This is a genomic window from Nocardia nova (genome assembly GCF_002933465.1).
Classification (GTDB): domain Bacteria; phylum Actinomycetota; class Actinomycetes; order Mycobacteriales; family Mycobacteriaceae; genus Nocardia; species Nocardia nova_B.
The window spans coordinates 288358-344853 of sequence record NZ_PSZE01000001.1; the positions used below are offsets into that span (position 1 = coordinate 288358).

52 protein-coding genes, 1 tRNA gene and 2 pseudogenes (1 of these 55 only partly in view) are annotated in these 56496 nt (G+C 68.3%); 20 read left to right on the forward strand and 35 right to left on the reverse strand.

The window, feature by feature from the left end; genetic code table 11:
• Positions 1–248 precede the first annotated feature (248 nt).
• Entirely contained in the window at positions 249–851 is a 603-nt protein-coding gene (locus tag C5E41_RS01175) for an FABP family protein (RefSeq protein ID WP_104374177.1), read from the forward strand.
• A gap of 38 nt (positions 852–889) precedes the next feature.
• Here C5E41_RS01175 and C5E41_RS01180 read toward each other — a convergent pair whose 3' ends face one another.
• From C5E41_RS01180 to C5E41_RS01205, 6 genes are all read right to left on the reverse strand, one after another.
• Positions 890–1123: a hypothetical protein gene (locus C5E41_RS01180; RefSeq protein ID WP_104373964.1), complete on the reverse strand. Its 234-nt coding sequence runs from the start codon at positions 1121–1123 to the stop codon at positions 890–892.
• Between the two features lie 362 nt (positions 1124–1485).
• Positions 1486–3336 (reverse strand): thiol reductant ABC exporter subunit CydC, encoded by a 1851-nt coding sequence (gene cydC, locus C5E41_RS01185; RefSeq protein WP_258080674.1) that lies wholly within the window; start codon positions 3334–3336, stop codon positions 1486–1488.
• A gap of 17 nt (positions 3337–3353) precedes the next feature.
• A complete protein-coding gene (cydD, locus tag C5E41_RS01190; RefSeq protein WP_104373965.1) occupies positions 3354–5303 on the reverse strand; it encodes a thiol reductant ABC exporter subunit CydD in 1950 nt (649 codons plus the stop codon).
• 6 nt (positions 5304–5309) lie between these two features.
• Positions 5310–6371 (reverse strand): cytochrome d ubiquinol oxidase subunit II, encoded by a 1062-nt coding sequence (cydB, locus tag C5E41_RS01195; protein WP_104373966.1) that lies wholly within the window; start codon positions 6369–6371, stop codon positions 5310–5312.
• 10 nt (positions 6372–6381) lie between these two features.
• A complete protein-coding gene (locus C5E41_RS01200) occupies positions 6382–7830 on the reverse strand; it encodes a cytochrome ubiquinol oxidase subunit I (RefSeq protein WP_104373967.1) in 1449 nt (482 codons plus the stop codon).
• A 167-nt stretch (positions 7831–7997) separates the two neighbouring features.
• Positions 7998–8912 carry an aminodeoxychorismate lyase gene (locus C5E41_RS01205; RefSeq protein WP_104373968.1) on the reverse strand — a complete coding sequence of 305 codons (915 nt, stop codon included), beginning with the start codon at positions 8910–8912 and terminating at the stop codon, positions 7998–8000.
• A gap of 165 nt (positions 8913–9077) precedes the next feature.
• Between C5E41_RS01205 and ygfZ the strand changes: the two genes are divergently transcribed.
• The 4 genes and pseudogenes from ygfZ (at position 9078) to C5E41_RS01225 (ending at position 12435) form a co-directional block, all read left to right on the forward strand.
• Entirely contained in the window at positions 9078–10193 is a 1116-nt protein-coding gene (gene ygfZ / locus C5E41_RS01210; protein ID WP_439956336.1) for a CAF17-like 4Fe-4S cluster assembly/insertion protein YgfZ, read from the forward strand.
• A gap of 23 nt (positions 10194–10216) precedes the next feature.
• A pseudogene (locus C5E41_RS01215) lies at positions 10217–10855 on the forward strand (MOSC domain-containing protein); the annotation flags it as partial.
• 224 nt (positions 10856–11079) lie between these two features.
• On the forward strand, positions 11080–12042 hold the full coding sequence (locus tag C5E41_RS01220) for an asparaginase (protein ID WP_104373969.1): 963 nt from the start codon (positions 11080–11082) through the stop codon (positions 12040–12042).
• Positions 12043–12228: 186 nt separating this feature from the next.
• Positions 12229–12435, forward strand: a complete 207-nt coding sequence (locus C5E41_RS01225; RefSeq protein ID WP_104373970.1) for a DUF3073 domain-containing protein — start codon at positions 12229–12231, stop codon at positions 12433–12435.
• A gap of 406 nt (positions 12436–12841) precedes the next feature.
• On the opposite strand, the gene purM is transcribed toward C5E41_RS01225, so the two are convergent.
• The gene (gene purM, locus C5E41_RS01230; protein WP_104373971.1) at positions 12842–13960 is read right to left on the reverse strand and encodes a phosphoribosylformylglycinamidine cyclo-ligase; all 1119 of its coding nucleotides are present in this window, start codon (positions 13958–13960) and stop codon (positions 12842–12844) included.
• Positions 13961–14147: 187 nt separating this feature from the next.
• Here purM and C5E41_RS01235 point away from each other — a divergent pair, with 187 nt between their 5' ends.
• The gene (locus C5E41_RS01235; protein WP_104373972.1) at positions 14148–15014 is read left to right on the forward strand and encodes an alpha/beta fold hydrolase; all 867 of its coding nucleotides are present in this window, start codon (positions 14148–14150) and stop codon (positions 15012–15014) included.
• The gene (locus C5E41_RS01240) at positions 15001–15624 is read left to right on the forward strand and encodes a TetR/AcrR family transcriptional regulator (RefSeq protein ID WP_104373973.1); all 624 of its coding nucleotides are present in this window, start codon (positions 15001–15003) and stop codon (positions 15622–15624) included. Before C5E41_RS01235 ends, C5E41_RS01240 begins: the two co-directional genes overlap by 14 nt.
• Before the next feature lie 120 nt (positions 15625–15744).
• Here the strand turns inward: C5E41_RS01240 and purF are convergent, their stop codons facing one another.
• The gene (purF, locus tag C5E41_RS01245; RefSeq protein ID WP_104373974.1) at positions 15745–17349 is read right to left on the reverse strand and encodes an amidophosphoribosyltransferase; all 1605 of its coding nucleotides are present in this window, start codon (positions 17347–17349) and stop codon (positions 15745–15747) included.
• Between the two features lie 175 nt (positions 17350–17524).
• On the opposite strand from purF, the gene C5E41_RS01250 reads away from it, so the two are divergent.
• Positions 17525–18802: a YhgE/Pip domain-containing protein gene (locus C5E41_RS01250; RefSeq protein WP_104373975.1), complete on the forward strand. Its 1278-nt coding sequence runs from the start codon at positions 17525–17527 to the stop codon at positions 18800–18802.
• Between the two features lies 1 nt (position 18803).
• On the opposite strand, the gene C5E41_RS01255 is transcribed toward C5E41_RS01250, so the two are convergent.
• The 3 genes from C5E41_RS01255 to C5E41_RS01265 all read right to left on the reverse strand — a co-directional run bounded on the left by C5E41_RS01255 (position 18804) and on the right by C5E41_RS01265 (position 21874).
• On the reverse strand, positions 18804–19190 hold the full coding sequence (locus C5E41_RS01255) for a sterol carrier family protein (protein WP_104373976.1): 387 nt from the start codon (positions 19188–19190) through the stop codon (positions 18804–18806).
• A 207-nt stretch (positions 19191–19397) separates the two neighbouring features.
• Positions 19398–20069: a CPBP family intramembrane glutamic endopeptidase gene (locus C5E41_RS01260; RefSeq protein ID WP_258080654.1), complete on the reverse strand. Its 672-nt coding sequence runs from the start codon at positions 20067–20069 to the stop codon at positions 19398–19400.
• Between the two features lie 53 nt (positions 20070–20122).
• Positions 20123–21874 carry an alpha/beta hydrolase gene (locus C5E41_RS01265; protein WP_104373978.1) on the reverse strand — a complete coding sequence of 584 codons (1752 nt, stop codon included), beginning with the start codon at positions 21872–21874 and terminating at the stop codon, positions 20123–20125.
• 139 nt (positions 21875–22013) lie between these two features.
• Here C5E41_RS01265 and C5E41_RS01270 point away from each other — a divergent pair, with 139 nt between their 5' ends.
• Entirely contained in the window at positions 22014–22295 is a 282-nt protein-coding gene (locus tag C5E41_RS01270; protein ID WP_104373979.1) for a YiaA/YiaB family inner membrane protein, read from the forward strand.
• 113 nt (positions 22296–22408) lie between these two features.
• Here the strand turns inward: C5E41_RS01270 and purL are convergent, their stop codons facing one another.
• Complete coding sequence (purL, locus tag C5E41_RS01275) at positions 22409–24703, reverse strand: phosphoribosylformylglycinamidine synthase subunit PurL (RefSeq protein ID WP_104373980.1); 2295 nt, start codon at positions 24701–24703, stop codon at positions 22409–22411.
• Positions 24704–24936: 233 nt separating this feature from the next.
• Between purL and C5E41_RS01280 the strand changes: the two genes are divergently transcribed.
• Positions 24937–26247 carry a glycosyltransferase 87 family protein gene (locus C5E41_RS01280; protein ID WP_258080655.1) on the forward strand — a complete coding sequence of 437 codons (1311 nt, stop codon included), beginning with the start codon at positions 24937–24939 and terminating at the stop codon, positions 26245–26247.
• Here C5E41_RS01280 and C5E41_RS01285 read toward each other — a convergent pair.
• Entirely contained in the window at positions 26202–27506 is a 1305-nt protein-coding gene (locus C5E41_RS01285; RefSeq protein WP_104373981.1) for a M18 family aminopeptidase, read from the reverse strand. The genes C5E41_RS01280 and C5E41_RS01285 overlap by 46 nt on opposite strands.
• A gap of 68 nt (positions 27507–27574) precedes the next feature.
• Entirely contained in the window at positions 27575–28009 is a 435-nt protein-coding gene (locus tag C5E41_RS01290; protein WP_104373982.1) for a MarR family winged helix-turn-helix transcriptional regulator, read from the reverse strand.
• Positions 28010–28056: 47 nt separating this feature from the next.
• Between C5E41_RS01290 and C5E41_RS34330 the strand changes: the two are divergent.
• Positions 28057–28284: pseudogene (locus C5E41_RS34330) on the forward strand (hypothetical protein); the annotation flags it as partial.
• A 126-nt stretch (positions 28285–28410) separates the two neighbouring features.
• Here the strand turns inward: C5E41_RS34330 and C5E41_RS01300 are convergent.
• Complete coding sequence (locus C5E41_RS01300; RefSeq protein WP_104373983.1) at positions 28411–29409, reverse strand: LysR family transcriptional regulator; 999 nt, start codon at positions 29407–29409, stop codon at positions 28411–28413.
• Between the two features lie 296 nt (positions 29410–29705).
• Between C5E41_RS01300 and C5E41_RS01305 the strand changes: the two genes are divergently transcribed.
• Positions 29706–30896: a Glu/Leu/Phe/Val family dehydrogenase gene (locus C5E41_RS01305; RefSeq protein ID WP_104374182.1), complete on the forward strand. Its 1191-nt coding sequence runs from the start codon at positions 29706–29708 to the stop codon at positions 30894–30896.
• A gap of 34 nt (positions 30897–30930) precedes the next feature.
• Here the strand turns inward: C5E41_RS01305 and purQ are convergent, their stop codons facing one another.
• Both purQ and purS read right to left on the reverse strand, forming a co-directional pair.
• Positions 30931–31617, reverse strand: a complete 687-nt coding sequence (gene purQ, locus C5E41_RS01310; RefSeq protein ID WP_104373984.1) for a phosphoribosylformylglycinamidine synthase subunit PurQ — start codon at positions 31615–31617, stop codon at positions 30931–30933.
• Positions 31614–31850 carry a phosphoribosylformylglycinamidine synthase subunit PurS gene (gene purS / locus C5E41_RS01315; protein WP_030517414.1) on the reverse strand — a complete coding sequence of 79 codons (237 nt, stop codon included), beginning with the start codon at positions 31848–31850 and terminating at the stop codon, positions 31614–31616. The genes purQ and purS overlap by 4 nt, the downstream gene beginning before the upstream one ends.
• 195 nt (positions 31851–32045) lie before the next feature.
• On the opposite strand from purS, the gene C5E41_RS01320 reads away from it, so the two are divergent.
• Positions 32046–32690: an MBL fold metallo-hydrolase gene (locus C5E41_RS01320; RefSeq protein WP_104373985.1), complete on the forward strand. Its 645-nt coding sequence runs from the start codon at positions 32046–32048 to the stop codon at positions 32688–32690.
• A 28-nt stretch (positions 32691–32718) separates the two neighbouring features.
• Here the strand turns inward: C5E41_RS01320 and C5E41_RS01325 are convergent, their stop codons facing one another.
• Positions 32719–34089: a dipeptidase gene (locus tag C5E41_RS01325; RefSeq protein ID WP_104373986.1), complete on the reverse strand. Its 1371-nt coding sequence runs from the start codon at positions 34087–34089 to the stop codon at positions 32719–32721.
• A gap of 162 nt (positions 34090–34251) precedes the next feature.
• Here C5E41_RS01325 and C5E41_RS01330 point away from each other — a divergent pair, with 162 nt between their 5' ends.
• Positions 34252–35697, forward strand: coding sequence for a glutamate decarboxylase (locus tag C5E41_RS01330; RefSeq protein WP_104373987.1), 1446 nt, complete (start codon positions 34252–34254; stop codon positions 35695–35697).
• A gap of 12 nt (positions 35698–35709) precedes the next feature.
• On the opposite strand, the gene C5E41_RS01335 is transcribed toward C5E41_RS01330, so the two are convergent.
• From C5E41_RS01335 to C5E41_RS01345, 3 genes are all read right to left on the reverse strand, one after another.
• Entirely contained in the window at positions 35710–36429 is a 720-nt protein-coding gene (locus C5E41_RS01335; RefSeq protein ID WP_104373988.1) for a DUF2334 domain-containing protein, read from the reverse strand.
• Positions 36430–36534: 105 nt separating this feature from the next.
• A complete protein-coding gene (locus C5E41_RS01340; protein ID WP_104374183.1) occupies positions 36535–38712 on the reverse strand; it encodes a S9 family peptidase in 2178 nt (725 codons plus the stop codon).
• A gap of 99 nt (positions 38713–38811) precedes the next feature.
• Positions 38812–39024, reverse strand: a complete 213-nt coding sequence (locus C5E41_RS01345) for a hypothetical protein (protein ID WP_146097434.1) — start codon at positions 39022–39024, stop codon at positions 38812–38814.
• 310 nt (positions 39025–39334) lie between these two features.
• Between C5E41_RS01345 and C5E41_RS01350 the strand changes: the two genes are divergently transcribed.
• Positions 39335–39559, forward strand: coding sequence for a DUF397 domain-containing protein (locus C5E41_RS01350; RefSeq protein ID WP_223273481.1), 225 nt, complete (start codon positions 39335–39337; stop codon positions 39557–39559).
• Positions 39560–39662: 103 nt separating this feature from the next.
• On the opposite strand, the gene C5E41_RS01355 is transcribed toward C5E41_RS01350, so the two are convergent.
• The 5 genes from C5E41_RS01355 to C5E41_RS01375 form a co-directional block, all read right to left on the reverse strand.
• Positions 39663–40622 (reverse strand): alpha/beta hydrolase, encoded by a 960-nt coding sequence (locus C5E41_RS01355; protein ID WP_104373990.1) that lies wholly within the window; start codon positions 40620–40622, stop codon positions 39663–39665.
• A gap of 118 nt (positions 40623–40740) precedes the next feature.
• Entirely contained in the window at positions 40741–41211 is a 471-nt protein-coding gene (locus tag C5E41_RS01360) for an HIT family protein (RefSeq protein ID WP_104374184.1), read from the reverse strand.
• 131 nt (positions 41212–41342) lie between these two features.
• Entirely contained in the window at positions 41343–42776 is a 1434-nt protein-coding gene (purB, locus tag C5E41_RS01365; protein WP_104373991.1) for an adenylosuccinate lyase, read from the reverse strand.
• 6 nt (positions 42777–42782) lie between these two features.
• Positions 42783–43487, reverse strand: coding sequence for a TetR/AcrR family transcriptional regulator (locus C5E41_RS01370; RefSeq protein ID WP_104373992.1), 705 nt, complete (start codon positions 43485–43487; stop codon positions 42783–42785).
• A gap of 246 nt (positions 43488–43733) precedes the next feature.
• Positions 43734–44903 (reverse strand): pyridoxal phosphate-dependent aminotransferase, encoded by a 1170-nt coding sequence (locus tag C5E41_RS01375; protein WP_104374185.1) that lies wholly within the window; start codon positions 44901–44903, stop codon positions 43734–43736.
• Positions 44904–45035: 132 nt separating this feature from the next.
• Here C5E41_RS01375 and C5E41_RS01380 point away from each other — a divergent pair, with 132 nt between their 5' ends.
• Positions 45036–46040 carry a M23 family metallopeptidase gene (locus C5E41_RS01380; protein ID WP_104373993.1) on the forward strand — a complete coding sequence of 335 codons (1005 nt, stop codon included), beginning with the start codon at positions 45036–45038 and terminating at the stop codon, positions 46038–46040.
• 33 nt (positions 46041–46073) lie between these two features.
• Here the strand turns inward: C5E41_RS01380 and purD are convergent, their stop codons facing one another.
• On the reverse strand, positions 46074–47366 hold the full coding sequence (gene purD / locus C5E41_RS01385) for a phosphoribosylamine--glycine ligase (RefSeq protein ID WP_104373994.1): 1293 nt from the start codon (positions 47364–47366) through the stop codon (positions 46074–46076).
• 105 nt (positions 47367–47471) lie between these two features.
• Here purD and C5E41_RS01390 point away from each other — a divergent pair, with 105 nt between their 5' ends.
• Positions 47472–47897 carry an HIT family protein gene (locus tag C5E41_RS01390; RefSeq protein ID WP_104373995.1) on the forward strand — a complete coding sequence of 142 codons (426 nt, stop codon included), beginning with the start codon at positions 47472–47474 and terminating at the stop codon, positions 47895–47897.
• A gap of 15 nt (positions 47898–47912) precedes the next feature.
• On the opposite strand, the gene C5E41_RS01395 is transcribed toward C5E41_RS01390, so the two are convergent.
• The gene (locus C5E41_RS01395; protein WP_181063055.1) at positions 47913–49337 is read right to left on the reverse strand and encodes a sensor histidine kinase; all 1425 of its coding nucleotides are present in this window, start codon (positions 49335–49337) and stop codon (positions 47913–47915) included.
• A 185-nt stretch (positions 49338–49522) separates the two neighbouring features.
• Positions 49523–50260, reverse strand: coding sequence for a response regulator transcription factor (locus tag C5E41_RS01400; protein ID WP_104373997.1), 738 nt, complete (start codon positions 50258–50260; stop codon positions 49523–49525).
• A gap of 216 nt (positions 50261–50476) precedes the next feature.
• Here C5E41_RS01400 and C5E41_RS01405 point away from each other — a divergent pair, with 216 nt between their 5' ends.
• Positions 50477–50683: a hypothetical protein gene (locus C5E41_RS01405; RefSeq protein ID WP_104374186.1), complete on the forward strand. Its 207-nt coding sequence runs from the start codon at positions 50477–50479 to the stop codon at positions 50681–50683.
• Positions 50684–50737: 54 nt separating this feature from the next.
• On the opposite strand, the gene C5E41_RS01410 is transcribed toward C5E41_RS01405, so the two are convergent.
• From C5E41_RS01410 to C5E41_RS01420, 3 genes are all read right to left on the reverse strand, one after another.
• Positions 50738–50809, reverse strand: a tRNA-Thr gene (locus C5E41_RS01410).
• Between the two features lie 158 nt (positions 50810–50967).
• Positions 50968–51210, reverse strand: coding sequence for an MbtH family protein (locus C5E41_RS01415; RefSeq protein WP_011207082.1), 243 nt, complete (start codon positions 51208–51210; stop codon positions 50968–50970).
• A 158-nt stretch (positions 51211–51368) separates the two neighbouring features.
• On the reverse strand, positions 51369–52208 hold the full coding sequence (locus C5E41_RS01420; RefSeq protein ID WP_104373998.1) for an alpha/beta fold hydrolase: 840 nt from the start codon (positions 52206–52208) through the stop codon (positions 51369–51371).
• A 266-nt stretch (positions 52209–52474) separates the two neighbouring features.
• Between C5E41_RS01420 and C5E41_RS33605 the strand changes: the two genes are divergently transcribed.
• Both C5E41_RS33605 and C5E41_RS01425 read left to right on the forward strand, forming a co-directional pair.
• Positions 52475–52645, forward strand: coding sequence for a hypothetical protein (locus C5E41_RS33605; RefSeq protein WP_181063059.1), 171 nt, complete (start codon positions 52475–52477; stop codon positions 52643–52645).
• A gap of 159 nt (positions 52646–52804) precedes the next feature.
• Complete coding sequence (locus tag C5E41_RS01425; RefSeq protein ID WP_104374187.1) at positions 52805–54352, forward strand: alpha,alpha-trehalose-phosphate synthase (UDP-forming); 1548 nt, start codon at positions 52805–52807, stop codon at positions 54350–54352.
• Positions 54353–54690: 338 nt separating this feature from the next.
• Here C5E41_RS01425 and C5E41_RS01430 read toward each other — a convergent pair whose 3' ends face one another.
• The 3 genes in view from C5E41_RS01430 to C5E41_RS01440 are tightly spaced (each overlapping or abutting the next) and all read right to left on the reverse strand, a layout consistent with a single transcriptional unit that may run on beyond the window.
• Complete coding sequence (locus tag C5E41_RS01430; protein ID WP_104373999.1) at positions 54691–55209, reverse strand: h domain protein; 519 nt, start codon at positions 55207–55209, stop codon at positions 54691–54693.
• Positions 55206–56075, reverse strand: coding sequence for a hypothetical protein (locus C5E41_RS01435; RefSeq protein ID WP_104374000.1), 870 nt, complete (start codon positions 56073–56075; stop codon positions 55206–55208). The genes C5E41_RS01430 and C5E41_RS01435 overlap by 4 nt, the downstream gene beginning before the upstream one ends.
• On the reverse strand, positions 56072–56496 hold the end of the coding sequence (locus tag C5E41_RS01440) for an MCE family protein (protein WP_104374001.1). 1000 nt of this gene lie beyond the right edge of the window; 425 of the gene's 1425 nt are visible here — the last part of the coding sequence; the start codon falls outside the window, past its right edge — the gene reads right to left on this strand; it ends in the stop codon at positions 56072–56074. The genes C5E41_RS01435 and C5E41_RS01440 overlap by 4 nt, the downstream gene beginning before the upstream one ends.

Genomic DNA, 56496 nt, shown 5'->3' on the forward strand with positions numbered 1-56496 from the left:
CGAGCGAGAACGTCGAAAACTCCGCGACCAACGGCCACGCCTCACAGGCACACACCGAGGGCCGCGAAACGGATGACGCGGCTCGCCGCAGCTCCGACGACACGGCTCGCCGCAGCTCCGACGACACGGCTCGCCGCAGCTCCGACGACACGGCTCGCCGCAGTGGCGACGACACGGCTCGCCGCAGTGGCGACGACACGGCCCGCCGCAGTGGCGACGACGCGGCTCGCCGCAGTGGCGACGAGGCGATAGCCGGGGCTGCCGAGCGCGCCAAATCCACGGGCGGCCGCAACATTCCGCAGCTGCCAGGTCTGCCGCTGCCCGAAGACACCGCGAATCTGCGGCTGGGTCCCGATCTGAGCGCCTCGATGCTCGCGCTGCTGCCCCTGGTGGGCGTCTGGCGCGGCGAGGGTGAGGGCAACGATCCCCAGCACGGCGGCGACTACCACTTCGGCCAGCAGATCATCGTCTCCCACGACGGTGGCGACTACTTGGCCTGGGACTCCCGTTCGTGGGTCATCGACAGCGAGGGCAACTATTCCGGCCCCGATCTGCGCGAGAGCGGATTCTGGCGGGTCGGCATCGACGGCGACGACGAGGTCATCGAACTCCTGCTGACCCACAGCTCCGGAATCGTCGAACTGTTCTACGGACAGGCTCTCACCCAGTCGTCCTGGGAGCTGGCCACCGATGTCGTGATCCGCAGCCAGTCCGGCGCGGTGGTCGGCGGCGCCAAGCGCCTCTACGGCATCGTGGAAGGTGGCGACCTCGGCTACGTCGAGGAACGAGTGGAGGCCGACGGCGCACTCAAGCCCCGCCTCTCCGCCCGTTTGCAGCGCTACATCGGCTGAGCCTGAGCCGCGGCCCTAAAGCCTTCGGCCGGGGTCGGTCAAGTCGATGTCGATCGGGAACGGCCGCGCAGTCCAGCCGGTGCTTGCCGATCGAGTTCGCTGCACAGCATCGTCACCACGCCGCTGTGCCATTTCTGCTGCGGACTCACGGAGATCAGACTTCCGTCGATCAGTTCGGTGTGCCGGGGCAAGCCGCGCAGTCGCAGAAAGTCCTCGACAGTGAACCCCTCGGTAGGAGGAATCACCCACTCGGGTAGCGGCTCAACTGTCATCGCATCAGCCTATCTCGACATATGAGGGGACTCACTCGGAAACGGGTACGGCCCCCGAGCCATACCTGCGGAGATTCGATCTCGTCGCAGGTCCCGGTCGGACAAACCGGGGGCTCGGGGGCCGGGTGACTGCCTTGGATTAGTTCAGCGCTCGCGCGGGGACCGAATCCACTGCAGCGGGCCGCGGTACGGGGACCGCGGCTGTGGCGCTCAACCGGCAGCCACCTCACGCGTCCTCTGAATATCCATTCTTCGAACCACCTCCTTTCCCGTGTACAGACGAAACTACCGGCCGCGACCGAGGGGCCGCAACGGATTTTTCGCAGAGCCGAATTCGGGCGCCGACCTGGGTTTTCGCCGAGTCAGGCGGCGACCCGGCGAGTGATCGATATCGCGCCGCCGGGTGCGACCGTGACAACGGTGTCGGCGCGGTGATCGGCGGGCAGCTGGTGGGTTACGACGACCACCGTGCGGTCCGGGTCGACGAGATCGCTGGTTTCGTCGAGCAGTGCGCGCAGCAGTTCGGCGCCCGTCGCCGCCTCCATGTGTTCGGTGGGTTCGTCCAGGAGCAGGGTGTGGGCGGGGGCAACGAGAGCGCGTGCCAGCAGCAGACGCCGGCGCTGCCCGCCCGAGAGTGCGGCCGCGCCGCCGACCAGATCCGTATCCAGCCCCTCCGGCAGGGTATCGAGCCACGGCCCGGAACCGACCGCGCGCAGGGCGCTTTCGGCCTCCGCATCGGTCACGTCGCCACGGGCCACCCGCAGGTTCTCCAGGACCGAGGTGCCGAACACGTGCGCGTCCTCGGCGAAGAAGGTGCGGCCGGGGCGCGGGGTATCGAACAGGCCGGCCCAGCTCATCAGCAGCGTGGTCTTTCCCGCCCCGCTCGGGCCCACCACGGCGATCCGGCGGCCCGGCGGAAGGTCGGGCAACGCGTGAATCAGGCCGTCACGCCGGTCGCCGCTGTCGGCCGGCGCCACGGCGCGGTTGTTCGGATCGTCGTCCCGCGACGGCGGCTCGATCGGGTCGAGGGAACGGATGTGGCGCAGGGCGGCGCGGGCCTTGGTGAGAGCCTGCGCCGCGGCGGGTAGCACCCCCACAGCCTCGAACGCCGACAACGGCAGCAGCACCAGTATCGCGAAGGCCATCGGGCTGATCCCGCCGGCCGGGGCCGGCTGCAACGGCTCGGCCGGGGCGCCGAAGCCGTTGCCGTACAACATGATTCCGATCAGCAAGGCGCCGAGAACACTGGCGCCGATAGACAGCGGAGTCGCCGCGGCCGCCCACGCGCTGCGCGAGGCCGCCCGGTCCTCGGCACGCACCGCGCGCTCGGCGGCAGTCGCGGCGGCCGTCATCGCCGTCTCGAGCCGACCGACGACCCGCAGTTCGGAAGCGTGATCAAGCACGGTCACGGCCGCGGCCCGGTATTCGGCACGATCGGATTGCACGGCCAGTTCCGCGTCCCGCGCCGCGCGCGCGGACAGCCAGGGCGCGAACCCGCCGGAAACCAGCAGAGCCACCGCGAGAATCAGCCCGGCCGACACGGAAATGGTCGCGAGCAGGGCGACGGCGGCGAGCGACAGGAGGATCGCGACCGCGATGGGAACCACCGCGCGCACGATCACGGCGCCCAGGTCATCGATATCCGCGCCGATCCGGGTGAGCAGATCGCCCCGGCGCAGCAGCCCGGCACGGCCGGCGCCCATACCCGAGTCCCTACCGACTTCTTCCCGACGCCGCAGGCGGGCTGTTCGGCGCTGCCGCTGCTGGGCCCGCCCGGCGTCGTGCGGGCCGGGGAGTCCCGATCGTGGCGGCTCGGACGACGGACCGGCACCGCTGAGAGCATCGTCGGCGCCACGTTCGGCCGGACCGGTGACGTCGCCCTCGGATCGGCCGTCGCGTCGCAGGGACCAGATATCGGTGCGCGCCAACGCCGTATACACCGCCGTGCGGGCGGTCGTCATGGCGCGCAGCGCGACGTCGTGGGTTGCCAGCCGCTCGATGTAGCGGAACAGCCCGCGGGAGATGCCCAGCGCCCGGACGGCGACCACCGCGACGCTCAGGTCCAGCACCGGCGGCATCTGCCATGCCCGTGCGATCAACCACGCCGCCAGCGCCGCCAACCCGAGTCCACTGCCCAGCGCGATCGTGCCCCAGCAGATCGATACGACCACGCGCCACGGGGAGATCTCCGACACTCGCGACAGCTGCCTCATATCGGCCCACACAGACCTCACCGCACCCACTTCCCTCCGGTCGCGGCTTCGACCGTTGCCGACGCCGTAACGGTCGGGCTCGATACGTGGGCGACGGCGGGTTCGGCCGGCTCCGGCTGCGCGGCATGGCGTTTCGCCGGCTTCGACTCCGGCCGCGCGTGTACCTCGATGATGTGATCGGCGATGGCGAGCACGGTGGGGCGGTGCGCCACCACGACGACCGTCGCGCCCGCGTGAGCTCGCTCGGTCAGGGCGGCGAGAACCGTGGCCTCACTGTGCTCGTCGAGATGGGCGGTGGGCTCGTCGAACAGCAGAATCGGGCGGTCGGCGGCCAGCACGCGAACCAATGCCAGGCGTTGGCGCTGGCCCAGGGACAGACCGACGCCGCCGGGGCCCACCACGGTGTCCCACCCGTTCGGAAATTCGGCGAGGACCGAGTCGAAACCCGTTGCCGCGCAGGCGTTGTCGATGGCTTCGGCGCGGCGGGCCGGATCACCGTCGGCACTACCGTGCCCGGCAGCACGGGCATGCGCGCCGAAGAGTTCGAGGTTCTCGCGCAAGGTGCCGGGCAGCAGCACCGGTCGTTGCGGCAACCAGGCGATATGCGACCACCACTCGTCCGGATCGAGCTCGCCGACCGGGCGCCCGCCCGCCAGAACCGCACCCCGTTCCGGTGACATCAGGTTCAGTATCACTTGCAGCGCCGTCGATTTCCCGCTGCCGTTGGGACCGATGAGGGCGGTCACCGCTCCCGGTCGCAGCACACCCGACAAGCCGGCGGGGGCGTATCCGTCCCGGGCGCGCACCCACACATCACACAGTTCGATGTCTGCGGTCCCCGGTTCGGCCATCGCCGGGACTCGCGCCGCGAGCGGCTCGCCGGATCGCCGGGCATCTACTCGCGCAGGGCCGGTGGGCGCGGGGGCCGCCACCGAGACATCCCGCGCACCGGCGACGCCCACGGAGAGGTCCCGCTCGGCCCGGTCCGGCTCCATTATCGCGAAAGCCCGTTCAGCAGCGGCCATTCCGTCCTGCGCCGCATGGAACCTCTCACCCACCGCACGCAGCGGCAGATAGACCTCCGGGGCGAGGATCAGGCCCAGCAGCCCGGCGTACAGGCCCATATGCCCGAAGACCAGCCGCATGCCGATCGACACGGCGACCAGTGCCACGCACAGGGTCGCCAGCATCTCCAGCACCATCGAGGACAGGAACGCCATCCGCAGCGTCGCCATGGTCCGCTTGTGCAGCGCCTCACCGAGCTCGCGCACCCGGTGCCGCATGGTCGGCGCACCGTCCTCGGCCGCGCCGGTTTCCCGGCCGAGCGCCCGCAGCGTCGGCATTCCGGCGAACAGGTCGAGCATCTGATCCGACAGCCGGGTGGTGGCGGCCAGGGCGTCAGCGGCGCGGCCCTGGGTCATCAGCCCGATCAGGATCATGAAGATCGGGATCAGCGGCAACGTCACCAGGATGATGATCGCCGCGGTGAGATCGTGCACGGCGATCACGGTCAGCACGATGGGCGGTACCAGCACCGCGAGCAGCAGCGCCGGAAGATATCCGGTGAGATAGGCACGCAGACCGCCCAGCCCGTCGCCGACCACCACCACGAGTTCGGTACGGCGGCGGTCCAATTCGCGTGGAGGCAAGGCGGCTCCGGCGGCCAGGACGGAATTCTCCAATTCCGAGACCACCTGGGCGCCGGCTCGATGCGCCAGCCGCGACTGCCACCAGCTCGCCACCGTCCGCACCGCGATCGCTGCCGCCAAAATCGCCAGCTCGGCGGTCCACGCGGCGATTGTGCGCCGGCCGGGATCGCTGATCACGCCCGCCACGATCCGGGCCAGCATCAGCGCCGCGACCACGATGCCCGCTGTGATCACCAGCGACAGTCCCACGCTGAGGATCAGATATCGGCGGGCCGAGCGGGCGTGACGCCACAGCCGGGGATCGACGGGTCGGGCCATCGGGGCCTACCGCGCGCCGCTGCGCATCGACAGGCCGATGGGCGCCGGAATCTGCTCGACGGTGATGCGCTTGCGGAAGACCCAGTACGTCCAGCCCTGGTAGATCAGCACGACCGGAGTGAGCACCACCGCGACCCAGCTCATCACCACCAGCGTGTAATGCGTGGAGGAGGCGCTGACCGTGGGATGTCCGTCGACCATCCGGCCGTCGACGGTCAGCCCGTAGGCGGCGTCGATGGTGGACGGCAGCACGTACGGGAACAGCGCACCGAACAGCAGCACGATCGCGGCGACCACGGTGACGGCGGTGCCGGTGAACGCCCAGCCGTCGCGGTGCCGCAGCACCGCACCACCGGCGAGCAGCAGGCCGAAGACCGCCACGCCCAACGGAATCCAGGTCCAGCCCTGGCCGTGGGCCACCTGCGTCCACAGCGCGAACGCGCCGGCGACCACGGTGGCCGGCAACCAGATCACGCGGGCGATCCGTTCGGCGCTGTCGCGAATATCGCCGCCGGTCTTCAAGGCGATGAAGACCGCGCCGTGCAGGATGAACAGCAGCAGCAGCGTCAGTGCGCCGAGCAGTCCGTAGGGATTGATCAGGCCGAGCAGACCGCCCTCGATCTGCTTGTGCCCGTTGAGCTGTACCCCGTGCACGATATTCGCGAAGGCGAGCCCCCAGGCCAGGGCGGGCACCCAGGAACCGAAGATGATCGCGGCGTCACACCACTTGTACCAGCGGGGATCGTGGATCTTGCCGCGCCATTCGATCGCCACCGCACGCACGATCAACGCCACCAGAATCAGCAGCAGCGCCAGATAGAACCCGGAGAACAGACTGGCGTACCACTCCGGGAAGGCCGCGAACATCGCACCGCCGGCGGTGATCAGCCACACCTCGTTGCCGTCCCAGACCGGCCCGATCGTGTTGAGTACGACTCGTTTTCGCGTTTCGTCGCCGCGGCCGACGATCGGCATCAGTATTCCGACGCCGAAATCGAAGCCCTCGAGTACGAAGTAGCCGGTGAACAGGACACCGATCAGCAAGAACCAGAATTCGGGCAGACTCATCCTCGGCTCCTCAGTACGCGAACGAAAGCTTCTCGACCTCAGGCGTTTCCGTCTCCGCGGGTGGCGATTCAGGCCCCTCGATCACGTAGCGCCGCATCAGGAAGAACCACACGACGGCCAGGGCGCCGTACAGCAGGGTGAAGACGATCAGCGAGGTCAGCACGGTGCCGGCGGTATGCCCGGAGACGGCCTGCTGCACTGTCATCCGGATGGCCGGGTTCCCGGTCGGATTCGGTGCGACCACCCAGGGCTGGCGGCCCATCTCGGTGAAGACCCAGCCCGCGCTGTTGGCCAGGAACGGCGTCGGAATGCAGATCAGGCTCAGCCACTTGAACCAGGGCTGATCCGGTATCCGCCCGCGCCGGGTCATCCAGAAGCCCAGCAGCGCGATGGCGGCCGAACCGATCGCCCAGCCGATCATGGCGCGGAAGGTCCAATAGGTGACGAACAGGTTGGGCCGGTAGTCGCCCGGGCCGTACTTGTCGTTGTAGCTGAGCTGAAGGTCCTTGACGCCCTGCAGCGTGACGTCGCTGAACTTGCCCTCGGCGAGATAGGGCAACACGCCGGGCACCTCGATCACGTGGGTGACGCTGTCGCAGTTGTTGTGCGTGCCGACGGTCAGCACCGAGAAGTCGGGGTCGGTTTGGGTGTGGCACAACGATTCCGCCGAGGCCATCTTCATCGGCTGCTGTTTGAACATCAGCTTGCCCTGGATGTCACCGGTGAACACCAGCGCGATACCGGCGATCACGATCACCCACATACCGCAGCGGGCGGCCGGTCGCCACATGCTCCGAGCCTCGGCGAGCAGCTCCGCGTGGCCCGAGCGGGCGTTGCGGACCATCCACCAGCCGCCGATACCGGCCACGAAGGTGCCCGCGGTGAGGAAAGCACCCGCGACGACGTGCGGAAAGGCCGCCAGCGCGGTGTTGTTGGTCAGCAGTGCGCCGATGCTCTCCAGTTCGGCGCGGCCGGATTCGGGGTTGTAGCGGGCGCCGACCGGATGCTGCATGAACGAGTTGGCGGCGATGATGAAGTAGGCGGAGGCGTTCACGCCGATCGCGACCAGCCAGATGGTGGCCAGGTGGACCAGTTTCGGCAGCCGCGACCAGCCGAAGATCCACAGGCCCAGGAAGGTCGATTCCAGGAAGAACGCGGCCAGGCCCTCCATGGCGAGCGGGGCGCCGAACACGTCGCCGACGAAGCGCGAGTATTCGCTCCAGTTCATGCCGAACTGGAACTCCTGCACGATGCCGGTGGCGACACCGAGGGCGAAGTTGATCATGAACAACTTGCCGAAGAACTTCGTCAGCCGGTACCAATGATCCTTCCCCGTGATCACCCATGCGGTCTGCATCCCGGCGACCATGGGCGCGAGGCCGATGGTGAGCGGTACGAAGATGAAGTGATAGACGGTCGTGATCCCGAACTGCCAACGCGAGACGTCGACGACATCCATCCGGCGGCCTCCTGTGTCATGCGGGACATCCACACCTACTACGACATGTCGTAGTTGAGCCTACGCCGGAACAGCCGTGGGGCAACGAGTCCTACGTCACGACATTCCAACAATTATTGCTGCGCGGTAACGGGTTCCGTATTCGACGCTCCGACACCGAGGGCGAATCAGGTCCAGTCGGCGATATTCCAGGCCCGTTCGATCCCGCGATTCACCAGATCCCTGATTTCGTCGGCACAGTCCGGCGCCGACATCCGCAGCCCATCCAGCGTCGCCACTCGCGCGGCCAGCGTGATGCTCGACAGTAGCCAAACACTGTCGGCGGTAACGAGATCCGCCGTGAACAGCGACTTGTAGCTGCAGTCCCAGCCTGCCTTGCCCGCCTCGGCGAACAACGCGCGCTGGGTGATGCCGGGCAGGACGCCGTCGCGCGCGGGCGGGGTGAGCAACTGCTTGTCGCGCTGGATCACGACCGTCGAGCGCGGGCCCTCCAGCACGCGATGCTCGGTGCTGGTGAAGATCACGTCGTCGGCGTCCTGGCGGGCCGCGAACCGCAGCGCCGCCATATTCGTCGCATAGGAGAGCGTCTTGGCGCCGAGTAGGAGCCACGGGGCGGTGGTCGCGAGTTCGGTGGAAATGCCGCGAGTGAGAGTGATCACCGAAATACCTTCGGCGCGAGCCTTACTCACCCGCTCGGCGACCGGGCTCACCAGCACGTAGCCGGTGAGATCCGGTGCCGGGCCGGACAGTTCGCCCGAACCGACGCGCTTGGACTCGGCGCCGTCGCGGCCCCGCGTCACGATCATGCGCAGCACGCCCTCGCGGTCGGATCCCCACTCCTTGACCGCGGACTCCACCGCGGTGCGCCACTGGGCGACATCCGGGTCCGGCAGGTCCAGCGCTTGGGCCGAGCGGCGTAGCCGAGCCAGATGTAACTCCAGTGCACTCGCCTTACCGTCCCGCACCAGCACCGTCTCGAAGACGCCGTCGCCGCGCAACGTACCGATATCGTCCGCGTAGAGCAACGGCTCGTCCGGATTCCGGACGGTACCGTCGAGTGTCACCAGAACTCGATCCACCATGCGTGGCAGCCTAGGCGAATCGAGCGCTCCAGGCGTGAGTACGCAATCGCCGGGCAACGCCCGGGCGCGCCCCGCGCCGACAGGCATATCCGCGGCATCCTCACCGCATACCCGCGGCAACCCGTGGCGCGGCGCGGGTCGGCGCGACCGCCTATTGTGGAAAATGTGTCCGTGGTTGCCGCCCCCAGTCCACTGCTCGGTCTCCCAGGGGCCGTGCCCGGCCCGCCCGAAAGTCCCGATGCATCGGTCGCCTGGCATTACGGCGATCCCTTCGGGGAACAGCGTGCCGCGGCCCAGCGCGTGGCCGTCGTGGACCGTTCCCACCGCTTCGTGGCGAGGATCACCGGCGCCGAACGGCTGAGCTGGCTGCACACGATTTCCAGCCAGCACATCGCCGAGCTGAGCGACGGCCGGTCCGCCGAGAACCTGGATCTGGACCTCAACGGCCGCGTCCAGCACCACTTCGTGCTCACCGAACTCGACGGCACGGTGTGGATCGATACCGAAGGTGATCGTGGCCCGGCTCTGCTCGACTTCCTGCAGAAGATGGTCTTCTGGGCCGACGCCAAACCCGAGGCCGCATCGGACCACGCGGTCCTGAGCCTGCTCGGGCCGCGGGTGAGCGAGCTGACCGAGGCACTGGGCGTCGCCGCCCTGCCGGAGGTGTACGGCGCGGTCGCCCTGCCCGGCGGCGGGTTCCTGCGCCGCATGCCGTGGCCCACCGAGGATTCCTACGAGCTGGTGGTGCCGCGCGACCGGCTGCGCGAGCTGTGGTCGGCGCTGACCGCGGCCGGCGCCGAACCGGCCGGGCTGTGGGCCTTCGAGGCGCTGCGGGTGGCGGCGTTGCGCCCGCGTATCGGTCTCGACACCGACGATCGGACCATTCCGCACGAGGCCCACTGGATCGGCGGCCCGGACGAATTCGGCGCGGTCCATCTGAACAAGGGTTGCTATCGCGGGCAGGAAACCGTCGCCCGCGTCCACAATCTCGGTAAACCGCCGCGGCATCTGGTGCTGCTGCACCTGGACGGCTCCGCCGATGCCCGGCCCACGGCCGGTGACGCGGTGACCGCCGGCGGCCGCGCGGTCGGCCGCCTCGGCACGGTGATCGACCATTACGAACTCGGGCCGATCGCACTCGCGCTGGTCAAACGCGCGATCCCCGCCGACACCCGGCTGGAGGCCGGCCCGATGGCCGCCGCCATCGATCCGGATTCGATCCCGTCCGATGACGAGCCGCAGGCCGGCCGGCTCGCCGTGGACAAGTTGCGCGGCCGGTGAGCGCGCCCGCAGCGCCCCGGGAAATCGGCGCGATCGGCCACGTACTCGCGGTCTGTGTGCTCCATGCCGAAATCGAGGTGCCCGCGAAGGTGAGCCGGGTCGGCCGGACCGCGATCGACAAACGTCCGGTCGCCGATCGGGTGGCGGTCCGTGCCCTGGGACTGGCCGGTGACCGCGTCTGCGATACGAAACATCACGGCGGCGTCCACCAGGCCGTCTACGCCTACGCCGACGAGGACGCGCGGCAGTGGGGCGAGCAGTTGGGCCGCACGCTGGCGCCCGGCTGGTTCGGCGAGAATCTGCGGGTGTCCGGGCTGCCGGTCAGCGATGCCGTGATCGGTGAACGCTGGCGCGTCGGCGACACGCTGCTCGAGGTCAGCGCACCGCGCGTGCCCTGCGCGACCTTCGGGCACTGGTCCGGCGAGAAGCAGTGGGTCAAGCGCTTCACGCTACAGGCCGATACCGGCGCCTACCTGCGAGTGCTGACCGAGGGCACGATCGGCGCCGGCGACCGGGTGCACGTGGACCACATTCCCGAACACGGCATCACGGTGCGCGACCTGTTCACCGGCCACGATCCGGCACGGCTGGAATACCTGCTGGCCGCCGAACCGACGATCTCCGAGGACGTGCGCATGCAGATCGCCCGGCATGCGCGGCGGGCCGCCAACCGGACGCGGAATACCGAACTCCACGAGGAGATTCGCGCCGCGGCAGTGCAGCAGAAGGCAGTTCAGAAGAAGGCAGCGCAGAAGAAGGCAGCGGATACGGAAGCGCCCACCTCCGCATCGAACGGGACGCTGCCGGCCCCAGCGTTAACCGGCGGGGCGCAGCCCGGTACTTCGGTACCGGCCGCGTGCGGAACCGCCGAACGAGGAGATCGGCCGTGAGCGTAGAACTGGTGGAGGTGGTCCGCTCCGGATTCCGCGAATGCGTGCACCGCGGGTCGGTAGTGATCATCGAACCCGACGGGGAACCGTCGCTGGCCCGGGGCGAGGTGCATCTGCCGATCTTCCCGCGGTCGACCAATAAGCCCATGCAGGCGATCACCTTGCTGCGCAACGGCTTCGAGCCGGTGGACGAGGCGGAACTCGCCATCGCCACCGCCTCGCATTTCGGCGAACCCGACCATCTGGCGCTGGTGCGGCGGCTGCTGGACCGCTTCGGCTTCGACGAGAACAGTCTCGAATGCCCGCCGGATCTGCCGATGGGCGAACAGGCCCGCGCCGAGGCCCTGGCCGGGCGCGATCGTCACTCGGCCCCTCGCAAGATCTACATGAACTGCTCGGGCAAACATGCCGCGATGCTGGCGACCTGTGTGATCAACGGCTGGCCGACCACCGGATATCTCGACCCCTCCCATCCGCTGCAGCAGGCGGTCACGGCCACCATCGCCGAGATCACCGGCGAACCCGAGACCGACCTCGGCATCGACGGCTGCGGCCTGCCGATCGTCCCGGTCTCGCTGATCAACCTCGCCCGCGCCTACGCCGGCCTCGCCACCGCGGCCCCCGGATCACCGGAACGCCGGGTCGCGGACGCGATTCGCCACCATCCTCGAGTGATTTCGGGCACGGACGCCCCCGATCTCGAGACCATGCGCGCGACCCCCGGGCTGGTCTGCAAGATCGGGGCGGACGGCGTGCACGCGGGCGCGCTGCCGGACGGCCGCGCCTTCGCCTACAAGATCGATGACGGCCACGACCGGGCCCGGATGCCGCTGACGCAGGCGATTCTCCAGCGTATGGGGGTCGAGTGGACCGAGGCCCACGCCGCGCTCGCCGGGCCGCCGGTCCTGGGCGGCGGGGCCCGCGTCGGCATCATCCGGGCAATCCCGGGTGCGGTGTAGAAGCTCACCATTTTCGGCGAACCCCCGCTCGACGGCCCCGCGAACGGTGGATGTTCCAGAGTCTTCACCCACTCCTGGAAGCGCGACCGTCTGACACACGCTAAAGTGTCTGTCAGGAAGATTATTAATTCGAACGGGGCCGCCAACCACCCCAGGCCGCCCCGCAGTGACGCGAGGGGGTCAGCCATGGGCCGTGGCCGGGCTAAGGCAAAGCAGACCAAGGTTGCACGCGAGCTGAAGTACAGCTCGCCGTCGACCGACTTCGCGAGCCTTCAGCGCGAGCTGTCGGGGCACTCCCCCCGGCGGAGCGGTGTGCTGTCCGAAGATCATGATTCGGACGAATCGCTCAAGCGCTGGGAGGAAGATGAGGACTACGACGACTGGCGCCGCTGACTCGGATCGACGTGTGCAGGGGGAGGCCTGAGGGGCCTCCCCCTTCGCACGTCGGCAGCGTTTCCGGCTGATAGATCGACCGATCCCCACCTCGATGAGGGCTCGTAGTACGGGTTGCCGCCGCAGGTATCACCGATACCCAGGGCGGCATTACCCGAGTTCGGACTGCTCCGATTCCCACCGTCGCGCACGGTGGACGCTTCGCCGTCCGAGCGCTCCGGGCTGCCGACATGAGCAACCTGTAAGCGCCGCGAGCGACCCCCGAGACATCACCTCCTAGACGTCACCTCCGGAGACGCGCTTCCCGAGACGGCGCTTCCGGAGACGACTCTTCCGGAGACGACGCTTTCGGAGACGACAACGCCTCCTCGCCCGAACCGGTGCGAGGAGGCGTCGGTGTGTCCACTCAGAACCTGGGATGTTCCCCGACCAGCGCCACGCGCGCGGCATCGGCATCCTTGGCCTTCTTGACCGAGCCCAAGGTCCAGCATTCGATATGCCGCGCGGTCAGCACCGCGAGCGCACGATCGGCATCCTCGGGGGCGACCACGGCGACCATGCCGACGCCCATGTTGAAGGTCTTCTCCATCTCCGCCCGCTCGACCCGGCCGCGCTGCGCGATCAGCTTGAAGATCGGCGCGGGATTCCAGGTGCCGCGGTCGATTTCGGCGACCAGTCCAGCCGGCAGTACCCGGGCCAGATTGTTCGCCAGCCCGCCGCCGGTGACGTGGGCGAAGGTGCGCACATCGGTCTCCGCGATCAGCGCCAGACAATCCTTGGCGTAGATCTTGGTAGGTTCCAGCAACTCTTCGCCCAGGGTGCGGCCGAATTCCTCGACGTGCCCGGTAAGCGCCATCCGATCGATGTCGAGCAGCACCCGGCGCGCCAGGCTGTAGCCGTTGGAATGCAGACCCGAGGAGCCCATCGCGATGACGACGTCGCCGGGCCGGACCCGATCCGGGCCCAGCACCTCGTCCGCCTCCACGACGCCGACGCCGGTCGCGGAGATGTCGTAATCGTCGGCGCCCATCAGGCCCGGATGCTCGGCCGTCTCGCCGCCCAGCAGCGCACATCCAGCCCGAATGCAGCCCTCGGCGATACCGGAGACGATCTGCGCGACTCGCTCCGGAACTACCTTGCCGACAGCGATGTAGTCCTGCAGGAACAGTGGTTCCGCGCCGCAGACGACCAGATCGTCGACCACCATGGCGACCAGGTCCAGGCCGACCGTGTCGTGCTTGTCCAGCGCCTGCGCGACCGCGATCTTGGTGCCCACACCGTCGGTGGAGGCGGCCAGCAGCGGTTCCCGGTAGCCACCCTTGAGCGCGAACAATCCGGCGAAACCGCCCAGACCGCCCTGCACCTCCGGGCGGCTGGCCTTCTTGGCCAGCGGCGCGAACAACTCGACTGCGCGGTCGCCGGCCTCGATGTCGACACCGGCGGCGGCGTAAGACGCGCCTCCGGATTGGGCCTCGTCGGCGCCGGTGTCGTTCACACCGGCACCACTCGGGGTCTGCTCAGTCATTGTTCGGGAAAGCTCCAAACCGAATCGGCGGACAGATGCGTGATCACGCTACCGGAGCCGGATAACGAGACCGCACCGGTATTGGCCTGCACGCACGGATTCGAGGCTACCGTCACATCCACCATTGACATACATACGGTATGTAGGTAACTCTGGAACACATCACACCCACTCCGGAAGGCATGTCATGGGAATCAGCACCAGCCTCGGCCCGATTCGACACGTCGCCGTACCGGGCGGCCGCATCCGCTTTCACGACACCGGTTCCGGCTCGCCGGTCGTCTTCGTCCACGGCCTGCTCGTCAACGCCGATCTGTGGCGCAAGGTCGTTCCGGGCGTCGCCGCCGCCGGGCATCGCTGCCTCACCCCGGATTGGCCGTTCGGCTCGCATTCGGAGCCGATGCCCGCCGCCGACCTTTCCCCGACCGGCGCGGCCGATCTGATCGCCGCATTCCTGCGGGAGCTCGATCTCACCGACGTCACCCTGGTGGCCAACGACACCGGCGGGGCGATCACGCAGATCATGCTGTCGCGCGATCGCAGCCGGGTCGGGCGCGTGGTATTCACCAACTGCGACGCCTACGAGAAGTTCTTCCCGCAACCGTTCACTCCGCTGCCGCGGCTCTCGCGCGTACCCGGCCTGCTCACCGCCGTTCTGCAAAGCCTGCGCTTGCGGCCGGCGCAGCGGCTGCCCATCGCCTACGGGTTGGTCACCAAACAGCCGCTGCCGCATGAGATCGCGGATTCCTATCTGCTGCCGAGCCGCCATTCCGCGGCCATCCGCGCCGATCTGCGCCGGTTCCTGCGCGATATTCACAAGCGCCATACCCTCGCGGCCGCACGCAGTTTCGGCGAGTGGGAGGTGCCGGTTCTGCTGGCTTGGGCGCCCGAGGACAAGGTGTTCCGGCTCGATTTCGCGCAGCGGCTGGCGCACGATCTGCCCAATGCCACGCTGCGCACGATCGAGGATTCACTCACCTTCATCTCCGAGGACCAGCCCGAGTTGCTCAGCCAGTTGATCGTGGAGTTCACTCGGCTGCATGCCACGCCGTAGCCAGGAGGACAGATCACGCGCGACGCGGGCGAGTCTCGAGTCGGCCGGGCGGCGGCTGTTCGCCGAACGCGGATATTCCGCGGTGTCGGCGGAGGAGATCGTCGCCGCGGCCGGTGTCACCCGCGGCGCGCTGCACCATCACTACGGCGACAAGCGTGGCCTGTTCATCGCGGTATTGGAGCAGCTCGAGGCGGACAACACCGAGGAGATCCGGCATGCCATCGACACCCTGCCCGACCCGACCGATCTGCCGGCCGCGATGGCGACCGGCCTGCGCACCTTCCTCATGATCAGCCGCCGCCCGGAAACGGTCCGGATCGCCATGTCGGACGGCCCTGCGGTACTCGGCTGGCAGGGCTGGCGGGAGATGGAAGCGCGCCACGGACTCGGGCTGATCACCAATCAGCTGGAACTGGCCGTGGAGTCCGGCCTCGCGCCCGCGGTCCCGGTCCGGACCCTGGCCCAATTGATTCTGGCCGCGATTACCGAGGCGGGCATGATCGTCGCGCACGCCGACGATCCGGATGCGGCCGGCGCCGAGGCCGAGCACTGCATTCTGATGATGCTCGGCGGATTGCTCACACCGCCGAGCACGTCACCGAGCCCCTAGGTCCTAGCCCCTAGGCCCTCGAACCGGCGCGGCATCGAATGCGCTTGCGCCACAGGACGACTCGTCCTTCGATGAACATGGCGGGCCGCCACGACGACCGGCCCGGCCACGACGTGACGCTCAGGGGCGGCTCAGCGCGCTCGCGTTGGCATTCTCGCCCAGGAGTTCCGATTCCGGTTTACCGGAAAGAATCCCCTCGAGGACGTTCTTGCCGACGGCAGCCTCGTCGGGCAGCGGGATCGGGTATTTGCCGTCGAAGCAGGCACAGCACAGCCGGGTGCGCGGCTGCTCGGTGGCCGCGATCATGCCATCGAGCGAGATGTAGCCCAGGCTGTCGGCGCCGATGGAACGCCGCACGCTTTCGACCATCGCCGCTTCCGAATCCTGCGACCCCTCGGCCATTTCCGGCCCGGCGCCGTTGGCGATCAACTCGGCCGGCGAGGCGAAGTCGATGCCGTAGAAGCACGGCCACTTCACCGGCGGGGAGGCGATGCGTACGTGGATCTCCAGCGCCCCGGCCTCGCGCAGCATCCGGATCAGCGCGCGCTGGGTGTTGCCGCGCACGATCGAGTCGTCGACCACGATCAACCGCTTTCCGCGAATCACCTCGCGCAGCGGGTTGAGCTTGAGCCGGATACCGAGCTGGCGGATGGTCTGGCTGGGCTGGATGAAGGTGCGGCCCACGTAGGCGTTCTTCATCAGGCCCTGGCCGTAGGGCACGCCGGAGCCTTGGGCGTAGCCCACCGCGGCGGGCGTGCCGGATTCCGGGACCGGAATCACCAGATCGGCCTCGACGGGATGTTCGGCGGCCAGCCGGCGACCGATGTCGACCCGGGTGGCGTGCACCGAGCGACCGGCGATCGTCGAATCCGGCCGGGCCAGATAGACGTATTCGAAGACACAGCCCTTCGGTTCGGGGTTGGCGAACCGCAACGAACGAACTCCGTCGGCATCGATCGCCAGCAGTTCGCCCGGCTCGATCTCCCGGACGAACGAGGCGCCCACGATGTCGAGCGCGGCGGTCTCGCTGGCAACCACCCAGCCGCGATCGAGGCGGCCCAGGCACAGCGGCCGCACACCCTGCGGATCCCGCGCCGCGTAGAGGGTGTGCTCGTCCATGAAGGTCAGGCAGAAAGCGCCGCGCAGCGTGGGCAGCAACTCCATGGCCGCCTGCTCGATGCTCTTGTCGGCCGCGGCATGGGCCAGTAGCGCGGTCATCACATCCGAATCCGAGGTGGCGGTGATCGCACTGCCCGGCAGCCGGCCGTTGATCAGACCCAATTCCCGGGCCCGCGTCGCCAACTCGGCGGTGTTGACCAGATTTCCGTTGTGTCCCAACGCAAGTCCGGTGCCGACGGCCGTGGTGCGGAAGATCGGCTGAGCGTTCTCCCAGATGGTGGAACCGGTGGTGGAGTACCGGCAGTGCCCGATGGCGATATGCCCCGGCATCGCCGCCAGCGTCTGTTCGTCGAAGACCTGCGAGACGAGGCCCAGATCCTTGAACACCAGTACCTGTGAACCGTCCGCGACCGCGATACCGGCGGCCTCCTGGCCGCGGTGCTGCAGTGCGTACAGGCCGTAGTACGTGAGCTTGGCCACATCCTCGCCCGGAGCCCAGACGCCGAAGACGCCACACTCCTCGCGGGGTTCGTTCTCCGGCTCGTCGACTGCGGAGATATTCCGGCCTGCGGAGGTGTTCGGGATCGACAGATCGGCGTGGGTCACCGTTTGCTCCCTGTTAGTCGGGCGGGGGGCACTCGTCATTCTACGGGTCATCCGCGCGAAACCCACGCCCGGATCCGCCGGGTGGCGAGCTGTTTGCTGCTACGGTTCGTCCGTGGCGAGTACCGACATCGCACTACAAAGTCGAAATCTACGGCGGCTTATTCCATTTCGATGGATGTTCCCTGTGGCGGTCGTCTCAGTGGTGGCGGCGTTGTTGGGCCTGCTGTACCTCGACTATGTCGTCGACCCCCAGCGGAATCTGCACGACTTCCCGATCGCCCTGGTCAACCAGGATGTGGGTGAGACGCTCGGCGCGCCCGGCCAGGAGAAACACGTGAACTTCGGCGATCAGGTCGCCGACGGGCTGCGTGCCGCCGTGCCCGCCGACCAGATCGATCTGCGCGTACTCGGGCTACCGGAGGCCCAGCAGCAGATGCAGAACGGCCAGGTCTACGGTGCGGTCGTCATCCCCAGCGATTTCAGTAAGCGGCTGGGGATCCTGGGTGTGGGCAGTGTCATACCGGGCGATATCGAGCGGCCGATCATCACGTTGATGACCAATCCGCGTTCGGGCACCTACGCCACGCAGATCGTGGTGCGTTTCGGGGATCAGGCGTTGCCACAGATCAACGACAAGGTGGGACAGCAGCTCACCGAGCAGGTGCGCGCTCAGCTCACCCCGGCGCCGGGCGGCCCACCGGCCCCCGAACTGTCCGGTGCGACCCGCCTCACCCTCACCCAACCGCTGCAGATCCTGGTGCAGGAGTTCCATCCCCTGCCCGGCGGTTCCGGCCAGGGGCTGACGGCGTTCTTCTACGCACTGCTGTTGCTGATGGCGGGCATGCTCGGCGCCATGATCGTGCATACCATGATCGACTCTGCCCTCGGCTTCGTACCGACCGAATATGGGCCGTGGTACGTGCACTATCCCGCCACACCCGTCTCCAGGCTTCGCACACTCCTGATCAAATGGGCGGTCATGGCGGTGGCCGCGGTGGTGGTCTCCGCGATACTGCTCGGCATCGGCGCGGCGCTGGGGATGCCGTTGGACAATCCGCTGGGCCTGTACCTCTACGGGGTGCTCGCGATCGTCGCGGTCGGCTTCACCGGTATCTCCATCCTGGCCGCGATCGGGTCGGCCGGTCTGCTGGTGAACATGATCCTGTTCATCGTGCTGGGCCTGCCGTCCTCGGGCGGCACGGTTCCGATCGAGGCGACACCGAGGTATCTCGGCTGGCTGGCCACCTTCGAACCCATGCATCAGGTGTTCCTGGCGGTGCGTTCGCTGTTGTATTTCGACGGCAACGGCGCGGCCGGCTTCACCCGCGGATTCTGGATGACCGTGCTCGGCCTCACGATCGGAGTGGTGCTCGGAGGGGTCGTGACGCGCTTCTACGACCGAAAAGGGTTGGAGCGCAAGCCGATCAACCGTACCGAGCCAGCCCCGGCCTAGGTCACAGCGCGACCAGCGGCAGCCAGCGGGCCAACTCTCCCGCGCGGATTCCCGAGGCGCTCAACGCGCCCGAATCCACCGCAGCGTCGAAATCCAGCAGTCCGGTCGCGAGCAGCAACCACGTCCGCGGGTCGGTCTCCACCACATTCGGCGGCGTCCCCCGGGTGTGCCGCGGACCCTCGATACATTGCACCGCCACGAACGGCGGTACCCGCACCTCCACCGAGGCGCCCGGCGCCGCGGCGGCCAGACTCCGCGCGGTCCCGCGCACGGCCGCCGCCAGCTCGGACCGCCCCGGCTGTGCCGCCGACTCGTCGCGCAGCCACGCGCCGACCGCCGCGACCGAATCACGCACCTGAGCAGGGTCCACAGCCGAACGTCGCGCCATTCCACCGAGCGTAGCGAGCGGGCCGGACACATCGTGCCGGTGGGCGGGGTGAGGGCATCGGCCGCACGCCGGACGCGATCTGTCCACAACCGTCAACAGGGCGGCGGATGGACAAGGCGGGCGGACGACGTCTGCCGGAGGGCGCGGCGTGCGGAGTCGGGAGCCCGGGCTCCGGCCGGCGGAGGCGTCGCCCGGCAAGCCGGGTCGCTAACGCGGAGCGCCACCTTCGGCCGGCGGAGGCGTCGCGACGCGGCGGTCCCGTAGTGCGCGGGCCCACCGGGGAGCGAGCGCGCCGCCGGCATTCAGGGCGAGGTGGGCGAGGGCGGGCGCCGTCGCGCTGCCGGTGTGGCGGCGAAGCCACGAGAAGAGCAGGCCGCCCGCGGTGGTGACGGCGACAGTGGCGGCGACGCTATCGCCGGCGGACCGCGCCGGATGAATGTGCCACAGGCCGAAAACCAGTGCGCCGCAATACGTCCGCACGGGCCCCGCGCCGTCGAAGAGCCGATCCAGCGTCCCCCGGAAGATCAGCTCCTCGCTGTAGACGGTACCCATCGGAATGTGGATGCCGACCCATTCGGCCGTACTCACCTCCGGCTCGCGATCGGCGACCTCCGCTATTCGGTTCCGGATTCCCGGGACGGCGAGGCCCAGGCCGTACGCAGCACAGATCACACCGAATGCGGCGGCGCCCCAGGCGAATCCGCGCCGAGACCGCCACTCCGGCCGGCCGCCGAATGCCGCGGCATACCCGGTCGCGAACGCGGCGGCGGCGACCGTGCGACCACGTATGCCCGGCCCCAGCCTCGGCAGCACGAGATTGCTCCACATCAGTGCGATACAGGACGCCGACAGGATGCGCACCGCCCTTCGGTCACCCACCGATCCGCACCTTGCGAGTGCGCGTTCCGGCCGTAGCGCGAGGATTCCGTCTCTCATTTCACCGCGCGTTCGAACGCTTCCGACAGTTCCAGCTGCGTCCGGATATTCTCCTGCAGTTGTGGATTCCAGTCCGGAGGCGGCAGTACCGCGGCCCAACCGTCGAGGACGAGGGTGCCGTAGTTGTGACCGTGCCCGTCGCTGACCCCTTGGGCGTTGGTCAGGTCGGCGGCGACCTGCCAGAAGGTGACCAGCGGCCACCAGCGCATCTGCGTGGACACGTCGGAGCCGCGCGGCTCGGAGAGCCAACGCGGTTGGGAGAAGATCAGATCCGGCGACCACCAGACGATGGGGTCGGAGGGATGTTGCAGATAGGCGATGCGCGGATGCCGCCATTCCGGCGACGGCTTCGTCAGATCCGCCGCGCTGGAAGCGAATCGAACCACGAGGCCGTCGGCGTAGATCGGTTCCACCTCGCGGGTGCCGGGGTCGCGGCGCTCGACGAACTGTTTCCACAGCCGATTGGAATTCGGCGGTCCCACCCAGAGCGCGCCGTCGACCTTGGCGCGCAGATCGGCCAGGCCGTCGAAGGCCGCCTCCGACCCCTGCGAACCCAGGCTTTCCCCGTAGACCAGCAGCTTCGGCCGCGACTGCGCCGGCCGCGCCGACCATGCGGCGTAGACCGCGTCGAACATCTTCTTCCCCGCTACCGCGACCTTCTGCCGGTCCGCGAGGAACGACAGCACACTCGGCAGATACGAGTACTGCGAGGCGACGATCGCGGTGTCGCCGCCGTACATGTACTCGAGCGCGCCCGCGGTCGTCGAGTTCACCCATCCGGTTCCGGTGGTGGTGACGATCACCAGCACCTTGCGGTCTAAGGCGTGCGTGCGTTCGAGTTCAGCGACCGCCAGCTGTTCCTGGGTCTGTCCCTCGGCCGCCGATCCGAGACCGACGTAGATCCGAACCGGTTCGCGCGCGGGCTTTCCCGTCACCGCGCCGATCCGGAAGGCATCAGGTCCGTGCGAGACGAACCACCGGCCCTCCGAACCGAGCGTGTCCCATGCGGCCAGGGACTTGGGGCTGCCGGAGCGCTCGGGTTCGGTCGGCTGCACCGCGTACGGCGTCATCTTGTCGTTGCGCACGCTGAACGCCGAGTTGGCGACGGTGAAGAAGGCCTCCAACAGCACACCGTTGAACAGCAGCACCGCCACCACGGTCAGCACGATCGCGCCGACGCCCGGGGCCAGTTTCGGCGGCACCCAGCGGCTGAGCAGACGGGCGAAGAACCGCACGATCCACCGCACCGTCCGGTAGATCGCCACCACCAGCGCGGCCACCGCGACGCTGAGCCCACCGGTGCGCAGATAGGCGGCGCGCGTGGTGCCTTCCATATCCATCAGGCCGTAGATCTGCCGTTGCCAGTCGGCCGAGAGGACCAGCATGTAGATCGCGGTGAGCAGGCAGATCGTGAGGAACGTCACCTTCACCGCATAGCGAATCCGCAGCGACGGTGTGCGAAAACGCAAGCGTGGTCGGATGAGTCTGCGAAAGCCCCACTCCAGCAGACAGCCCACGCCGTAACCGATGGCGGCATTCAGACCGCTGATCAGACCTTGGAACAACCAGTCGCGCGGCAGCAGTGACGGCGTCACCGACCAGGCGAAAAACACTGTCGCGGTGACCAGTCCGACGTAGTTGAGGGCGATGATGTCGTCCTCGAGCCGGCGCAGCAGCAACAGACCTCGCCGATAGACCACAACGCCGCGCGTACGCAGCGTTGTGAGAGTCTCGGCAGTATCGAGCATCAGTCAAGTATGGCGGTCGGTGTTCGGAAATCGGGGACCTCGCCACGTGAGGCAAACAACTGCCACAACGGGAATTACCGGGGGTACTCGAGTAGTTCTACGCACGATCCCCGCGGTCCGGCACCGCAGACTCGACGGTATGAGCACTCCCACCCAGCAGAAGAGCAGCCCCGCATTCCTGGCCCAGGCCGCGATCGCCTTCGGTGTCAGTTTCGTCGCTGCCACCGCGGGCATCGTCTTTCTGCCGCTGGATATCTGGCAGCGCGGATTCCTGTTGATGACAACGCTGTTCATGGTCTCGAGCACCTTCACCCTCGCCAAGGTGATCCGCGACCAGTTCGAGTCCGCGCGCGTCCATCAGCGCATCGACGAGGCCCGCGTGGAAAAGCTGATGGCCGAACACGATCCGTTCCGGGTGTGAGCGGACCGCGGCGCCGGCAGCGTCTGATGGCACCCTGCGCGGCTCCCTCCGTGGTTACGCGCACTGCCGCCTCCGGTCGCGTCGCTCCGGGTGCTGCCGCGGTCCGCCTCGGCTCACTCCGCGGTGGTGCCGAACAGCGCGGGCAGGGTGCCCTCGTAGGCGGTGCGCAGTTCGTCCATCGTGATCGAGAACTGGCCCTGCACCTCGACCGAGTCCGAGCCCTGATCCACCACGCCGATGCGCACCCACGGCAGTTCGCGCGCGGTGCACATCTTGGTGAAACGCGTTTCCTCCGACCGCGGGACCGCGACCAGGACGCGTCCGGCCGATTCCGAGAACAGCGTGACGAACGGGTCGTCCCCCTCGGGCAGCAGGATGCGCACACCGGTTTCGCCGGCCAGCGCCCCCTCCACGACCGCCTGGGCCAGCCCACCCTCGCTGAGATCGTGCGCGGCGCTGATCATTCCGTCGCGTGAACCGGCGGTCAGCACCTCGGCGAGCAACTGTTCGCGAGCGAAGTCCACCCGCGGTGGCACACCGCCCAGATGATCGTGCTCGACCTGCGACCAGATCGATCCGTCGAATTCGTCGTGGGTCTCGCCGAGCAGGATCAGCGTCTCTCCGGGCTCGGTGCCGAATCCGGTCGGGATGCGCCGGTGCACATCATCGATGACGCCGAGCACGCCGACCACCGGGGTCGGCAGGATCGCGGTCTGGCCGGTCTGGTTGTAGAAGCTGACGTTGCCGCCGGTGACCGGAATGCCCAGGGCCACACAGCCGTCCGCGAGGCCGCGCACGGCCTGCTGGAACTGCCACATCACACCCGGATCCTCGGGAGAACCGAAGTTGAGGCAGTTGGTGACCGCCTTGGGCGTCGCGCCGGTGCTGGCGACGTTGCGGTAGGCCTCGGCCAGTGCCAGCTGCGCGCCGGTGTAGGGGTCGAGTTTGGTGTAGCGGCCCGAGGCGTCGGTGGCCAGGGCGATGCCCCGGCCGGACTCCTCGTCGATGCGGATTACGCCCGCGTCGGCATGTTCGGCCAGCACGGTGTTGCCGCGCACGTAGCGGTCGTACTGCTCGACGATCCACTTGCGGCTGCACAGCTGTGGGCTGGAGATCATCCTCAGCAGCGTGGCCCGCAGTTCGTCGCCGGACTTCGGCCGGGCCAGCCCAGCACTGGTGTCGGCGACCAGCGCGGCCTGCTCCTCGGGGCGCTGCACGGGCCGCTCGTAGACGGGGCCTTCGTGCGCGACGGTGCGCGGCGGCACGTCCACCACGGTTTCGCCGTGCCATTTCACCACCAGGCGGTCGCCGTCGGTGACCTCGCCGATCACGGTGGCCAGCACATCCCACTTGTGGCAGACGGCCATGAACGCCTCGACGTTGTCCGGCGTCACCACCGCGCACATGCGTTCCTGCGATTCGCTCGAAAGCACTTCCGCGGGTGTCATATTCGCCGCGCGCAGCGGCACCTTGTCCAGGTCGATGCGCATCCCGCCGTCACCGGCCGCCGCCAATTCCGATGTCGCACAGGACAATCCGGCGCCGCCGAGGTCTTGAATACCGACCACCAGTCCGGCGTGGTACAGCTCGAGACAGCACTCGATGAGCACCTTCTCGGCGAACGGGTCGCCCACCTGCACGCTGGGCAGTTTCTTACGACCGGAGCCGGATTCGTCACCCGCGAAGGTGTCCGAAGCCAGCACCGACACGCCGCCGATACCGTCCAGACCGGTCCGCGCGCCGAACAGCACGATCTTGTTGCCGGTTCCGGAGGCGAAGGCCAGGTGCAGATCCTCCACCCGCATCACGCCCGCGCACAGCGCGTTCACCAGTGGATTGCCCTGGTAGGAGGCGTCGAAGACGGTTTCGCCGCCGACGTTGGGCAGGCCGAGGGAGTTGCCGTAGCCGCCGACACCGCGCACCACGCCGTCGACCACCCGCCGGGTGTCGGGATGGTCGGCGGCACCGAAGCGCAACTGGTCCATCACCGCGATCGGCCGCGCGCCCATCGCCATGATGTCGCGCACGATGCCGCCGACACCGGTGGCCGCACCCTGGTACGGCTCGACATAGGAGGGGTGGTTGTGGCTTTCCACCTTGAAGGTGACCGCCCAGCCGTCACCGATGTCCACCACGCCCGCGTTCTCGCCGATACCGGCCAGCATCGAGGCGCGCATCTCGTCGGTGGTGGTCTGACCGAAGTAGCGCAGGTGCACCTTCGAGGATTTGTAGGAGCAGTGTTCGCTCCACATCACCGAGTACATCGCCAGCTCGGCATCGGTGGGGCGGCGGCCCAGAATGTCGCGGATGCGCGCGTACTCGTCGTCCTTGAGACCCAGCTCCTTGTACGGCTGCGGGATATCCGGAGTGGCTGCGGCGGCGCTGACGGTGTCGACGTGGACAGTCACGGTGGGCTACCTAGGTCCTTTCGGCCGGGCAAACGTGCAGCTACGAGCTCCGACGCTGGAGTGAGAGACGGAATGCACGCGGATGGTGAGTCCAGGCCAGTCTAATGGGCCGCCCGGAGGAGGCAGCGGAGTGTTACCACGGAGGGCGGCCCATTGGACCGCAAACACCATTGCCTATCGGGTGGCAAACCCACCCCGGCCAGGCAGCACCTGGTCACCGGTACGCTGAGCCGGTGAACGATCGATCCAGGGTCGCAGATCCGGACGAACTGCCCGCGACCACGTCGTCCGCGCGGTCCACCGGGGGGCTGACGACTCGGCAGCGACGACTGCTCATGATCGCGATCGCCTTGTTCGTCGTCTCGGCGATCGTCTCCTGGGCCGCCCACATCTGGACCGGCTACATCGATCTCCAGGTCTACCGCAACGGAGCCCGCACGTGGCTCGACGGTGGCGACCTGTACGGGCCGATGCCCAAGGTCTACGGCATCGGACTGCCGTTCACCTACCCGCCGCTGGCGGCCCTGTTCTTCGCGCCGCTCGCGCTGATGCCGCTCGCCGTCGCCGAATGGCTGGTGCTGCTCACTTCGATGGCGAGCCTCGCGGTCACGCTGTGGCTGGTCCTGGTCCGGGTGCGGCCGGGGATGGACCGGTCTTCCCGGGTGATCCTGCTGATCGGGGCGCTGGCCGTGCTCGGCCTGTCCGAACCGGTGCGCCAGACCTACAACTTCGGCCAGATCAATCTGGTCCTGATGGCGGCCGTCGCGCTGGACGCACTGGTCCGCAAGCCGTTCTGGCCGCGCGGCATGCTGATCGGAATCACGGTGTCGGTGAAGCTGGTTCCGGCCGGCTATCTGCTCTACTTCCTGCTGCGCCGGGACTGGCGCGCCTGCGTCACGCTCATCGGCTCGGCGATCGGCGCGATCGCGCTGGCATACCTGCTGTTCCCGCACGATTCCACCGAGTACTGGTTCCACACGCTGATCGACACCGGTCGCATCGGACCGCCGCAGTACGCGGGCAATCAGTCGCTCAAGGGGTTCGCGTTCCGCCTGGGCGTCTCCGATACCGCCGCGACGGGTATCTGGATCGGGCTGTCGCTCATCGCGGTCGGACTCGCCGCCCTGTGGATGAAACGGCTGCTCGACGCCGGTCACCACGTGTCCGCGCTGCTGGTGAACTCGGCGGCGGTCCTGCTGGTCTCGCCGGTCTCGTGGTCGCACCACTGGGTGTGGGTCGCCCCCGCCCTGCTGGTCGCGGGCGACCTGATCGCCCGGATGCCGGCCGCGGACGCCCCGGGTACGCCGGGACGCGCGGCACGGCGGCGGCGGATGTGGATCGCGGTCACCGCCGCGATCACGGTGCTGTTCATGGTCGGGCCGCAGTGGGTGCTGCCGCACAACGCCGACCGCGAACTCCGCTGGGCGTGGTGGCAGCAGATCATCGGCAGCAGCTATGTGCTGGTGGCCTTCGCCGCGCTGGTGATCGCGGCGATCGCCTACCGCCCGAGTGGCATGAGGAACGCCGCCAGCGCCGCCGAATAGGAGGCCACGTCCGCGGCGCCCATCAGTTCGCGCGCCGAATGCATCGCCAGCTGCGGTGCGCCCACGTCGACGGTCGGCATGCCGGTACGCGCCGCGGTCATCGGGCCGATGGTGGAACCGCACGGCAGATCCGCGCGATGCACGTACCGCTGCAGCGGCACCCCGGCCTGCGCACAGGCCAGGGCGAAGGCTCCGGCACCGACCGCATCGGTGGCGTAGCGCAGATTCTGATTCACCTTCAGCACCGGGCCACCGCCGACCTCGATGCGATGCGAGGGCTCGTGCCGGTCCGGATAGTTGGGATGGGTGGCATGGGCCATATCACCGGAGGCACAGATCGAACCGGCCAGTGCCGCAAGGTAATCCGCGCGGCCACCGCCGCGGGCGAGCACGATTCGCTCCAGAATTGCGGGCAGCAGATCCGATTGGGCGCCGCGGTCGGATTGGCTGCCGACCTCCTCGTGATCGAACATCGCCAGTACCGGGGTGCTGCCGCCGTCGTGGTCCGCGGCGGCCAGGAACGCCTGTAGGCCGGCATAGCAGGTGGCCTGGTTGTCCAGCCGCGGCGCACTCACCAGATCCTGGTCGCGGCCGACCACCCGGCTCGGTTCCAGGTCGTGGGTCATCAATTCCCACCCGAGCACGTCGTCGGCGCGGACGCCGGCCTGCTCGGCGACGTAGGCGATGAACGAGCGCGGCCGCTCCCCCAATCCCCAGATGCCGTTGACGTGGCGTTGCGGATCCAGCGTCACCCCGCGCCGATCCTCGGACAGGTGGATGGCCAGTTGCGGCACCCGGACCAGCGGATCGTCGACGCGGACCAGCCGCTGGCCCAGTTCGTCGCCCTCGCGCACGGTGAGCCGGCCCGAGATGCCGAGATCACGGTCCAGCCAGGAATTGAGCCAGGCGCCGCCGTAGGGTTCCAGGCCGATCAACTGCCAGCCCGCGACGGCCAGATCGGGATGCTGTTTGACGCGCAGATTCGGACTGTCGGTGTGCGCGCCGACCACCCGGAACGCCCCGGCCGGATCGGTGGTCGTCGCGGCCCAGGCGACCAGCGATCCGCCGCGGATCACGAAGTAGCGGCCCACTCCCCCGTTCGTCTCCGCCGACTCGGCCCACGGCCGGGCCTCGGGCAGTTCGGTGAATCCGTGGGCCGTCAATTCGGCTGCCACCGTGCGGCATACGTGAAACGGGGACGGCGAGGCATCGATGAAGGCGCACAGCCCGGAGGCCGTCGCGGTGGTGGAGACCGGCATACCAGCGATCCTATCGGCTGCCGGAATTGCCGGATTATCGCCGAGTAGGCGGCCGCGCTCCGAACGGATCAATCCGACTGGGTATCGACCATCAACTCGAGCAGTCGCAGCAATTCCGCGTGATTTCGCGCGCCGATTCGTTTACGCAATTCCTCTTCAGCGAGTGACTCCTGCTCGCGAACCGAATCCACCAGATCCTTGCCGCGATGGGTCAAACCGATGAGAATGCGGCGGCGGTCGTCCTCGGCCGCAATTCGAAAGATCAGGCCGCGCTCGGCCAGGGCGTCGGCGTGGCGGGTGGCCGACGAGGGCGGTAGCTGGGCACGAACCGCCAGCTCGCTCATGGTGATGCCGGAGCGGTCGGACAGATTCGACAGCATGGCCCACTGGTCGGCGGTCAGCTGCCTGGCACACAGTGCCGCGTCGAGGTGCCGGAGCCAACCGCGTTCCGCAGCTCGCAGCGCCCCGTGCAGCGTGGCGACGCCACTGACAATGGTCGACATATTCTCCGCCCCATCATTTCGCTCGGATACGAAGAAGGGTACCGAATGTGCTCCTTCGGCGAGAGCCCGGACGAAGTGGTCGAGGTCCTGAATATCGTCCCCCTGCAGGGCCCGTCGGAATTGTCGCGCCGTCCTGTGAAGCGGCGATTTCCTCGGCTGCGAAAGAAATCAACAGCGGCACAGGAATTCTGGGCCGGCAGGTACGGGTGACGACCATCGACGGCGGCCGCTGCCCGGCCGAGGTGGCCGACGAGGTCTCGGCGCCGCTGGCCACCGGAATGGCCGATGCCATCACCGGCTGGCGCATCTCGGCGGTCCGCCAGGCGGTTGCCGGGTCACGGGCGGGCGGGTTCCGTATCTGTTCGCCAATGTCCACTGACGCCGCTGTACCGGCATCGCGCTCAGTCGAGCCCCAGGCCCGTGCGCGTGACCTCGGCCGAATCATTCGGTGGCGCAATGGTTTCCGGTCCCGGTGCAGCGACCGACGGCCGATCCGGACCGAGCCCCTTGTCGACGGCGGCGGCCCGGACCGCGTTCACGACGAACAGCAGCGCCGCCCGGCGTGCCGTATTGGTGCGATAAGCCAGTGAGACGGTCCGGGTGAGACCCTCACCGAGCCCGACGATATCCACGCCGGGCGGCCGCAGCGCCAGCCCCAGGTCCGAGACCAGCGTGACGCCCAGTCCGGCCGCGACCATCGCCATCGCCGTCGACTGCTCCTCCACTTCGTGGTCGATGCGCGGTTCGACCCCGCCGGACTGGAAGGCCAGCCGGACCGCATGACCGAAATGGGAGCGAGCGGGCGCGAGGATCCACGGATGTTCCGCCAGACCGGCCAGCGTCACCGTCGGCGCCGGCACCGCTCCGGCCGGCACCGCCGCGTAGAGCCGCTCGACCGCGATCACGGCGCGTTCCAGACCGCGGTCCCAGGTCATGGGGGAATTCGAATAGTCGAGGACGAATGACAGGTCCAGGGTGCCGTCGCGAACCGCGGCAGCCGTCGCCTCCGGCGCGAGTTCCCTGGTCCGCACCAGAATGCCCGGATGGGCGCGGGCGAGCGCGGTGAGCGCGTCGGGCAGCAGACCCGAGGCGACCGAGGCCCACACCCCGGCGGTGAGTGTCGCCGACACCGACTCCCCGGACTCCTCCAGCGCCTGTGTGGCCCGCTCCACCGAGGCGAGGATCTCCTCGGCGTGCTCGGCGAGCAGAACTCCGCGATCGGTGAGTTGCAGCCGGCGCCCGCGCCGCTCGAACAGCCGCAGCCCCACGTCCCGCTCCAACTGCGCCAGCTGTTGCGACACCGCCGAGGCGGTGTAGTGCAGCGCACCCGCGGCCGCGGTGATCGTGCCGCGCCGATGCAGCTCGCGCAGCATGCGCAGGCGAGGCAGCGACAGGTCCATGGCATCGAGCGTAGGCGCTGCGCGGAAACCGTACGCACGGCTGACAACGCGGTCCGGTACCGCTGTGCAGAAACACTGAACACGGCCGTGAACGAACCGTAAATAGACGTGTGACCGGGCAGGACGCAGGCTGGTGACAGCGAATCACCAGCCGGGACGACGAGGTCCGGACGCCGACCGTCGCGCGACTCGACGTTCCCCGCGGGTGGTGGTCGGCCATCCGAACGCGAAGGAGGTAGTTCGCCGTGACGACGATCCACAACCCGGCCGAGGACACCGCACCGACCGTCCCGGCGGTGCCCGCGACCGTCCCGGTCACCCCCGCGATCCGCCCCGAGCCGTATCTGCGGCTGCAGTGGACCGATTCGGACACCGGCGCCGTCGGCTACCTCGTCGTCCACACCCTGCGCGGCGGCCTGGCCACCGGGGGCACCCGCATGCGGGCCGGCTGCACGCTGAGCGAGGTGGAGGATCTGGCGCGCGGAATGGCCGCCAAGACCGCGACCTTCGACCTGCCGATCGGCGGCGCGAAGGGCGGCATCGACTTCGACCCGAAACACCCCCGGGCCATCGAGGTGCTGGAGCGATTCTGCGAGGCCATGCGCCCGTGGATCGACGCGCACTGGGTGACCGCGGAGGACCTGGGCGTCCCGCAACATCTGATCGACGAGGTCTTCGAGAAGCTGGGTCTGGGGCAGAGCTATCACGCCGCGATCCGCCGCGCCGCGAACCCGCCCGCCACCCTGGAGCGGGTCCGCAACGGACTGAACGCGGCGGTCGAGGGCGGTTTCCTGCTCGGTGATGTGATCGGCGGTTACGGCGTCGCGCACGCGTGCCTCGCCACGGCCGTCTCCTGGGGCCGGAGGCCGGCCGAGACGACGGTCGCGATCCAGGGAGTCGGCACCATGGGCGGCGCGGCGGCCTACTACCTGCACGAGGCGGGTATGCGCGTGACCACCGTGGCCGATGCCGCCGGTGCCCTGTACCGCGCCGGCGGACTCGACATCCCGGCGCTACTGGAGTTGCGCGACGACTACGGCGAAATCGACCGCTCCCGACTGCCCGAAGATGTGGAGCAACTGCCACGCGCGGCGGTCCTGTCCGCCGATGTCGACATCCTGGTACCCGCGGCCATCTCGTACGCGATCACCCCGGACAACTCGTTCGACGTGCGCGCCCGTGTCGTCGTCGAGGCCGCCAACGCCGCCACCACACCGGAGGCGGAGGCCATGCTCGCCGCCCGTGGCGTTGCGGTGCTGCCGGACTTCGTCGCCAATGCCGGTGCGGTCGCCTGGGCGTGGTGGCTGCTGCTCGGTGAGGTCGACGAGGTGCCGGATACCTCCTTCGATCGCCTGCGCACCACCATGCACACCAAGGTCGCGCAGTTGCTGTCCGCCTGGACCGACCACGGCATCACCCCGCGTGATACCGGCCGACGCTGGGCGGACGCCCCGGTGCCGATCACCGCGGCGGTCGTGATCCCCTGAGCGACAGGCCGATCAGACGGTGGTGACAGGCCGATCAGGCCGTGGCGACGAGGCTGTCGAGGACCGACAGGAAGATCCCCAGCCCGTCGTCACTCGGCCCGGTCAGCGGTTCGGTGGCGTGTTCGGGGTGCGGCATGAGACCGACGACGCGGCCGTTCGGGGAGGCGATGCCGGCGATATCGCGCTGCGAACCGTTGGGGTTGCCGCCCACGTAGCGGAAGACCACCCGGCCCTCGCCCTCGAGTTCGTCGAGCACGGCCGGTGAGGCCTGGTAGCGGCCCTCGGCGTTCTTCACCGGGACCAGGATCTGCGCGCCCGCTTCGTAGCGCGAGGACCACGCCGTCGCGGTGGACTCCACCCGCAGCCACTGATCGCGGCAGACGAAGTGCAGGCCCTCGTTGCGGGTCAGCGCGCCCGGCAGCAGTCCGGCCTCGCACAGCACCTGGAAACCGTTGCAGATTCCCAGCACCGGCATACCCTTGCCGGCGGCCTCGAGGACTTTGCCCATCACGGGCGCGAACCGGGCGATGGCACCGGCGCGCAGATAGTCGCCATAGGAGAATCCGCCCGGCACCACCACCGCGTCGACACCCTTGAGGTCGGCGTCGGCGTGCCACAGGCTCACCGCTTCGGCGCCGGCCAACCGGACCGCGCGCGCCGCGTCGACGTCGTCGAGCGTGCCGGGGAAGGTGATGACACCGATTCGCGCAGAGCTGGTCACGGCAGCCGCACCACTTTCCAGTCCTCGATCACCGTGTTGGCGAGCAGGGCCTCGGCGATCTTCTCGAGCTCCGCATCGCTGACGCTGTCGTCGATGTCGAGTTCGAACCGCTTGCCCTGCCGCACATCCGACACACCCGGGAAACCCAGGCGTCCGAGCGCGCCGGCGATGGCCTGACCCTGCGGATCCAGGATCTCGGCCTTCGGCATCACCTCGACCACAACTCGTGCCACGCGTTGCTCCTCAAGCTGGTGGGGGGGATTACCACAACAGCTTAATCGGGGCTGCTCGCGGGCGCCCCGCCGGGCCGCAGCACCTGCGAGAGACGTCACAGCGCCTGTCGGCCGGCCTCCGCGTGGCCCCTCCGTGGTTACGCAGGCTGCCGCCTCCGGGTCCCCGCTGCGGCCGGAGGCGATAGCGTGAAGCCCATGCGCATCGCCCACTTCGGTCATTCCTGCGTTCTCGTCGAATTGAACGGCGCGAAGATCCTGTTCGATCCGGGCACTTTCTCGCACGGATTCGAAGGCATCACGGGACTCGACGCGATCGCGATCACCCATCAGCATCCCGACCACATCGATCCGAACCGGATCGAGGCCCTGGTCGACGCGAATCCGAGCGCGCGCCTGCTCAGCGATCCGCAGACCGCACAGCAGCGCGGTGAACCGTGGCAGGCCGTGCACGCGGGCAATATCGTCACCATCGGCGATCTGCAGATCACCGGGGGCGGCGGCAAGCACGCGGTGATCCATCCGGAGCTGCCGGTCGTAGACAACACCGTCTTCCAGCTCGGCACCGCCGACGATCCGGCGCAGTTCGTTCACCCGGGCGATTCGCTGTGGGTGCCGCCGGTATCGGTCGGAGTGCTGGCGGTGCCCGCGGTCGCGCCGTGGATGAAGATCAGCGAAGCGGTGGACTATCTGCGCGCCGTGGCTCCGCGCACCGCCGTCCCGATCCATTACGGCATCATCGCGCCGGAGGCACAGGGCATCTACTTCGGCCGCCTGTCCGAAATGCGCCCGGCCGATACCGAATTCGCACTCATCGAGCCGGAGGACGACAAGACCTTCTAGCGGGCGCGCCCCGCGAAGCCGCGGCCCCTCACCGCGAATACGAGGCCAGGAACAGTGCCTCCGCCAGCGCCACGTGCTCGATCTCGCTGGGATCGACACTTTCGTTCGGGGCGTGGATCAGGCATTTCGGCTCCTCGACGCCGAGCAGCATGATCTCGGCGTCGGGATAGGTTTCGGCGAAGACGTTGCACAGCGGAATCGAGCCGCCCTGCCCCTGCAGGGTGGCGGTGCGTCCGTACGCGGCGGCGAAGGCGTCCTCCATCGCCAGCCGCGCCGGGCCGCCGGTACCGGACCGGAACGGCGCCCCGGTGCCCTCGGTCTCGACCCGAACGCGCGCACCCCACGGCGTATGCGATTCGATATGTGCGGTAAGGGCTTTCAGGGCCGGAGCCGGATCGACCCCGGGCGGGATCCGCAGATTCAACCGGGCCCGTGCGCTGGGCTGGACGGCCGCCGCCGACCCCACCACCGGCGGGACATCGATGCCCAGCACGGTCAAAGCCGGCCGGGCCCAGAGCATGTCCGAGACGGTGCCGCTGCCCAACACCTGCACGCCGTCGAGGATGCCGGCATCGACGCGGAACTGCTCGACCGGATAGTGCGCGCCGTCCCAGATCTGATCGGCCGGCAACCCGGCGACCGTGGTGTTCCCGTGCTCGTCTCGCAGCGTCGCGAGCAGCTGGATCAGCGCGGCGACGGCATCGGGGGCCGCCCCGCCGAACATGCCGGAATGCAATGGACCGGACAGGGTTTCGACCGTGACGAGCACATTCACGTTTCCGCGCAGGGTCTGGGTGAAGGTCGGCAGGCCCACCGCGAAATTGCCGCAGTCACCGATCAGCAGCGCGTCGGCGCGCAACAGGTCCGCGTGCTGCGGAACGAACTCCTCCAGACCGCCGGTGCCCTGTTCCTCCGAGCCCTCGCAGACCAGCGTGATCCCGACCGGATACCCCTTGTCTCCCAGCGAGTTCCGCAGTGCCCGCAGGGCGGTCAGATGGACGACGATATTGCCCTTGCAGTCGGCCGCGCCGCGCCCGTACCAGCGGCCGTCACGCTCGGTGAGCTCCCACACCGGAGTCTCCCAGGCCGCCTCGTCGACCGGCGGCTGCACGTCGTAATGGCTGTACAGCAGCACCGTAGGGGCTCCGGCCGGAGCCGGGTACCGGGCCACGACCGCCTCGCTGCCGTCGGGCGTCTCGTGCAGGCCGACGTCGGTGAGACCGAGGTCGGCGAAGGCGTCGGCGACCCACCGCGCCGCCCGATGACATTCTTCCGGCGGAAACTGCCGCGCATCGGCCACGGACCGATACGAAACCAACTGGGCCAGATCGGCTTTCGCCTGCGGCATCAGCGCCCGCACCTGTTCGCGCAGGGCCGCCGTCCGAGAATCGTCGGTCATGTCGACCAACCTAACCCTCTTCCGGGACCGGCCGCATCGGCGTCGGGCGCGGCACGGCATAGAATTCGCCCGATTTCCCCCGTCCGTTCGCGACCGACCCGCCACCGCAGCGGGCATGATGAGGGAGAGCTCGACCGGGATCCGACCACCGGAGAGGACGAGATGGCTGCATCATCGGAATCCGACGACCTGTTCGCGATGCCCGATCTGGACCGCGGCGCACCCAAACACCACTTCCCGCACCGCGAGATGCCGGCCCCTGAGGCCTATCAGATCGTGCACGACGAGCTGATGCTCGACGGCGTGTCGCGGATGAATCTGGCCACCTTCTGCACCACCTGGATCGACGATCACGCTCGTCGGCTGATGGCGCAGAGCCTGGCCAAGAACATCGTCGACAAGGACGAATATCCGCAGACCGCCGAGCTCGAGCGCCGGTGCGTGCACATGGTCGCCGACCTGTGGCACTGTCCCGATCCCGGCTCGACGCGCGGCACCTCCACCATCGGGTCCAGTGAGGCGGCGATGCTCGGCGGGCTGGCCGCGAAGACGCGCTGGCGCAAGAACGGCGGACAGGGCATCCCCAATTTCGTCTGCGGCCCGGTACAGGTGTGCTGGGAGAAGTTCGCGCGCTATTTCGACGTTGAGATCCGGCAGGTACCGCTGCGCGGCAACCGCTATACGCTCGAGCCGGATGACATTGCCGCACACTGCGATTCGAATACGATCATGGTCGTCGCGACGATGGGCCAGACCTTCACCGGACTGTTCGAGGACGTCGCCGCGATGAGCGCGGCCCTAGACGATGTCCAGGCCCGCACCGGCCTGGACATCCCACTGCACATCGACGCCGCCAGCGGCGGATTCCTGGCCCCGTTCACGGCGCCGCATTTGGTGTGGGACTTCCGGCTCGAGCGGGTGAAGTCGATCAACGCCTCCGGACACAAAACCGGCCTGGCCCCGCTGGGCGCCGGCTGGGCGCTCTGGCGCACGGCCGCCGACCTTCCGGAGGAACTGGTATTCGACGTCGACTACCTCGGCGGCAGTATGGCCACCTTCAACCTGAATTTCTCCCGCCCCGGCGGCCAGGCGATCACCCAGTACTACGACTTCATCCGGCTCGGCCGCACGGGTTACACCCGGCTGCAATCGGCGATCTACCGGGTCGCCGAACATCTGGCCCACGGCCTCACCGAGACCGGCTTGTTCGAGATGATCCACGACGGCACGCCCACCCGCGGAATCAGCGCGGTGTCGTGGCGGCTGCGCGAAGATCCCGGCTTCAACCTGTACGACCTGTCCGAACGCCTGCGCGCGCGGGGCTGGCTGATCGCCGCCTATCCGCTACCGGCCGATCGGCAGGACGAGACGATCATGCGAGCGGTCGTCCGGCACGGCTTCACCCACGATATGGCCGATCTGCTGCTGGCCGATATCGACCGCTGCGTCGATCAGCTGAAGAAGCATCCGCTGTCCACCTCGCTCACCCGCAAGGAGGCCGGCGGCTTCACCCACGATGCCACCGCCGCGGTATCGGATGAGGCAATCGTCACGGCGGTGCGGGATATGCGGCGCGTGTCCGGGGACGACCCGGCGGAGATGCGCTGACGTCGAGCGAGCTCATGCCGCGTGCGGCATGGCGTACGGTTCCCACCGGTAGACGTCCGGAACCGCCTCGTGGAACAGCGCCAGATCGACCGCGTCGAGCATGGCCTGATGGGGACCGGGCCGGGAGAGCTGCGCCGCCGAGACGGCCAGTCGCAGCGTTCCCCCGCGTCGCGCGATGCGGGCCGCGCTCATGATCAGCGCGTGGCACCACCACGGTTCGGCCCGGAAACCCTCACCGACGCCGTGCACCCAGCAGCGCTGTGCCGTGTCCCGTTCCAGGTCGTGGATGGCGGTCAATCCCAGCGCCAGACGGAAACCGACCTCGGGCAGGGCGGCGACGGCGCCCTCGGAGGCCGTCCAGCGCGGGGCGGCGAACAGCCGGGTGCGCAGGCCGATCTGTTCCATCACCCGGTCGGCGGCGGTGAGGCGCAGGCGTGCTTCGTGCTTGGGCAGCGCGGCGAATTCGGCGCGGCGACGTTTGGTCGCGGCCTGGTCGTAGCCGTGCAGCACGATCGCGTCACCGGCCGCGCGCCGGTCTCGCAGCCACTGCTGGGTTTGTGGATCCTCCGTGAGCCGGTATTTCCCCTTCAACCGCGGCGCCACCAGCAGCGACAGCCGTACCCCACGGCCGTCCATCTCCGCGGCGAAGGCGCGCGCCTGTTCCAGTGTGGTGTCGCGAATACCCGACACCGAGACGATCAGCTGCCCGAACCCCCGGTCGTTGCCGCTCATGCCTCCACTGTGCGCGCGGCAGGTGTCGGCCCCGTGCAGCCGAAGTGACGCCCCGACGAATTCCCGGAGCGACCACCCGGCCGCAGCGTCGGCTACCGGCAGCCCTCAGCCGACCTCGCCGAGACCGACCCGATCGAGCACCCAGGCGTATTCGAAGGCGACTTCCTTCCACTTCTCGTAGCGGCCGCTGACGCCCCCGTGCCCGGCGCTCATCTCGGTCTTCAGCAGGAGCTGGGAGTCACCGGTCTTCGTGGCCCGCAGCGCGGCGACCCACTTCGCGGGCTCGACATAGAGCACGCGGGTGTCGTTGAGGCTGGTGATCGCCAGGATCGCCGGATAGTCCACGGCCGCCACGTTCTCGTACGGCGAATAGGACTTCATATAGGCGTAGACCTCCGGATCTTCCAGCGGGTTACCCCACTCGTCCCATTCGATGACCGTCAGGGGCAGCGACGGGTCCAGGATCGAGGTGAGCGGATCCACGAACGGCACATTGGCGAGAATGCCCGCGAACAGTTCGGGCGCCAGATTGGCCACCGCCCCCATCAGCAGCCCGCCCGCGCTGCCACCGTCGGCCACCAGCACCTGCGGCGTGGTGACGCCGGTGTCGACGAGATGCCGTGCGCAGGAGACGAAATCGGTGAAGGTGTTCTTCTTGGTGAGCGTCTTGCCGTTCTCGTACCACAGCCGGCCCATCTCGCCACCGCCCCGCACATGGGCGACCGCGAACACCATGCCGCGGTCGAGCAGCGACAACCGCGACACCGAGAAACCCGGATCGATACTGGCCTCGTAGGACCCGTACCCGTAGAGCAGCAACGGTTTCGGACCCGCGCCCTCGCTGTCACGGCGGCGCACCACCGAGATCGGAATCCGGGTGCCGTCGGCCGCGGTCGCCCAGTCCCGATGCTGCACATAGTCGTCCGGGTCGTAGCCGCCGAGCACCTGCTGCTGTTTGCGCAGCATCAGTTCACCGGTGGCGGGCACGTAGTCGAAGACCTGCATCGGGGTGATGAACGAGGTCACGCCCAGCCGCAGCGTCGGCTGCGCCCATTCCGGATTGGAGCCCACGCCGGCGGAGAACAGTTCCAGGCCGAATTCCAGTTCGCGCAGCTCGCCGTAGCCGTCGGACGTCAACGGCCATACCGCGACTCGCGGCAGGGCCTCGCGCCGATACGAGAGCACGAGATGGTCGCGGAAGCAGTCGACGTCCTCGAGCCGCACATCGTCACGATGACCGATCAGCATGGTCATCGCGGCCGGATCGTCCACCGGCGCCTCGGTGAGCACGAAATTCTCGGCCTTCACACCGTCGACCACGTCGTTGTGCAGGATCAGCAGCCGGTCCTGCCCGCCGATCACCGCGTGTTCGGCCGAATACTCCACACCCTCGCGGCGCGGCAGCAGCACCCGGAATTCGCCCTCGGGATCGTCGGATTCGAGGATCCAGCCCTCGGTGGTGATCTTCGACCCGGCCCAGATCATCAGATACTTCTCGGAGCGGGTGGCGCCGATGCTGACCCAGTAGCGCTCGTCGGGCTCGTGGAACACCGTGACGTCGTCGGACTGCGCGGTGCCGAGGCGGTGCCGCCACACGGTGTCGGGCCGCCAGGATTCGTCGACGGTCTGATAGAACACGTGGGTTCCGTCCAGCGACCACGTCGCCCCCGGCGCGGTGCCCGGAATTTCGTCGCCTAGCAGCTCGCCGCTGCGTAAATCCTTGAACCGCAGCACATATCGCTCATCACCGACGGTATCGGTGGAATAGGCCAGCAGCGTGCCGTCGTGGCTGATCGAATAGGCGCCGAGGGCGAAGAAATCGTGCCCCTCGGCCAGCACGTTGCTGTCGAGCAGAATCTCCTCACCGGGAATCTCGATATCGATGTCGAGTTGCGGCGGAGTCCAGTCGTCGACATCGGTGATCGGGCAGCGGCAGTGCATGCCGTACTGCTTGCCTTCGAAACTGCGCGAGTAGTACCAGTACTCCCCCAGCCGCGCCGGGACCGACATATCGGTCTCCTGGGTGCGCGATTTGATCTCGTCGAAGATGCGCGCGCGCAGCGGAGCCAAGTGGGCGGTCTGCGCGTCGGTGTAGGCGTTCTCGGCCTCGAGATGGGCGATGACCTCGGGATCGTCCTTGTCCCGCAGCCATTCGTAGGGATCGACGAAGGTGTCACCATGACGGACGCGTTCGGCCGGGACCTGTTTGGCCACCGGCGGGGTCACCGCCGCCGCGGCGTCGCCGGCATTCTGGATGGTTCCGGTACCACTGTCGAGAGCCATGGTGACCACCGTAATCGCGGTGGGCCGGCCCGGGCGCGCACCCCCACACCCGCCGACACGAACGTATCGGCGAGGACGGGAGTGCGAGCTCGGCCCGCGTTACCCCAGGCCGGTGGTCCGCGGCGCGGGCCGGCGCACGTCACGCCCGTTGCCGCGGGCCGAACGACGAGATTCCATCAGGAAGAACAGTGCGGCTTTGCGGCGCGGGCATTGATCGGTGGGACAGCTGCTGTGACTGTGCAGGATGTTGTGCGCCTGCTCGACGGTGAGGTGCCGGGGCACCACCGCGCAACTGTCGAAGACGGGTGCCATGCGGTGCTCCATCCTTGTCGTCTCTTCAGTGCGGCAGGGCACGCCCTCTCGGTCTCTTGACCAGTCGACGCCCTCCAACTGCCACAATGAACGGGGTTTCCGATCAGGTTGCGCCGTAAACCAGCGGTGTTGCCGGAACGAGTAGACGAATGCCACATTTCGCAGGTCGGCATACGGTGTGATCCCGGCCATCCCCCCTGCGCGCGGATTCGGAAACCACGCCGGTGCGGCGGCTTCCGACCGCCTACTCTCGAGGACGGCAGCGCCCGCACGGATCCCGCGGGCGATCACATCGATGCAGGAGCACAGGTTGGAAGCGAAGAATCGCGAGATCGAACCCGGGGCGGTCTGGCAGCGCAGCGGCGACGGGGAGGGTGGTGTCGAGGTGGCCTTCCTGGCCAGCGGCAATATCGGGCTGCGTGATGCCAAGAATCCGGACGGGCCGGCGCTGATCTTCACTCCCGGCGAGTGGCGGGCGTTCGTCGCCGGCGCCAAGGACGGCGAATTCAACCGCCCCGGAGCGCAACCGCACTGAATCGCCATACGACACCGAACCGCGACACACCGGCCCTCCGGGTCTCATCCGGTCGGCGCGGGTCCTCCCGGCCCGCGCCGATCGCAGGTTCGGCACCCGGCGATCAGGCCCCGATCGCCGCGCCGATTGTCGGCCACGACGCGTGCAGATAGTCCTGCCAATACGACCAGGAATGCGTCCCCACCGGACTGCGGTCGACCCTGGCCGGGATGCGCATGCCGCGCAGCCGCTGCTCGAAGGCGGTGACGCAGACGTCCACGCCGGCCTCGATCGGCCCGCCCAGGACGATGTTCTCCGGCAGCTGCGGTTTGATCTCGGTCTCGTGCGGACCCGGGATACCGGTGCCGGTGGACAGGTAGACGGTCTTGCCGCGCAGTCGATTCGCCAGCAGCGCCGGATCGTGGGCGCCCCATTCCGGACTTCCGGGCGCACCCCACATATCGAACGGATTGCCGCCACGATTGGCGATCGAGAACATGATCGCCCCCTGTGCGATACCCAGATCCGGGCACGCACTATAGCCCGCCACAGCCTCGTACAGCTCCGGGTGGCGAACGGCCAGGACGAACGCCGCGATGCCGCCCATCGACAGGCCACCGATCGCGTTCACGCCGTTGCCGGAGAACGTGGCGTCGATGATGGGCGGAAGTTCGCGCGTCAGGAAGGTCTCCCACCGGTAGCGGCCGAAATGCGGATCGTCGCGCTGCCAGTCGGTGTAGTAACTCGCCTGCCCGCCCATCGGCAGCACGACGTTGACGTTCTTACCGCGAAAGAAGGGTTCGGCATCGGTGGCATTGGTCCAGGTGCTCTGCTGCACACCGGGATCGAGCCCGTCGAGCAGATAGTACGAGGGCCGCGCACCCCCACCGGCCGGATGCAGCACCTCAACCTGGATAGTGCGTCCCATGGCTGGGGAATCGACGACCAGCGCCGTCCGGGTCGGGCTCATATCATTTGCATCGACCACACGTGCCGCCGATGCGCGTGGCTGTGAGCCCATCCAGGGACCGAAGACGCCCAGTCCGACTGTCAGCACAACCGCAGCAACGAATGAACGTCGCATGTCCCCACCTCCGTCAACCCACCACAACTGCTACTTAAAGTAACGCACACTCTGGCGCCGCGCGGAGCTTTCGACCTCCTGGCGTTTCCTCAGCAAACCGCCCGGTACGCAGCAGGACTCAGGTGAGCCACCGCTTTCCGTCCGGTGCGCTCGCGGCATTCGGTTGCGCCCGCCCGACCGCGCCCCGGATCGAGGCGGCCAGATAGTCCAGGTCCGCACGCGGCGGGGTCGTCGCGCGATTGCGCAGCCCGAAGCCGTCGCCGGGTGTGCGCGGAATGACGTGCAGATGGACGTGGAAGACCTCCTGCCCGGCCGTAACGCCATCTGCCAGAAAGAGATTCACCCCGTCACAGCGCACCTCGGACTGCCGCAGCGCGGCCGCCAGACGCTGAGCGACCTGAAAAAGCTTGCCGCCGATCATCGGATCCAGTTCGTCCAGGCTGCGCGCCGGAACCTTCGGAATCACCAGCAGATGGCCGGGTGTCATGGGACGGATGTCCATGAAGGCGAGAACGTCGTCGTCCTCGTAGACCTTGGACGAGGGCGCCCGTCCGGCGACGATGTCGGCGAAGATCGTATAGGGGTCCATATCCGGCAACCCTAGTCGCCGATTTCGCCTGCGCCGCCGCACCATTCGCACGGCGCCGAACATGCGCGAGGCCACCGTGCGAACGGCGGCGCCGGGCGGTTTCGGTGCCGCGACCATCGGTCCGGCGGCGGTTACAGAATCGGCGAGGGGGTGTAGCGAGCGGCCTCGGGATTCGCGTCGATCAGCTTCTGCACCTGCGCCACCACATCGCTCACCTGCGCCTCCGCGGCACCGATGAACGCCGTCCGATCGGCCAGCGCGGCCTCGAGTCCGGCCCGGTCCAGCGGCATCCGGTCGTCGGCCGCGAGGCGGTCCAGCAGATCCGGTTCGCGCCCCTGCTCCCGCATGGCCAGCGCCACCGCGACCGCGTGCTCCTTGATGACCTCGTGCGCACTCTCGCGCCCGACCCCGGCCCGCACCGCCGCCATCAGGATGCGGGTGGTGGCCAGGAAAGGCAGATAGCGGTTGAGCTCCCGGTCGATCACGGCCGGGTACGCGCCGAATTCGCCCAGGACGGTCAGGAAGGTCTCCATCATGCCGTCGATGGCGAAGAACGCGTCCGGCAGCGCGACCCGGCGCACCACGGAACAGAACACATCGCCCTCGTTCCACTGCGCGCCCGCCAGTTCGGCCGCCATCGAGCCGTAGCCGCGCAGCACCACCTGCAGACCGTTGACGCGCTCGCACGAGCGGGTGTTCATCTTGTGCGGCATCGCCGAACTGCCGACCTGCCCGGGCTGGAAACCCTCGGTGACCAGTTCGTGCCCGGCCATCAGCCGCACCGTGTGCGCGAACGACGAAGGGCCCGCGCCCAATTGGACCAGCGCGGAGATCACGTCGTGGTCCAGAGAGCGGGGATAGACCTGGCCGACGCTGGTCAGCACGGTCGCGAAGCCCAGATGCCGGGCGACCTTCTGCTCCAGCTGGGCGAGCTTGGCGGCGTCGCCGTCGAACAGATCGAGCATGTCCTGGGCGGTGCCCATCGGCCCCTTGATGCCGCGCAGCGGATACCGGTCGATCAGCTCACGCACCCGGTGCAGGGCGAGCAGCACCTCGTCGGCCGCGCCCGCGAACCGCTTGCCCAGGGTGGTCGCCTGCGCCGCCACATTGTGCGAACGACCGGCCATCACCAGCGACTGGTACTCGGCGGCCCGCTCCGCCAGCCGCGCGGCGACCGCGACGCCGTGTTCGTAGACGTGTTCCAGCGAGAGCCGAATCTGCAGCTGTTCCACGTTCTCGGTCAGATCCCGGCTGGTCATGCCCTTGTGGATCTGCTCGTGCCCGGCGAGGGCATTGAACTCCTCGATGCGCGCCTTCACATCGTGGCGGGTGATCCGCTCGCGTTCGGCGATCGAGGCCAGGTCGACCTCGCCCAGCACCCGCTCGTAATCCTCGAGGACATCGGGGGTGACCGCCTCGGTACCGGCGGCGCCGAGTTCGGTCTGGGCCCGCAGCACCTCGAGCCACAGCCGGCGCTCCAGCACGATCTTGTTCTCGGGCGACCACAACTGCACCAGCTGCGGGCTCGCGTACCGGGTGGCGAGGACGTTCGGGACAAGACTCACGAACAGTCAGTCTAATGTTCGATGCCTGCTCGGTTGCTGGGGCATGGCCGCGGGCACATGCTGTGCCGCGGGCGGTGGCACGGTCTGCGGCGCCATCAGCGGTTGCGGCACCGGCGGAGCGATCACATCGATCAATTCCAGCAGCGCGCCGCGGGCGGTCCGGCGCGGTTGCGGATCGGATTCGGCCAGCGCGGCGACCACCGCACCGTCGACCACCGCCACCAACCGGCGCAACTGATCGGTGCGCACCATCCGATCGGATCGGCGCAGCACATCGGCCAATAGGTCCTCGAGCTGGGCGCGTAACCGCAGCTGCACCTCGCGTAGTTCCGGATGCCGGGCCGAGGCCACCGACCGCTCGTAGCGGGCGATCAGCCGCCCGCGGGCGAATTCGTCGGGTCCGTCGGTGCCGACCATCAGATCCACGATCAGATCGACGGTCGCCTCGGCGCCGCGCTTGCGGTGGGTGACCTCGCCGATCCGGCGGCGCATCGACTCGAGTTCGGCATTGCCGCTGAACTCGACCGCGCGCGCGATCAGATCCTCGAGGGATTCGAAATAGTAGGTCGTGGATGCCAGCGGCAGATCCGCGCGCGTCGCCACCGAACGGTGGCGCACGGCATCGAAGCCGCCTTCGAGTAGCAACTCTGCGGCAGCCGCAACCAACGCTTGGCGACGCCTTTCGCCTTTCGGGGTCGTCGCGGTGATCACCGTGTCATCGTGCCAGTCATCATCGGTTCATCCGTGCCAAATCGGTGCGATATGTGCAAATCTGTGCGTCTGTGCAATCCCGGCCGAATCGTTGCTGTGCAATCGACCACGGACCGCGCAAATTTCCGGGATCCGATCCGAGCGGACAGCCGGGATCGGTTCGAAATAGCAAGGGTTGAAATCACAACCCAAATCATTTGTACCGCATCCACGCGCTCCGGTGGGCCGGTACGGAAAGTCTGTGCGTCAGCTCAGATATCGGCCGAGTCGCACCAGCGCCTCCTCGATATCCGCGGTGGCGCCGGCGAACGAGAATCGGACCGTGCGGTGTCCGTTACGGGTGTCGAAATCGATCCCGGGCGCGAGCGCGACACCCGTGTGCGCCAACAGATCCGCGCACCAGCGCGTCGAATCCTGGCTCAGATGACCGATATCGGCGTACACGTAGAAGGCCCCGTCGGCCGGCGCCAGATCGGTGATGCCGAGGGCGGGCAGGCCCTCGAGCAGTAGCGACCGGTTGCGGGCGTAGCGGCGGACGTGTCCGTCGAGTTCGGATTTCGCCTCCGGGCCGAACGCGTGCGCCGCCGCGAATTGCGAGATGGCCGGCGGGCAGACGGTCATATTGGACGCCAGCCGCTGCAGTGCCGGGCGCAGCCGCGCGGGTGCCAGCATCCAGCCCAGCCGCCAGCCCGTCATCGAGAAATACTTCGACACCGAACCGATCACCACCGATTCGCGTGAGGTCTCCCAGGCCGAGCTCACCGGTTCGGTATCGCCGTCGACTCCCGAATAGGCGATGCCGTGATAGATCTCGTCGGAGATCAGAAGCGTGCCATGCTCGTCGCACCACCGGGCCAGGGCCGCCAGCTCGTCCGGGGCGATCATGGTGCCGGTCGGGTTCGCCGGGCTGGCCACGATCAAGCCGGCAGGCGGTTCGGGCAGCTCCGCCAGCATCGCCACCGTCGGCTGGAACCGGGTCTGGGGGCCGCAGTCGAGTTCGATCACCCGGCAACCCAGTGCGGTGAGAGTGTTGCGGTAGGCCGGGTAACCCGGGCGAGCGACCACGACCGTGTCGCCGACGTCGAATGCGGCCAGGAAGATGAGCGTGAACGCGCCCGAGGAGCCGGTCGTGATCACCACGTCGTCGGACTCGACCTCGACGCCGTAGGCGTCGCGGTGATGGGCCGCGATGGCGGAACGCAATTCGGGGATGCCGAAAGTCTCGGTATAGCCGAGTAGTTCCGCGTCGAGGGCCACCTGGGTGGCGCGCCGCACCGGCACCGGGGCGGGCGTGGACGGCTGGCCCGCCGCCAGGACCAGCACGTCGCCGTGGGTGCGGGCGCGCTCGGCCGCGGCCTTCCAGACATCCATGACGTAGAAGGTCGGAACGGTGGACCGCCGTGATTCACTGCGCACCAGACGACGGTAGAACACCACGTCGGCCGGCCGGCGCGCAGTCCGTTTCCCCGCACCGGGCGCCTGAGACGTTGCTGTGCGCCCGCCGCGCCTGCCCGCGGGTCCGGGCGGGCCCCTGTTATCGTCGGCAGAATGCCTGACCAGGCACGCCGCGCGAAGTCGTACCAGGGGGGCTGGACCGTGATCCGCCCCGACTGGCGAACGGCGCTGCGCCGCGACCGTCCCTCGATCGCGAATCGCCTCCGTTCCACGGCCCGCCGATCGCGCGGATTCGGGCAGGTCGCGGCGGTCGAATGGCGCATGCGTGCGGGGCGCTGGTGGCAGATGTTGCGGGATCACAACTGGCGCGAGGAATTCGAGCCCCTGTGGCCCCGGCTACGCGGCTGGGTCGACGACCACCGGGTGCTGGTGATCGGCATGGTCGTGGTCGGACTGTTCGCCGCCGCCGACACCGTGGCGCCGCAGCCGGTCGACTCGACGCCGAAACCCGGTGCGGCACAGCGGATCGCGGTGGCCTATCCGCTACAGGTGCAGGCCGAACCCGAAACCAGCAAGCGCTATCTGACCGCCATCGACAACGGCGAGCGTATGCGCGAGGCGCAGGTGGTCGCCGCGGCCTCGCGGGCCACCCTCGAACGCGCGAAGGCCGAGGCCGCCGCGGCGGTCGCCGGGACGCCGCAACCCTGGCTGGCCGGGCCGGCCACCACGATTCCCGGCGGTGTTCTCCCGGGCGGAATCGCCCCGGGCATCGGCGGTTTCGCCCTGCCCGCACGCGGCGTGTTCACCTCCGGTTACGGGGGCCGGTGGGGCACGTTCCACTACGGGATCGATATCGCGGCGCCCATCGGTTCACCGATCTACGCCGTCGCCGACGGCACCGTCATCGACGCCGGGCCGGCGCAGGGCTTCGGACTGTGGGTACGCATCCGCCACGACGACGGCACCATCTCGGTATACGGCCATATGTACGATTTCTCGGTGTCGGTCGGCGAGCGGGTGCGCGCCGGTCAGCAGATCGCCCGCATCGGCAACCGCGGCGATTCCACCGGCCCGCACCTGCACTTCGAGATCCTTATCGGCGGACAGCACGTGGACCCGCAGCCGTGGCTGGCCGTGCACGGCATTCAGGTCGGCTGAACCCGCGGGCGCTGGAGCCGGAGCCGTTCCGGCCTACACCCGGGTGGGAAGCGAGATGCGATCCTCGACCGCGGCGAGACCGATATCGGTGCGGAAGTGGCTGCCTGGCAGTTTGATTCCGGCGACGCGCGCGTAGGCGTTCGTGCGAGCCTCGGTCAGATCCCCGCCCGTGGCAACGACATTCAGCACGCGACCGCCGGCCGACAGCAGTGCGCCGTCCGCGCGCAGCGACGTACCGGCATGCAGCACTTCGGCATTCGCGCTCCGGCCGGAGGCCGGCGCGCCCTCGGCGCCGGAGATGACGTCACCGGTGCGGGGGCGGCCCGGATAGTTCTCCGCGGCCAGCACCACCGTGATCGCCGCGCCGTCCTTCCAGACCGGCGGCTGCGCCTGCGCCAGCGTGCCGGTCGCGGTGGCGTACAGCAGGACACCGAGCGGACTGTCGAGCAGGGCGAGCACGGCCTGGGTCTCGGGATCGCCGAAGCGGCAGTTGAATTCGACGACCGCGGGTCCGGCCTGGCCGATCGCCAGGCCCGCGTAGAGCAGGCCGGAGAACGGGACCCCACGCCGAACCATTTCGGCGGCAACGGGTTTCACCACATCGTCGACGATTTCGGTGACGGTCTCCGGCGGCAGCCACGGCAGCGGGGTGTAGGCACCCATACCGCCGGTGTTGGGACCGGTGTCGCCGTCGCCGACGCGCTTGTGATCCTGCGCCGGCAGCAGCGGCACCACGGTCTCGCCGTCGACCAGGCAGAACAGGGAGACCTCGGGACCGTCGAGGAACGATTCCAGCAGCACCGGATGGCCCTGCTCGAGCAGTTCGGCACCGTGGTCGCGGGCCGCGGACCGATCGGCGGTCACCACCACGCCCTTACCCGCGGCCAGCCCGTCGTCCTTGACGACCCAGGTCGGCCCGAAGCGATCCAGTGCGGCGTCGAGTTCGCCCGGATGATCGACGACCTCACTGTGCGCGGTGCGCACCCCGGCCGCGGCCATCACGTCTTTGGCGAAGGCCTTCGATCCCTCGATCCGCGCGGCGGCGGCCGACGGTCCGAAGCAGGCGATCCCCGCCGCCCGCACCGCGTCGGCGATGCCGAGCACGAGCGGCACCTCGGGACCGATCACCACCAGATCGGCGGCGAAATCCCGGGCCAGGCCCACGACGGCCTCCGCGCTGGCCGGATCGACCGCTCGCACCTCGGCGACCTGGCCGATCCCCGGATTACCGGGCGCGGCCGCGATCGCGGTGACCCCGGGATCCCGACGCAGGGCTTCCACCAGGGCGTGTTCACGGGCTCCGGATCCGATGACGAGTACGCGCACGCGTGACAGCTTAGGGGACGCAGGTGAACGGCAGATGCGGGTACCGGGAGGACAGCCCGCCGCCCGGGCCACCGCCTCCCGGCCGGGCGGGGCAATATGAAACCCATGCCATCTGTATTCAGCGCGATCATTGCCGGCCAGCTGCCGGGGCGGTTCGTGTGGGAGGACGAGGAATTCGTCGCCTTCCTGACCATCGCCCCGGTTACCCAGGGTCATACGCTCGTGGTTCCTCGCAAGGAGATCGACCAGTGGCAGGATCTGGATCCCGCCACGTTCGCGCGGATCAACGAGGTCGCTCAGAAGATCGGCCAGGCGGTACGCAAGGCGTGGGACGCGCCGCGCGCGGGCCTGCTGATCGCCGGGCTGGAGGTGCCGCACCTGCACGTGCACGTCTTCCCGGCCTTCCAGCTGGGCGATTTCAACATTTCCGGCGCGGACACCGATCCGAGCCCGGAATCGCTGGACGAGGCGCAGGACAAGATCAAGCAGGCGTTGCGCGATCTCGGCTACGGCGCGAACGTCCCCGCGTGATGCGCCGACCCTGAATCACTCCTGCGACCGGGGCAGGCGCACCGCGAAGGTGGTGCCCTGTCCCACTGCGCTGCGCACCGAGACCGTACCGCCGTGCGCGGCGACCAGCGCCTGCACGATCGACAGACCCAGTCCGGTGCCACCGCTGTCGCGGCTGCGTGAGGTGTCGGTGCGGTAGAAGCGTTCGAAGATGCGCTCGGCGTCCTCGGTGGGCAGGCCCGGCCCGGTGTCGGCGACCTCGATCACAACCTCGTCCGGAGCGGGTGTCAGCGCGACGGTGACCGCCGCCTCGGGCGGGGTGTGGAGCAGCGCGTTGTTGACCAGATTGCCCAGCACCTGACGCAACCGCGCTTCATCGCCGCGTACCTCCAATGTCCCTGTCCCCGGCCGTATTTCGAGGTCGATGGGCCGGCGGGGCTCCTCGGGCCGCTGGGCCGCGTCGACGGCGCGGGCATTGTGCACCGCATCGCTGGCCAGTGCCAGCAAATCCACCGGCCGGCGTTCCACCGGGCGCTGCGCATCGAGGCGAGCCAGCATCAGCAGGTCCTCCACCAGCAGGCTCATCCGCTTGGATTCGCGTTCGATCCGATCCATGAACATGTCCGGATCCGCCAGCGCCCCTTGCCGATACAACTCCGCGAAACCCTTGATCGTGGTCAGCGGGGTCCGCAGTTCATGGCTGGCATCGGCGACGAACCGCCGCATCCGGGCCTCCGAACGCCGCGCGGATTCCTCGGATGCCTCGGTGGCGGCGAAGGCGCTCTGAATCTGGGACAGCATGCCGTTGAGCGATTGCGAGAGCCGATCTACCTCGGTATTGGTGCCCTGCACCGGAACTCGCCGATGCAGATCCCCGCTCGCGATGGCCGCGGCGGTCTTCTCCACCTCACCGAGCGGGCGCAGGCTCCGGCGAATCACGAACTGCGCCACGATCGCGAGTACCGCCAGAACCATCAACCCGACTGCTACCTGTAGCCCGATCAACCTGTCGATGATGTTCTCGGTTTCCGACAAGCGAATAGCAACCCAACTGGAGCCCCCGGGTGTAGTGACCCGTTCGGCCCTCCAGTGCTCATCCGGGTTACCGACGGACCCGATCGTCCGGGGATGCTTCCCGAGGTCGGCGGGAAAGTCCGGGACGGACGGGCCGGTAGGAAACAGCGAGCGGACTTTTCCGCTGGGATCCTCGATTCGGACGTAGAACAGCCCCGGCGGCCGCTCCCTTCCAACGGGGCCGGGTAGCCGCTGCGGCGGCGGAGCGTCTGGTCCAGCCCAATCGTGCGCAGCACCGAACAATTGCCGATCGACGTTGTCCATCAGGACATTGCGCATAGCGGACGTCACCGCGACGCCTGAGATCAGTAGCCCCAGTCCCGTGAGCGAAACCAACGCCAGCGCCAGGGTTACACGCAACGGCACTGCGGACAGGCGACGCGAAATACGGTGCCTGAAGCGGCCCGCCCGCCGCCAGTATGTGTCAGGGCTCGATTCGTTGCCGTTGGATGGCACCGCCGTCTCGACGCGAGCACCGGTCGACTTCGTGACATGGACCCGATCCCCGGTGTCCAGCTGCTCAGTCGAGTCAGCCGACTCCCGCCCGCGGACTCCCGACGCGCGCGGATCGCTCATTTCGCCGACGATCGGCTGCGGCTGGGCGCGCGCATCACATAGCCGACACCGCGCAGGGTGTGGATCAGCCGGTCGGGACCGGTGTCGACCTTCTTGCGCAGGTAGGAGACATAGGTCTCCACCACACCCACCTCGCCGCCGAAGTCGTAGCGCCAGACGTGATCGAGGATGCGCGGCTTGCTCAGTACGGTCCCGGCATTGACCATGAAGTATCGGAGCAGGGTGAATTCCGTCGGCGAGAGCGCGACCGGTTCCCCGGCCTTCCACACCTCGTGGGTGTCGTCGTCGAGTTCGATGTCCTCGAAGCGGATGCGCGAGGACTTCGTCATCTCCACCACGTGACCGGAGCGGCGCAGAATCACCCGCAGCCGCGCCACCACCTCCTCGAGCGAGAAGGGCTTGGTGACATAGTCGTCGGCGCCGAGGGTGAGGCCGGTGATCTTGTCCTCCACCTCGTCACGCGCGGTGAGGAACAGGACCGGGGCGTCGATGCCGTCGGCGCGCAGCCGGCGCAGCAGGCCGAAGCCGTCCATGCCGGGCATCATCACGTCGACGATGAGCGCGTCGGGCCGGAACTGCTTGGCCCGGTCCAGCCCTTCGGCGCCGTTGGCGGCCGTGGCCACCTCGAACCCCTGATAGCGCAGACTCACCGACAGCAGTTCGACGATCATCGGTTCGTCGTCGACCACCAGCACCCGAGCCTCGGGGGTCCGATCGCCAGCCACACCGTTCATGCTGGATATCGTCTCTCCTACAGCCCGGAATGCGCTGAACGTTGTCTGGGAGTTTCCTGCGAGCCGCCTGCGCGACATGCGGGAGAACAGGCGCCCCGCCGACCCGGGCGGCCCCTCCCGGAGCGGCGACTTTTCGGCCGTTCATCTTTCGTCACGGCGGTGCGGATCGAAGCACAATGCGCCGGAAAGAGCAGAATGGACACTGGAAAGGTCGTCATGGCAGCGATACGGGGCCTGCTCGATGTGGTGGTGGGCATCCTGACGGCCGTGCTGGGCACGGTGGTCGGATTGCTGGCGCTCGTCGTGTGGATCCTCGGTGCGCTGTTGTGCGTGACGATCCTTTTGATTCCGCTGGGAATTCCCGTCATCAGGCTCGGCAACCGCTTGTTCGGCCTTGCCCGGCAGCTGATGCACCTCCCCTGACGCGCTGCCCACGAAAAAGGCTCCGACCCGCTATTGGCGGGGCGGAGCCGTTCGAGCCCCCTGTCAGGATTGAACTGACGACCTTCGCTTTACAAGAGCGGTGCTCTACCACTGAGCTAAGGAGGCGGGTGAAGCGGTGCCATCATAACCGGGGCGTGGGCCGTCCGGAAAAATCGTTCACCACTGTAGGAGGGAGCGGCGGATCGCAGCGGCTGCGTGTGCCCCTCAGGGCATCACACAGCCGCCGATCACCGTCGCTGCGCGCAGTTTCGTCCGGCCCGGAATCAGGACTGAGCGCCCTGGCGAGCCGCGTCGTCGGCCGCCATCGCGTCACGCAGGCTCTTGGGCCGCATGTCCGTCCAGTTCTTCTCCACGTATTCGACGCAGGCGGCGCGGCTGTCCTCGCCGAACACCACTCGCCACCCGGCCGGGACCTCGGCGAAAGCAGGCCACAGGGAATGCTGCTCCTCGTCGTTGACCAGAACGAAGAAGCGGCCGTCCTCGTCGTCGAAGGGGTTGGTGCTCATTTCACCTCACTGGATGCTGGCGCTGTGTACGGGAACGCGCTGGATACGGAACTCGCGGGGCGCGGGCACGAGCCGAAACCGACCTGAGCCGACCGACCAGAGCCGTAGCCCCCGAGCGATGTGTCGACACTAGCAAGACCGACGTTACGCGTTGGTGGTTACCTCGAGCCCGCGAAGAAATCGAGCAGGATCTTATTGACCGCGTCCGGACGTTCCAGATACCCGTAATGCCCGGCGTCGGGGATCTCCTGGTATCGGGCGTCGGGAATGGCTTCGGCCAGCTCACGGGTCAGATACGCGGGAATCATCCGGTCATCGGCGAATCCGACGGACAGGCACGGCACCTTGATCGCGCGATAGGCCTGCAGCCGATCGAAATCGTGATCCATCCGGCGCTGCGCCCGGACTCCCGGTGATGCCGGTCCACCGGTGAATTCGAACAGATCCAGCCAATCGCGCGCGGAATTCGGATCGGCCATCGTGGCGGGCGAAAGATTCATCACCGCGGTCACGGCGGCCTCGTATTTGGCCGGCAGTCGCACCCCGGAGGCGTCGAGTTCGTGTTCGCCGAGCGAGAGCGTCTTCTGGAATTGGTCGAGCCGCGCGTGTCCGGCCATGAATACGGCTTTGCGCACGAGGTCGGGGCGCGCCAGGGCCAATTCCTGCGCGACCCGCGCACCCATCGAGGTGCCGGCGACCAGGACCGGGCCTTCGTCGAGAAATTCGATCAGCGCCGCGGTGTCGGCGACCAATTCGTCGATGGTCATTCCGTCGGGCGCCTCGTACGACGGAGCGATGCCGCGATTGTCGAACGTGCACACCCGGTAACCGGCCGCGACCAACGCCGGAACCTGGTGCAGCTCCCACACTCGGCCGGGGCTCCCGGTGCCCATGATCAGCACCACCAACGGGGCAGCCCCCTTGGTGTCGGTGCCCTTGGCCTTGTCTCCCTTCACCTGGTAGTTCAGCGAGATTCCATTCACCGTGGCCAACGGCATAGTGCTGCGACCCTTTCCACTCGATTCGTGCGGTGCTCGATACACGCAGTGGGCGAAATTCGCCTCCCTACCAACGGTATAGGTTTTCGAGGCCCTGGCGTTTCGCCGGTGTGACGGGTCTCGCCCCGCGCTGTTGCGGTTCGGCGGCGGTCGGTACCGAGTCGACGAGCCCTTGTGCGGGGACCGATACCATTGACAGCGCACGGCGCCGACACCACGACGGTCGAACCCTACCGCTGTGCCACGACCCGAGCCGAGAGGACACGATGATGGCCGCGAAGAGCGCCAACGACATCGCGGACGACGACCTGGAACCGCTCGCCGACGAGACCGCACGGCAGGCACAGCGCGTCGTGGCCGCCTATGCCAACGATGCCGACGAATGCCGCATGTTGCTGTCGATGTTGGGAATCGGCCCCAACGCACGCAGCGAATAGGACGAGCCCCGCAGGGACAGCACCGGCGCCCGTGACGATTGGGCACGGCCCCCGCGAGGAAATACGGCATCGCCCTTACATACGGAATCGCCCCTTACAACTGAAATCCCACGCCTAGCTCCGCCATTTCGGCGACCGGAGGATCCAGCAGTGGACCAGATGCGCGACATACGCAGCGATCGATCTCGAGACGCTTCGCCGGAAACCGAATCCCCACCAGCGAACCGTCCCGGCGGCGCCGGGTCCGGTTTCGTCGTGGTCGCCAACCGGCTCCCGGTCGACCTGGAACGTCTCCCGGACGGGACCAAGCGGTGGAAGCGCAGTCCAGGCGGCCTGGTCACGGCCCTGGAGCCGGTGCTGCGCAACAACAACGGCGCCTGGGTGGGCTGGGCCGGCGTTCCCGATGTGGATGTCGATCCGATCATCGAGGACGGCCTGGAGTTGTATCCGGTGCCGTTGACCGCCGACGAGGTCGCCGCCTACTACGAGGGATTCTCCAACGGCACGCTGTGGCCGCTCTATCACGACGTGATCGTGCGGCCGGAGTACCACCGCGACTGGTGGACCGCCTACGTGGATGTGAACCGGCGCTTCGCCGAGTACACCGCGAAGGTCGCCGCCGAGGGCGCGACGGTGTGGGTCCAGGACTACCAGCTACAGCTGGTGCCGAAGATGCTGCGCATGCTGCGGCCCGATCTGACCATCGGTTTCTTCCTGCACATCCCGTTCCCCCCGGTCGAGCTGTTCATGCAGCTGCCGTGGCGGACCGAGATCGTGGAGGGTCTGCTCGGCGCCGACCTGATCGGCTTCCACCTGCCCGGCGGCGCGCAGAACTTCCTGTACCTGGCGAGAAGGCTTGCCGGACAGCCCACTTCGCGCGGCTCGGTCGGTGTGCGGTCGAAACTCGGTGTGGTGCAGGTCGGTTTCCGCACGGTACGGGTCGGCGCCTTCCCGATTTCGATCGCCTCCGCCGAACTCGACGAGCTGTCGCGAAGACGTTCGGTGCGTGAGCGCGCCGCCCAGATCCGCCGGGAGCTGGGCAACCCCAAGCACATCCTGCTCGGTGTGGACCGCCTGGACTACACGAAGGGCATCGACATCCGTTTGGCGGCGCTGCAGGAACTTCTGCACGAGGGCAGGCTGGACCCGGCCGAGACGGTGATGGTGCAGCTGGCCACGCCGAGTCGCGAACGGGTCGAGAGTTACATCCAGATGCGCGGCGACATCGAACGTCAGGTGGGCCGGATCAACGGCGAATTCTCCCGCGTCGGTTACCCTTTCGTGCACTATCTGCACCGGCCGATCCCCCGTGACGAACTGGTCGCCTTCTTCGTCGCCGCCGACGTCATGCTGGTGACCCCGCTGCGCGACGGTATGAATCTGGTCGCCAAGGAATACGTGGCCTCGCACAGTGGCCTCAACGGCGCCCTCGTCCTCAGCGAATTCACCGGCGCCGCAGCGGAATTGCGTCAGGCCTACCTGTGCAACCCGCACGATCTGGACAGCGTCGAGAACGCGATCATGTCCGCGATCGAGGACGATCCCGAAACCAAGCGCCGCCGGATGCGTTCCCTGCGCCGCCAGGTACTCGCCCACGACGTGGACCGCTGGGCGCGCTCGTTCCTCGACGCATTGGCCCAGGATCGCGTGGCCGGCAGCGCCCTGCTCACCGATGCGGATGTGGATCCGGGGGGCCCTGAGCGCTAGGCCCGCGGCGAAACGATCCGGTGACTGCGCAGCGACCCGAGGCGGGGACACCCTTCGAACCGACCCTCCGGCGGCCGGAGAGCGCCGCCCACACCGAATCTCGGTCCTGGCCTCCGCCGGGGCCGGCGGTCGCCGCATACCCGCCACCCCGGATTCCGCCGCACCCACCGGATCACCGCGCGGTCATCGACCGTGCGGCACAGGCGCGCTTCACCGGCGGGAGATCTGCGCCGCGACCGGAGCCCGGTATCGACCACCGATCCCGCCTCGGAATCGCTGCGCCGTCGACGGTAGGGACGAATCCTTAACGGAGATAACAGGATTCGCTTAACGCGGGATCAGATCGGGGTGATGGCGTCGACCAGCCAGTGGCCGCCGTCCTCGTCCAGAGCCACGCGGACCCGGCTCGGCGTCACCCTGCCCTGCGGGGAGTCCTTGCTGGTGGTCACCTGATTCAGGTACACCAGGACCACCGCGTGCGAGCGCTCCGCGGACACCACACCGGCCGCCGTGGTGGTGGCCTGCACGGTGAGCTGCTTCTCCTTGGCGGCGGGCGCGATCTCCTGCTGGATCAGCTTCAGGTAGTCCTCGCGGAACGGCGGGGTGAGGTTGTCGGCCGATTTCGGCAGCTCGGCGTCGACGGTCTTGAAGTCGTAGGTGAATACCGACTCCACCGCGTGCCGCGCCGCGGGCACCGAGTCGGTGCGGGCCTGCTCGACCTGTTTGTCGGACCAGTACGTGTAACCGGTGACCGAGGCCATCGCGACCGCGGCCACGAACAGCACCGCCGCGCCGATGAACAGGATGGGACGCAGTGTGCTGGAACGACGCAGTGTGCCGGAACCTTGTCTGCTCATGCCACGAACTCCACTTGCGAGGCGGTGATACCAGCGTTGTCGTCGCGGTCGACGGTGACCCGGAAGCGGTAGTAGCGCTCCTGCGGGTCCTTGGCACCGGCGTTGGTCAGGGTCTGCTTGGCCGCGACCAGCACCTTCGCGGTGTGGTCGTCCTGGCTTTCGACCGCGGTCTCGATGATCTCGCCGCTGGCCTTCACCTTGGCCTGCTGCACGACCTGCGCGTAGGCGTCCTTGCGCTCGGAGTACTCCTGCTTGAGCTGCCCCGAGGCGACCGAGAGCACCCGGTCGATGTCCTGCTTCGCGGTGTCGTCCTTGATATTGGTCAGATTGAGGATGGCCTGCTTGGCGGTCTGCACATAGTCCGCGCGCTGGTCGGCCTGGGCGCTGACCTGATGCTGGTGGTAGGCGAAGAAGCCGCCCGAGCCGACCAGCAGGATCAACGACACCACGGCCACCACCGCGGCCGCCCAGCCCAGCGGTCCGAGTGAGCGCTTCGGCGGCTCGGAGGTGTCGTCCGAGGCATCCGCCGCCACCGTCTCCTCCGGGGAGTCGGTGAGCCGCACGGTCTTGTCGTCATCGGCCGCCGTCGAACGCCCGGCGGTGGTGTCGGACTCGGCGGTGGTGTCGGACTTCGTGTCGGTGCCGGACACTTTCTTCGATGGCGTCTCGGACGACGACTTGGTCCCGCTCGCCGGCGATGCGGTCGACAATTTCGCCGTGTCGTCGGCAGCGCCCGACTTCACCGTCGAATCGGCGGCCGGCGCGCTCGCGGTCCGCTCGACCGCTATCGCGCCGGTCGGCGATCCGGCCTGCCGGCTGGCCCGGCGCCGGACGCGACCGGTGGGTGTGGAATTCGATTCGCTCATTTCTGTTGCTCCTCGAGCATCGCCTGCCAACTGGACGGTACAGTGCCCGATCCGTCGGGGCCCACATCTCCCTGTCGGTAGATCCGGCCGTCGGGTCCGGTGAAGGTGTGGTTCTTCAGGTCGTAGGTGCGCAGTGCCGCCGCCGGTTGGCTCTGCGCGGCCGGAGCATCGCCGGGGTTGGCCGCCGGTTCACCGGACGGGGTGACCGGGTGCGGATCGCCGAACGGAGGGTTGTCGCCCTCGGGCACGTAACCCTGCGGGTCGTGGCAGAGTTCCGGACTCGGAGCCCGCTTACCCGGCACGTCCGCACACGGCGTGTTGCGGATACCGCGCACCGCTTCCTTGGCGTTCTGCGCCACCTTGCAGTAGAGATTCGGCGGCGTGTCCGGGGTGTCCTTCAAGGCCGGCGAGCGGCGCTGAT

Bases quoted from the DNA above. Each gene is read 5' to 3' on its own strand.
- C5E41_RS01345 (WP_146097434.1), bottom strand. From the start codon at position 39,024: ATGGCACCCGTCTTCGACAGTTGCGCGGTGGTGCCCCGGCACCTCACC.
- C5E41_RS01320 (WP_104373985.1), top strand. From the start codon at position 32,046: ATGCGCATCGCCCACTTCGGTCATTCCTGCGTTCTCGTCGAATTGAAC.
- cydC (WP_258080674.1), bottom strand. From the start codon at position 3,336: ATGAGGCAGCTGTCGCGAGTGTCGGAGATCTCCCCGTGGCGCGTGGTC.
- C5E41_RS01330 (WP_104373987.1), top strand. From the start codon at position 34,252: ATGGCTGCATCATCGGAATCCGACGACCTGTTCGCGATGCCCGATCTG.
- cydD (WP_104373965.1), bottom strand. From the start codon at position 5,303: ATGGCCCGACCCGTCGATCCCCGGCTGTGGCGTCACGCCCGCTCGGCC.
- C5E41_RS01255 (WP_104373976.1), bottom strand. From the start codon at position 19,190: ATGGCGCGACGTTCGGCTGTGGACCCTGCTCAGGTGCGTGATTCGGTC.
- C5E41_RS01290 (WP_104373982.1), bottom strand. From the start codon at position 28,009: ATGTCGACCATTGTCAGTGGCGTCGCCACGCTGCACGGGGCGCTGCGA.
- C5E41_RS01200 (WP_104373967.1), bottom strand. From the start codon at position 7,830: ATGGATGTCGTCGACGTCTCGCGTTGGCAGTTCGGGATCACGACCGTC.
- C5E41_RS01380 (WP_104373993.1), top strand. From the start codon at position 45,036: ATGCCTGACCAGGCACGCCGCGCGAAGTCGTACCAGGGGGGCTGGACC.
- C5E41_RS01415 (WP_011207082.1), bottom strand. From the start codon at position 51,210: ATGAGCACCAACCCCTTCGACGACGAGGACGGCCGCTTCTTCGTTCTG.
- cydB (WP_104373966.1), bottom strand. From the start codon at position 6,371: ATGAGTCTGCCCGAATTCTGGTTCTTGCTGATCGGTGTCCTGTTCACC.
- C5E41_RS01355 (WP_104373990.1), bottom strand. From the start codon at position 40,622: ATGCGACGTTCATTCGTTGCTGCGGTTGTGCTGACAGTCGGACTGGGC.
- C5E41_RS01205 (WP_104373968.1), bottom strand. From the start codon at position 8,912: ATGGTGGATCGAGTTCTGGTGACACTCGACGGTACCGTCCGGAATCCG.
- C5E41_RS01240 (WP_104373973.1), top strand. From the start codon at position 15,001: ATGCCACGCCGTAGCCAGGAGGACAGATCACGCGCGACGCGGGCGAGT.
- C5E41_RS01180 (WP_104373964.1), bottom strand. From the start codon at position 1,123: ATGACAGTTGAGCCGCTACCCGAGTGGGTGATTCCTCCTACCGAGGGG.
- C5E41_RS01360 (WP_104374184.1), bottom strand. From the start codon at position 41,211: ATGGACCCCTATACGATCTTCGCCGACATCGTCGCCGGACGGGCGCCC.
- C5E41_RS01270 (WP_104373979.1), top strand. From the start codon at position 22,014: ATGAGCACTCCCACCCAGCAGAAGAGCAGCCCCGCATTCCTGGCCCAG.
- C5E41_RS01285 (WP_104373981.1), bottom strand. From the start codon at position 27,506: ATGCCGGTCTCCACCACCGCGACGGCCTCCGGGCTGTGCGCCTTCATC.
- C5E41_RS01235 (WP_104373972.1), top strand. From the start codon at position 14,148: ATGGGAATCAGCACCAGCCTCGGCCCGATTCGACACGTCGCCGTACCG.
- C5E41_RS01300 (WP_104373983.1), bottom strand. From the start codon at position 29,409: ATGGACCTGTCGCTGCCTCGCCTGCGCATGCTGCGCGAGCTGCATCGG.
- C5E41_RS01425 (WP_104374187.1), top strand. From the start codon at position 52,805: ATGCGCGACATACGCAGCGATCGATCTCGAGACGCTTCGCCGGAAACC.
- C5E41_RS01405 (WP_104374186.1), top strand. From the start codon at position 50,477: ATGGCAGCGATACGGGGCCTGCTCGATGTGGTGGTGGGCATCCTGACG.
- purM (WP_104373971.1), bottom strand. From the start codon at position 13,960: ATGACTGAGCAGACCCCGAGTGGTGCCGGTGTGAACGACACCGGCGCC.
- C5E41_RS01325 (WP_104373986.1), bottom strand. From the start codon at position 34,089: ATGACCGACGATTCTCGGACGGCGGCCCTGCGCGAACAGGTGCGGGCG.
- C5E41_RS01335 (WP_104373988.1), bottom strand. From the start codon at position 36,429: ATGAGCGGCAACGACCGGGGGTTCGGGCAGCTGATCGTCTCGGTGTCG.
- C5E41_RS01340 (WP_104374183.1), bottom strand. From the start codon at position 38,712: ATGGCTCTCGACAGTGGTACCGGAACCATCCAGAATGCCGGCGACGCC.
- C5E41_RS01430 (WP_104373999.1), bottom strand. From the start codon at position 55,209: ATGAGCAGACAAGGTTCCGGCACACTGCGTCGTTCCAGCACACTGCGT.
- C5E41_RS33605 (WP_181063059.1), top strand. From the start codon at position 52,475: ATGATGGCCGCGAAGAGCGCCAACGACATCGCGGACGACGACCTGGAA.
- C5E41_RS01435 (WP_104374000.1), bottom strand. From the start codon at position 56,075: ATGAGCGAATCGAATTCCACACCCACCGGTCGCGTCCGGCGCCGGGCC.
- C5E41_RS01420 (WP_104373998.1), bottom strand. From the start codon at position 52,208: ATGCCGTTGGCCACGGTGAATGGAATCTCGCTGAACTACCAGGTGAAG.
- C5E41_RS01250 (WP_104373975.1), top strand. From the start codon at position 17,525: ATGTTCCCTGTGGCGGTCGTCTCAGTGGTGGCGGCGTTGTTGGGCCTG.
- C5E41_RS01390 (WP_104373995.1), top strand. From the start codon at position 47,472: ATGCCATCTGTATTCAGCGCGATCATTGCCGGCCAGCTGCCGGGGCGG.
- C5E41_RS01400 (WP_104373997.1), bottom strand. From the start codon at position 50,260: ATGAACGGTGTGGCTGGCGATCGGACCCCCGAGGCTCGGGTGCTGGTG.
- C5E41_RS01225 (WP_104373970.1), top strand. From the start codon at position 12,229: ATGGGCCGTGGCCGGGCTAAGGCAAAGCAGACCAAGGTTGCACGCGAG.
- C5E41_RS01265 (WP_104373978.1), bottom strand. From the start codon at position 21,874: ATGCTCGATACTGCCGAGACTCTCACAACGCTGCGTACGCGCGGCGTT.